We start from the raw sequence: 57,671 nt of genomic DNA on the forward strand, positions 1-57,671 counted from the left end.
TTGGTCGGGTAGCGGCGCGTGAGCGTTTCCCGGGGCGGCAGCTGGTCGGGCAGCTGCATGTAGGGCGCCAGCCGGGCATAGGTGGAATCGGCCAGCCCATAAGTGCGTTTGATCTGCTCTTTGGCCTTGAAGCCGCCGATGACGTCGCGGAAGCGCACCAGCCGCTTGGCCAGGTAAGCCGGCAGACCCCGGGCTTCCCAGTCGGTGGGCGTCAGCGTGTTCGGATTGAACGGGGCCAGCACCACCTGGGGCACCGGGGTCCGGCGCGGGTAGCGGCTGGGGTAGCGGGCCGGAAACCGCCGGGGCTGACGCTGAGCAGCCAGCTGGGCGGCCAGCTGGTTGAGGTGTCGGGCATCGGCAGCTGGCATGTATGTAGGCAGCGCCGGCTCCAGCAGCCAGGGCAGGCCCACCAAAACCAGCATGAGCACGAGCAGGGCAAGCAGCCCCGAGGTTTCGCGGCGGGAAAAGCCGAAGTGGCGGCGAATAATACGGCGCAGGGCCGTCAGCACCGACAGCCGGGGAGTAACAGGTAGCACGGGAATAGCGGTAAGGGTATCGGCACTAGAAATAAGCAGGAGTAATATAGCCAAAGCCACGTATTGCGCGCAAAAATTTATTTGCGGGTGCGCGGCGGGTTCGGCGCCCAGTAGCGGGGCCTCGTTTTGGCAGCCGCTGCCTTCCGTAAGCCACTGCCCCTGAACCGGGGCCCGGCGTTGCCTGCGGATGCCCGGGCCGATAAAATCGCCGGGCTGACAGCGGGGGAGAAGCCAGGGAGCCGGCCCGGTGGAGCGCAATCAGCCGGAATGGGCGGGCCGGATTGCCGAAATGGCGGCGCAGCCGTATTATTACAGTTCCTTCCTCCGTTTCATCCACCCGCGTCATGGCTGCCCCCGTCATTCCTACCACCGAGTTTCTCGACCGGCTCTCCGCCGACCTGCAGGCTATCCGCGAAGGCAGCGTGCGACGCTTTCGTCAGCTGACCGACGACCAGCTCAACCGCCGCCCGGCACCCGATAAGTGGAGCGTGGGGCAGTGCCTGGAGCACCTCAACATCACGGGCGGACACGTTCTGCCCGTAATGGCGCGCAAGCTCAAGCAGGCCCGGGAGAAGGGCACGCGGCCCGCTGCTACCGTCAAATCAGGCTTTATTGGCCGGAAGATGATTGAGGCAATGCAGACCCCGGCCAGCGAAAAGCCTATGAAGTCGCCCCAGCAGTACGCGCCCAGCGGTAGCCGCCTGCCCCGGACGGTAGTAGAGGTTTTTAGCCGGCAGCTCGATGAGCTGACCAACATGGTACAGCAGGCTAAGCAGGTCAACGCCAACGCCATCCGGATTCCGAACCCGATTATTCCTTTGCTGTACCTGCGCCTCACTGATCAGCTGGAGCTGCTGGTGGTGCATCTGCAGCGCCACGTGGCCCAAGCCGAGCAGGTACTGGAAAGCACCGTGCTGGCCGGGCAGGCAACGGCCAACCGGTAAAAGAGCTCAGCGCTAGTGCGGGTGCCCGGCTTCCCGGGCACCGGGCAGCTTAGCCGCCTGGGGGAGCAGGGCCGTGGGCACGCGGGGAAAGTGGTGATGCACGTGGTGAAAGGCAAAGGAAGACACCACCGGCGTCCAGAACTGGGCTACGGCCGCCGCGGCGTGGGCTGCCGGATTCTCGGGCGCCAGATGATGCGGAATGTAGGACGCCCAGATCGGCATGGTCGCGCTCATGAAAAAGGCCACGCCCCAGTACACGAGCCCGGCCAGGGAACCGGTGAGCAGGTACAGGCCGATAAAACATGCCAGCAGCAGGAGCGTCAGCCCGGTTTCGATAAATTGAATGCGGCGGGTTTTGGGTGCAATGCGCAGGGACTCGCGGCGCAGCATCAGAATGTGGTAAGGGCCCTGCCAAAGCACCCGGCTAAACTGCCAGGTGGCCGGCGCACCCTCAGGGTCGTCGTCGGTGAGGCAGCGTCCGTGGTGGCGCAGGTGGGTAACCTGCAGGCCGTGCCCGCTTTTCAGAATCAGCAGTCCGCTTAAAGTCAGTACCAGCTTGTTGCCGGCTTTCGGCAGCCGGAGGGCGTTGTGCATGGCATCGTGCATTTGCACAAACGCAGCCAGACACACCACTACCGCCAGCGGCAGGGCCAGCCACCACCAGCCGGCTATGGCCGCTCCCGCGTACAGGGCGGCCAGCACCCAGGGCCGGGCCAGTTCCACCGCCTGCTGCGTGGGAGTGAGCTGTAAATGAGCGGAGTCGGCAGCAGAAGTCATGGGCAGGAAAGTGAAAGGCGGAGCCGGCTGCGTAACGGTCGGTGGCGGAAAGCGACGGCGGCTGAAGAAAGATACCACCGCTGCCGCTGCCGGACAAGCAGCAGCTACATCAGCCGGGCAAGGGAGAAGCCCGCAAAGGCCGCCAGCAGGCCCAAACTCACGCTGCCGGCCGTGTACAGCGCCAGCAACGCAACTTCGCCGGTGCGGGCCAGGGTGAGACTTTCGTAGGCAAAGGTGGAAAAGGTGGTAAAGCCCCCGCAGAAGCCGGTGGTCAGAAACACCCGCCACGAGGCCGAGGCGCCCGGGGCCCGCTCGAAGAACCCCAGCAGCAGCCCGATCAGCAGGCAGCCGGCGAGGTTCACGACAAATGTGCCCAGCGGGAAGCTGACCGGGAAGTAGCGCAGAACGTACTGCTGCACCCAGTAGCGTCCCACCGACCCCAGGAAGCCTCCCAATCCAATCAGCAGCGTGGTGCGGTTCATCGTGTAACGCGAAGGGGACCTCCGCTCAGGGCGTTCATACAGCCGGGAAAGTCCGGGTCAGCGGCAAAGCTAAGGGCTGTTCCGGTCTTACCTGATACCAGAGCCGGCTACCCACTCGTTGGAACCCGGGCAATTGTGCAGCTTTGCCGGCGCCTGCCTTCGTTGGTCAGATAAGTTGCCCTGGCCGTGTGGAATCCGCCGCCATCCGGCATCAGGCAGGAGTCCGCCTTATCCTTTACTTATGCGCGCTATCTTCCGGTTTGCTTCGCTCCCCTTCTTCCTGCTGCTGATGCTGTTTTCCGCGGGCTCGTCCCAGCCTACGCCCCCCGGTAAAAGCCCGAACCCGGCCGCCTGGAAGAAGATTGACCTTTTGCTCGGCAAAGGCCAGACCGCTACGGCCGGCAAGCTGGTGGAGGAGCTTTATCTGGCTGCCCGCGGCCGGCAGGATACACCCGAATACCTGCGGGCCCTGCTGTACAAGCTGCGTCTGCTCGAAGAGAAAGAGGACGACGACGAGGTAAAGGCCATTGCCCTGGTCGAAGCCGATCTGAAAACGGCGGGGTTTCCGGCCCGACCCATCCTGCACAGCCTGCTGGCCCAGCTCTACGCCGGTTATTACGAACAGCACCGCTACGAGCTGCACGACCGCACCATAATTGCTGACCCTGCGGCCACCGCACCCGGCGCCGACGTTGTGACCTGGGATGCAGCCCGCCTGGGCACGGCCGTGCTACGTCACTACCGCGCTTCCCTGGAAGAGCCCGGGCGCCTGCAGCAAGTAAGCGTAGCCGCGCTGGGCTACGCGGTACGGCAAGGCAATGCCGAGGGCCGGGCCCGGCGCCCCACGCTCTACGACCTGCTGGCCCACCGTGCCGTCGACGGGCTGGGCAATGATGAATACTACGTAACCCGGCCGGCCGAGCAGTTTGAGCTGACCGATCCGGCTTTGCTGGGGTCCGCCGCCGACTTTAGCCGCCTCCGCCTCACTGCTCCCAAAGCCGATTCCCTCAACGCCCGGCTGCTGGCTTTGCGGGTGCTTCAGCAGCTGATTGCCTTCCGACTCACCGATGCGGTCAACCCCACCGCCCTGGCCGACGTGGATCTGCTGCGCCTGCGCTTCGTGCAGGCGCACGCCGAGCTACCCGACGAAGACGAGCTAGTGGGGGCGGCCCTGCGCCGGGCGGCCGAGACGTACCAGGCTTTGCCCATCAGCACCGAGTTCCTGGCTGAGCTGGCCGACCAGCTGGAGGAAGCCAGGCCGGCCGAGGCCCGGGAGGTAGCCTTGCAGGCCGAAAAACGGTTTCCGAAGTCGCGCGGGGCGCAGCTGGCCCGGGCCGTCCGGCAGCGGGTCGAGGAAGTAGAGCTGGGCTTTGAAACGGAAGACGTGCTGCTGCCCGGCCAGCCCTGGCAACTCAGGCTCAACGTGCGCAACGTGACGCGGCTGTACGCCCGGGCCTATCGGCTGAGTACAGCACAGGACGTGCGCAGCCTCCAGCGCCGCACCCGCGGCGACGAAGCGTTTCAGAAAGCCTATGCCACCGTGCTGGCTTCCCCACCCGCCGCTGCCTGGACACTGGACGTGCCCGGCCCGGCCGACTACCAGCAGCACAGCGTACAGCACGCCGGACCCGCCCTGCCGCTGGGCCGCTACCTCATCGTCCTGAGCACCACCGACGAAAACCCAACCCGGAAGCGGACTGGCGTAACCACGGCATACACCCAGGTGCCCGTCAGCGAGCTAAGCCTGGTGCGGCGGGCGGCGGCTGCCGGTGACGGCCCGGATCTGCTGGTGCTGCACCGGAAAACGGGGGCTCCGCTTGCCGGGGTCGGCGTGCTGCCCTTTTTTCAGTTTTACGACCAGAGCGCACGCGAATACCAGCAGCGCCGGGGTACTGGGCTGACCACCGGTGCCGACGGGCAGGTTACGCTGCCGCTGGCACGCACGACGGAACAGAACATCATGCTCCAAGCCATCCTGCTTACCAAAGGCCGCGACTCGCTGCTGGTAACCGAAGGCGGCTACTACCACGGAGCTGGTCGGGGGCGGGGCCGGCAGGAGGAACGGCCCCAGCGCCGCAGCTTCCTGTACACCGACCGCGCCATTTACCGGCCCGGCCAGACGCTTTATTTCAAAGGTATCCTGACGGAAACCCTGGCCGGCAAGTCCGGGCTGCTGACCAAGCTGCCGATAACGGTGCGGCTGGTAGACGTAAACGGACAAACGGTGCAGACCCTGCCGTTCACCACCTCCGACTTCGGCTCGTTTCACGGCTCCCTGGTTTTACCAACCGGCCTGCTGAACGGCGAAATGAGCCTGCAGACCGAGTATGGCAGCATCGGCTTCGCGGTGGAAGACTACAAGCGCCCTACGTTTCAGGTCACCTTTGAGCCCGTGCAGGGTACGCCGGTGCTGGGGCAGGAGCTGACGCTGCGCGGCAAGGCGACAGCCTACGCCGGTCAGCCGGTGGACGGGGCCACGGTGCGCTACCGGGTGGTGCGCCGCACGTTCTGGCCGATGTTCGGCCGCGGCTACGGTGGCTACAATCCGGGTCGGGGAGAAGCCGAAGTAGCCCAGGGAACGGCGCAGACCGACTCGGCCGGAGGCTTCACCGTGAAGTTTACTGCCAAAGGAGAGCCGGGCCTCCCGCCGAAGCGCGGACTCTGGCAGCCGGGCTACCTGTTTGCCGTCACCGCTGACGTCACCGATGCCGCCGGGGAAACCCGGACCGGGGAGCAGGGCGTGAGCCTCGGCACCAATGCCCTGACGTTGCGCCTGAGCGTGCCCGATAAAATAAACCGCGAAGATCTGCCGGCGCTGCGTTTGATGAGCACCAATGCCACCGGCGAAGCCCTGCCCGCCCGCGGCACGCTGCGTCTGTTTCGCCTTACCCCCCCGGCCCGGGCTTTCCGTACGCGGCTGTGGCAGCGGCCCGACCGGGAGGCCCTGAGTCGGGAAGAGTTCCAGCGCCGGTTCCCGCTTGATGCCTATGCTGAGGAAGACAACGACAGCACCTGGGTCCGTACGCTGGTGCTGACTCAGGAATTCAATACCGAAAAAGGCCCGGCGCTGACGGCCCTGGTTCAGCCACTGGCCCGGCAGCTGACCGGCCGCTATGTGCTGGAAGCTACGGCGGCCCCGGCTTCCGTTACCGGCGCGCCGGCGGTGAAAGCGGAAGCCATATTTACGCTTTACTCCCTGGCTGCCACCACGCTGCCCCTGCCCATGCCGCATTGGTTTGTGAGCCTGCAGGACAGCGTGGAGCCGGGCCGGGCGGCGCGGTTTCTCGTTGGCAGCTCCGAAGCCGGGGCCCGCCTGCTGCTCCAGGCCGAAGCGAAAGGAGAAACGGTGCGTCAGGAGTGGATAACGCTGGCGGCGGGCGAGCAGCGCGTGGTGGAAGTGCCCACGACGGCCCGGCTCAATGGCGGTGGGCTTTACGTGCACCTGACGCAGGTGCGCGACAACCGGGTGTACACCCACACCGTCCAGGTGGAGGTAACTACGCCCCCGGCCCCGCTGCAGCTTAGCATTGCCACCTTCCGCGACAAGCTCCAGCCCGGGCAAAAGGAAACCTGGCGGGTTACGATTCACCAGACCGGCGGCCAGCCGGCCCAGGCGGAGCTGATGGCTTCGCTCTATGATAAGTCCCTGCATGTTTTCCGCCTTCATTCCTTTGCCGAGCTGACGTTGCCGAAGGCGTATTATCCGCCCGTACTGGCCTGGAACGGACGGTTTGGTACCGGCGGATCAAACGAGCTGTTTGGCGACAACGTCGAGTTTGGGGTACCGCCGGGCGCTGTTTATCCGCACCTTAACTGGTGGGGTTACTCGTTGGGCGCTGAGGAAAGCAGCAACGACTATCTGCTTCTGGAAAATAAGTCTACTACCAGATTCACTCCGCCAGTTGTCAAGAAGGATGAAGAAGTGCTGCAGAGTCGTACCCTGGCCGGTAAGGCCGCGGGGGTACAGATTCGCGGCAGCGTGGCAGCTGCCGCGGCTCCGATGGACGCTATGGCCATGCGGGAATCCGACGAACAGCTCAATGAAGTGGTCGTGACGGGAGTCGACCAGCCAAAGCGGGCGCAGCCGGACCTGAGCGGGGTGCAGGCCCGCAAGGACTTCCGCGAAACGGCCTTCTGGCTGCCCGAGCTGCGCACCAATGCTCAGGGCGAAACGGTGCTCGAGTTTCAGATGCCCGAAGCCGTGACGCGCTGGCAGCTGCTGGCCTTGGCTCACGATCAGCAGCTGCGCACCGGCCTGCTCCAGCGCGAGCTGGTCACCCAGAAGCAGCTTCAGGTCACGCCCAACGCCCCGCGCTTTTTCCGGGAGGGCGACCAGCTCCGCCTCACTGCCAAGCTCAGCAACCTCACGGAGACCCCGCTGCGCGGCACCGCCCAGCTGTTTCTGCTTGATGCCCGCACTCAGCAGCCTCTGGAAAGCCGCCTGCTCAAAAGCGCCGCCCAGCTGCCGTTCGACGTGAAAGCCAACCAAAGCGCCGCCCTCGGCTGGGACTTCGCCCTGCCTGCCGACTTCGACGTGTCGGCCATTACCTACCGGGTGGTGGCAGCGGGACACTTAGTAAGCGGGAAGGAAAAATCAGATGCCGATAAAAAGGCCCGCCGGAAAGCCAAAAACCAAAAGCTGGAAATCACCAGCCAGCAGTTCTCCGACGGCGAGGAAAATACCCTGCCGGTGCTGCCGAACCGCCTGCTGGTGACCGAAAGCCTGCCGTTGCCCATCGTGGGGCCGGCCACCCGGGAGTTTGAGCTCACCAAGCTCAGCAGTACCACCTCTCCCACCCGTCGCAACCATGCCCTCACGCTGGAAATGACGGCCAACCCGGCCTGGTACGCGGTGCAGAGCCTGCCGTATCTGATGGAGTACCCGTACGAGTGCTCCGAGCAAATCTTCAGCCGCCTTTACGCCAACCTGCTGGCTTCCCACATCCTGCGCAGCAACCCGCGCTTTAAAACCGTGCTGGCCGAGTGGCAGCGCGCCGCCCAGGCCGGCGACAAAGCTGCCCTGAGCAGCAAGCTGGAGCAGAATCAGGAGCTGAAGAACCTGCTGCTGCAGGAAACGCCCTGGGTTCGCGACGCGCAAAGCGAAACCGAGCGGATGCGCCGCCTCACCGAGCTGTTCGATGAGCCCCGCCTGCAAGCCGAGACGACCCGGGCCCTGACCAAGCTGGGACAGATGCAGTCCCCGACCGGTGCTTTCCCGTGGTTTGAGCGGATGCCCGACGACCGGTACATCACCCAGCTGATCGTAGCCGGGTTCGGTAAGCTCCAGCGCCTCGGTGCTTTCCACGCCCAGCAGGACGAGCAGGCGCGCCCGATTCTGCAGAATGCGCTGCGCTACCTCGACGAACGGCTCCAGCAGGACTATGCTGAGCTACGCCGCCAAAAAGGAGTTAACCTCAAGCAGGACCACCTGGAGGATATTCAGATTCATGCGCTGTACGCCCGTAGCTTCTGGCCGAAGCCGGCCCCGGTCAAAGCCGCGCAGCCCGCCCAGGCCTACTACCAGGAGCAGGCCGCCACGTTCTGGCTGACCCGCACCCGCTACCTCCAGGCCCAGACAGCCCTGGCGCTGGTCCGCGCCGACCAAACCAGCAAGGCCGCCTCCGACATCCTGCGGGCCCTCGCCGAAAATGCGCTTCACTCGCCCGAGCTGGGCATGTACTGGAAGGAGGTGCGCGGCGGCTACTACTGGCGCGATGCGCCCACCGAAACCCAGGCTACGCTTATTGAGGCCTTTGCTGAGGTGAAAAACGACCAGAAGTCGGTGGATGAAATGAAGCTCTGGCTGCTGAAACAGAAGCAGACCCAGAGCTGGGAAAGCACCCGGGCCACCGCCGATGCCTGCTACGCCCTGCTGCTGCGCGGCTCCGATTGGCTCGCGCCTACCCGGCCGCTGCAGATCGTGGTAGGAGGGGAGATTGTGAAACCAACCAGCCAGCAGGCCGGCACCGGATACGTTAAAACCACCTGGACGGAGAGCGAGATAAAGCCCGCGCAGGGCAAAGTCAGCGTCACCAAGCCCGACGCCGGGGTGGCCTGGGGCGCGCTGTACTGGCAGTATTTTGAGCAGCTCGATAAAATCACACCGGCCGCCACACCGCTTAGCCTCGAACGGCAGCTGTTCCGGGAGCAGGCCACCGCCGGCGGCCCCGTGCTGGAGCGCCTCACGGCCAGCACCCCGCTAAAGGTCGGCGACGCCCTCGTAGTACGCCTCGTGCTTCGTACTGACCGCGACCTGGAGTATGTGCACCTCAAGGACCAGCGGGCGGCTGGCCTCGAGCCGATCCGTCAGACCTCGGGCTACCGCTACCAGGGTGGGCTGGGCTACTACGAAAGTCCCCGCGACGCGGCCACCAACTTCTTTATGAGCTGGCTGCCCCGTGGTACGCACGTGTTTGAGTACCGGCTGCGGGCCGCCCAGAGTGGGGGTTTTTCGGGCGGGCTCAGCCAGATTCAGTGCCTGTATGCACCGGAATTTACCAGCCATTCGGCGGGGCAGCGCCTGCGGATTGCGCCCTAGCCAAGTTGGTTAGCAACGCGAAAAAATTATACAATAAAAACGGCGCTGTCGAGCTGTGAGGCGCGTTCCGGCGTGCTAACCGTGAATTTGGCTTGCTGGTTGAGGGTCTGGCTACTACATTTGCCATTTCCCAGCCACTAAGAATGACGCCAATGTACAAAAACTACATGCTTGCCGGCCTGCTCCTTTGCAGTGTTTCGGCGCTGGCTCAGGGTGAGAAAAAGCCTGATTCCGCCGACCGTAAAGGTCAGGTTGCCCTGCCCGTTTCGCCCACGTTGCCGGGCGAAGAAAAGCTCTCGGTCCGGGAGCGTGCCGAACGGGATTTCCTGATGCCCATCCGCCGCAAGCAGGCCCAGAAGGTGGCAGCGGCCCAGGCCGCCGCGGCCGAAGAAGCCGCTGACGGCGGCGACATCACGGCCCGCAACGATGAAGCTGAAGAAGTAACGGAAGCCGCCGCCGTGGTTGAGAAACCGGCCGTCGTGCACCGCGCCCGGCACTACCGCCGTTCCTCCTCGCGCCGCCACCACACCTCGGCCAAGAAGAAAACGACGACCAAGAAAAAATCCGGTTCCCGAAAGCGCCGCTAGCCCGGCGCCGATACCCGAAAACAGCAAGGGCGAGCCGGTTGGCTCGCCCTTGCTGTTTCTACTGAATAGTCTAGGCTCTGAGTTCTCAGTCCGAAAAACTAAGCCATCTGGGGCATCAGGCGCAGCACCAGGCCGTCCATGCGGCTGTTCACGCGGATCTGGCAGGACAGGCGGCTGCCGGTGCTCATGATAGGAAGGCTTTCCAGCATGTACATTTCCTCGTCGCTGGGCTCGTCGAGGGCTGGTCCCGCCAGCACCTCGATGTGGCAGGTGCCGCACAGCGCCATGCCTCCGCAGGTAGCCTGGATATCGTAGCCGCTGGCCTTGAGCACTTCCATCAGGCTCAGGCCCATGTCGGTGGGTGCTTCAACTTCGCGCCGCTGGCTGGGCGCTTCCTCCACGTACACGCGGACTACATTATCATCAGTCATAGTTAAGGGGAATTGGGCGGAAGAGCGCGGGGGTGGGGCGAAAGTTGACGGCACAAAGCTAACAGCCCACTGCCAATCCCCAACCAAGCCGTTCTTACATGGTCGGTACGCCGTTCACGGTGGTATACTTCAGCACGTACTTTTTATCGGGGTAGATGTGCTTGTAGGCGCCCTGGGCCATCAGCGCGGCCTCGTGGAAGCCGCATAAAATCAGCTTCAGCTTGCCGGGGTAGGTGTTGATGTCGCCGATAGCGTAGATGCCGGGCTCCGAGGTGGAATAGTCCAGCGTGTTCACCTTCACGGCATCATCTTCCAGCTCCAGGCCCCACTCGCCGATCGGGCCCAGCTTGGGCGTAAGGCCGAACAAGGGAATAAAGTGGTCGACATGGAGGGTTTCCTTCGCGTCGGCCGGGCCGGTGATGGTAACGGCTTCAAGCTTCTCATCGCCGTGCACGTGGGTCACGTTCGACGACAGCACCAGGCGCACCTTGCCGGCATCGTGCAGGTGCTTCACCTTCTCAGCCGACTCGGGCGCGCCGCGGAAGATGGTGCCGCGGTGCACCAGGGTTACTTCCTTGGCCAGGTCAGCCAGGAAAATGGTCCAGTCGAGGGCCGAGTCGCCGCCGCCGGCAATGACGAGGCGCTGGTCGCGGAAGAAATCAGGGTCACGCACCATGTAATGAACGCCCTTGCCGCCTTCGAACTTCTCGAGCTCGTCGATGGCAGGCTTACGGGGCTCAAACGAGCCCAGGCCCCCGGCAATGGCAATGGCTTTGCACAGAATCTCGGTGCCGTCGGAGGTAATCAGTTGGAAGGTGCCGTCGTCGAGCTTGGCGAAGCGCTCCACCCGCTCGCCCAGCGTGAAGGTGGGGTGGAAAGGCTCGATCTGCCGCATCAGGTTTTTGATCAGGTCGCCGGCCAGGATATCGGGAAAGCCGGGAATGTCGTAGATCGGCTTCTTGGGATAAATCTCGGACAGCTGACCACCCACCTGGGGCAGGGCGTCCACAACGTGGCAGCGCAGCTTCAGCAAACCCGCCTCAAACACGGCAAACAGCCCCACCGGGCCGGCTCCGATTATACAGATATCGGTGGAAACAGACTTCATCATGAGCAGTTAAAAAACGAATGAGTGGCGCGGGGCCGATTCGTAAACAACCAAACCCGCCGAATCGTTGGGTTCAAATCAAAACAAAAAAAGGCCCTTAGCGTGTGCCAAGGGCCTTTTGTGTGGTCGTGTAAGGAGTCGAACCTTAAACCTCCTGATTCGTAGTCAGGTGCTCTATCCAGTTGAGCTACACAACCTTTTCCCCTTAAGGGAGTGCAAAGATAACGAAGCAGTTTTTAGTCAAGCAACCTTTCACCGCTAATTTCTCCCGATTAATGCGGAAAAAGTCAGCAACGTGTTGATTATCAGTTTTGATTTTTTAACTGATTTTGGGTGCTCCGGTTCAGGGCCCGCTTCAGGGCGTTGTTGAACAGCACGTACAGCCCCAGCAGGGACACCAGCACCAGCACGGCCACCAGGATCTTGCCGATGGTGCCGGTTTCGGGGTTGCGGATAAGCGCGAATACGTCGCTGGCCTGGGTGCCGACCCAGTAAAAAAACAGGCTGCGGGGCAGCATGCCCACCACCGAGCCCAGCAGAAACCGCCGCCGGTCCACCCCTACTACGGCCAGGATAAACGTCATCAACGCAAACGGGGTCACGGGCGAAATCCGGGTCAGCACAATCAGCTGCCAGCTGTCGGCCTTAAGCTCCCGCATCACGGCCTCTACCTTGGGGAAGCGGTGCAGAAAAGCCGTCATCTTGCCGTGGTCCAGGGTAGACGCCACCTGAAACCCAACCAGCGACGCCAGGGCGTAGGCTGCCAGCATCCCCAGAAACCCTGACCAGCCAAAATAGAAGCCGGTGATAAGCACACCTACCGTCGTCGGCATGAGCGCAAACGACATCAGCACAGCCATAACAACAAAGTAAAGGACGGCTTCCAGCAGGGTGAGCTGCTCGAGCAGACCCTGGTTCTGGTAAAGCAGGACCGAAACGAAGGAAACGCCCACCAGCGGCATGCCCGACAGAAACAGCATCGAGAGCAGGGTGGAGGCGTTCTTTTGGAGAAGCTCTTTGAAAAAAGCCATGGGAAGGGCAGAAAAACAATCGGGCCGGCTAGGAGCAGCCGGCCCGAAGGTAGAACGTAAGATGCAGGCGGAAGGCTGCGCTAGCTCGTCGGCAAGCCCGCACCGGCCCCGTCGGATGGAAGCGGCGGCAGAGTTTTGTCCGGCCGGCCTGCTTACCTTTGGCGCCCAACCACCAGGTTTCCCACGTACTTTTCGAGTCCCACAGCCTCACCCATGAAATTCGGAACCAAAGCCATTCACGCCGGCGTGCACCCGGACCCCACCACCGGGGCCATCATGACGCCCATCTACCAGACCTCGACCTACGTGCAACGCTCCCCGGGTGACCACAAAGGCTTCGAGTACTCGCGTACCCACAACCCCACCCGCACCCAGCTGCAGAACGCTCTGGCCGCCCTCGACAACGGCAAGCACGGCCTGGCCTTCGCCTCCGGCATGGCCGCCACCGACTGCGTGGTCAAGCTGCTCAAGCCCGGCGACGAGGTGATTTCCACGAACGACCTGTACGGCGGCTCTTATCGCATCTTCACCAAGGTGTACGAGCCCCTGGGCATCAAATTTCACTTCGTGCCGATGCATGACATGGCCGCCGTGCGCGAAAAAGTAAATGAGCGGACCCGCATGATCTGGGTGGAAACGCCCACCAACCCCCTGCTCAACGTCATCGACATTGCCGCCGCTTCGGCCGTGGCCAAGGAGGCCGGGGCCTTGCTGGTGGTCGACAATACCTTCTCCACGCCCTACCTGCAAACCCCGCTGGAGCTGGGCGCCGACATCGTGGCGTACTCCCTGACCAAGTACATGGCCGGGCACTCCGACACGGTGATGGGCGCGCTCGTGTACAACGACGACCAACTGCACGAGCGGCTCAGCTTCTACCAGAACGCCTGCGGCGGCACGCCCGGTCCCCAGGACTGCTTTCTGGTGCTGCGCGGCCTGAAAACCCTGCATATCCGCATGCAGCGCCATTGCGAGAACGGCCGGAAAATAGCCGAGTTCCTCAAAGCTCACCCCAAGGTGGGCAAGGTGTACTGGCCGGGCTTTGCCGACCACCCCAACCACGAGGTAGCGGCCAAGCAGATGAACGACTTCGGCGGCATGATTTCCTTCGTGCTGGAAGGCGACCGGAAAGAGGACGCCGTGGCCGTGCTCGAAAAATTTGAGCTGTTCTCCCTGGCCGAAAGCCTGGGCGGTGTCGAAAGCCTGTCGGGCCACCCCGCCACGATGACCCACGCCAGCATCCCAGCCGAGGAGCGGCGCAAAGCCGGCCTGTCTGACTCCCTGATTCGCCTAAGCGTAGGAATTGAGGACGCGGACGACCTGATTGAGGATCTGCGCCAAGCCATCGGGTAAAACACCCCGCTTAGCACCTTGTGCTGAAAGCCGGCCTTTATCTACGGATAGAGGTCGGCTTTTTTGCGTTCGGCCGTCTGATGCGGCACATCTGCCCCAGCCAGGGCAGCGTATGTGGCTTCCCCTCCAACAGCTCCATCCGCTATGCGCATCCTGCTCTTTTTTCTGTGGCTACTAACTGCCTGCACCACCCCGGCCGCCGACCCGGGTACGCCCGCGAATCCGAATTCCTCAGCCAGTAACTTTCTTGCTCTCGGCGACTCCTACACCATCGGCGAAGGTGTAGGGGAGGCCGACCGGTGGGGCGTGCAGCTGGCCCGGCAGCTGCAGACCGAGAAAATCACCACGCCGGACATCATTGCCCGCACCGGCTGGACGACGGCCGAGCTGCTGTCCGCCATTCAGGCCGCCAACCTGCAGAAAACCTACGAGCTGGTTTCCTTGCAGATTGGGGTCAACAACCAGTTTCGGGGGCAGTCGGTAGCCACCTATCAAACGGAGTTCCGGCAGCTGCTGCAGCTAGCGGTACTACGGGCCGGTGGCCGGCCCCGGCGGGTGTTTGTCTTGTCAATTCCCGACTGGGGCCGCACGCCTTACGCCCAGGGCCGCGACCAGACCCGCATCAGCACGGAAATCGACCAGTTCAACGCGGTAGCCCGACAGGAATGCCAGCAGGCCGGCGTTGCCTTTGTCGATATTACGCCCCTGACCCGGGCCGCGGCGGGCGATGCCACTCAGTTCACCGCCGACAGGCTGCACTACTCGGGCCGCCACATGCAGCAGTGGGTTCAGCAGGCCTTACCGGTCGTGCAGGCCCTGCTGAAGTAGCTCTGAGTTAAGGCATCGTAAGGCAGAGCTGATGCCCCGGTCAGCGCCTCACGGTCGCGAATGGTCTGCTGCCGGTTGCTGGCAGCAGCAGTATCAGCAGGCCGTTTAAACGCTTGGCCTGGGTGAAATGAAGTGGGGCTGCCGACCAGGATTTGCTGGTCGGCAGCCCCGCACTGGATACGGCCGGTTTACTTGGTCGGCGTCGCCGTAGTGGAGTTGGAGTCCAGAATCTTGAGCAGCTCGTTGAGCTTGGGCGTCAGGATAATTTCGGTGCGGCGGTTCAGAGCCTTGTTGGCCGGGCTGTCGTTGGACGCTACCGGAATGTACTGCGAGCGGCCGGAGGCGGTAATGCGGGCCGGGTCAACGCCGCCGCTGGTGATGAGGCGGGCAATTTCGGTGGCGCGCAGCACACTCAGATCCCAGTTGTCCTGCATAGCGGCGGTAGGCCGGCTGAAGGCCACGTTATCGGTATGGCCTTCCACCACCACGTTCACATCGGACTGGGTTTTGAGCACGGTGGCCAGCTGCTTGAGGGCTTCCTGACCCTTGGGGTCGACTTTGGTGGAGCCCGACTTGAACAGCAGCTGCTCGGAAAGGGACACGTACACTTTGCCGTCCTTCATCTTTACCTGCAGGTCGGTGCCCTGGAAGCCACGCAGCGCATTGCTCACACTGGCCTTCAGGTCGTTGACCGCCTTGTCTTTGTCGGCCAGGGCCTGCTGCAGCTCCGCCATGCGGGCTTCACGCACCTTCAGGTCAGCGTTAAGCTTGTCAACTTCGGATTTGGTGCGCTTCAGGCTGGTGTCCAGTTCGCCCAGCTCGGCCTCGCGGCGGGCCAGGTCCCGGGCCATCTTGTTGTAGTCGGTAGATTTATCGGCTAGGGCCCGGTCACTGTTCTTGAGCAGCTTGTCGTAGGAGTCCGTTAGCTGGGTGTAGAGGGCGCGGGTGCGGCGCAGCGCATTTCCGGTCTGGGAAGAGTCATCGGTGAGGCGCTTGTTATCAAGGCGCATCTGGTTGAGCTGGTCGTTGACCTTCTTTAGCTCCGCCACGGCCTGCTGCTGCTGCCGCTCCGCGTCGGCCCGGGCCTTTTCCGTCGACTCCTTCTGCGCTTTCAGGTCGTCGTACTTTTTAAGGGTAGTACAGGCCGGCAGCAGTAGGGCAATGGCCAGCACGGCCGCAGGGCCGGAAAAGGAAAGTGTTTTCACGATAAAGACAGATTGCTGAACACGTTGGCGAGGCTGCCAAAACCAGACGCTACCTCCCTGGGGCAAGTTACTGAGTTACGCCCGCATCTGCCAATGTTGCGCTCCGGCAAACCGAAATCAATCTATCTTTGCCCTTCTGCGGTGATTGAAGCAGCAAGCTTTTTTAATCGAAAACAGAAGAAACTTGCGGCGTACCTTCGCCTTCCATTTTTTTACACCTTAACAACGGCTTAAAGCCTGCGGCTTGAAGCTATCCATCAGTAGCCCTCACAATAATGACCTGGTTTAAGCGCGTAGAGAAAGGAATCGTCACCCCGACGGATCAGAAGAAGGAGACGCCGGACGGGCTGTGGTACAAGTGCCCGGAGTGCAAGACTGTTGCCACCATGGCCGAGCACAAGCGCCTGCTATACACGTGTGCCAAGTGCAACCACCACGACCGGATAGAGTCGGCCGAGTACTTTGATATTCTGTTTGATGAGGGCAACTTCACCGAGCTGGATGCCAACATTACCTCCGGCGACCCCCTGCAGTTTGTGGATACCAAGCCCTACCCTCAGCGCGTGGCGGCTACCCAGAAGCAGAGCGGCCTGAAGGACGCCGTGCGTACGGGCCATGGGCTGATCAACGGCCTGCCCCTGGTGGTAGCCTGCATGGACTTCAAGTTTATCGGGGGCTCGATGGGCTCGGTGGTCGGGGAGAAGATTGCCCGCGCCATCGACTTCGCCCGCCAGAACCGGATTCCATTTCTGATGATCAGCAAGTCGGGTGGGGCCCGGATGATGGAAGCCGGCTACTCGCTGATGCAGATGGCTAAAACCTCGGCTAAGCTGGCCCTGCTGTCCGAAGCCGGCCTGCCCTTTATTTCCATGCTCACTGACCCTACCACCGGCGGCGTCACGGCCTCGTTCGCTATGCTCGGGGACTTCAACATCGCGGAGCCGGGCGCGTTGATCGGCTTTGCCGGCCCCCGCGTCATCAAGGAAACCATCGGTAAGGACCTACCCAAAGACTTTCAAAGCTCGGAGTTCGTGCTCGAACACGGCTTCCTGGATTTTATCGTCGACCGCAAAGACCTTAAACAACAGCTCACTGACCTGCTCACCATGCTGCGGCCGGTGGAAGTAGCAAGCCCGGTTGCCGCCCGCCCGGCCTAGCCCCGGCGGCGGATCCAAACATTTCGGCAAGCTTTTTGGAAAAGCCTGTCAGACGTGCCTTCCCGGCGTCTGGCAGGCTTTTTTGCTTGCCCGCATTGAGTAGACCGGCTGGCTGACGAGCTATATACTGGTTTTCGAATTGCGAACATTTTAGGCCGAACTGTAGTAAGCACGTCCAGATTCTCTCCCGATTCTTCACTCAAGTACCCTTCCCATGAAATCTTCAAAATCCCTTCTTTCGCTCTTTATGGCCCTCACGCTGCTGTTGGGGTCGTGTGCTTCTTCTAAAACTGCCGGCAGCGGCGACCTGTCGACGTCGAACGGCACCGGAGCCCGTAAAACCGGCATGAGCAAAACCGCTAAGGGCGGCGTGATTGGTGCCGGTACCGGCGCTGCCGCGGGAGCCGTGCTGGGCCGCGTGATTGGCGGCAAAAATGGAACGGCCGCCGGCGCCATCATCGGTGCCGCCGTGGGTGGTACCGGTGGTGCCCTCATCGGCCGCCGCATGGACAAGCAGGCGGAAGAACTGCAGCGCGACATGAAAAATGCCCGCGTAGAGCGCGTTGGCGAAGGCATCAAGATTACGTTTGATGCCGGTATTCTCTTCGATACCAACAAAGCTGACCTGCGCGCCGCCTCAGTGGCTGAAATCGACAAAATGGCGGAAGTGCTTAAAAAGTACCCCGACACCAACGTGATTGTAGAAGGCCACACCGACAATAGTGGTTCCGATGCCATCAACCAGCCCCTTTCGGAGCGTCGTGCCCAGGCAGTAGCCCAGGAAACGATTTCCAAAGGCGTTGAAGCCAGCCGAGTACAGACCCAGGGCTATGGCTCGTCGCAGCCGGTGGCCGATAATACGACGGCTGAAGGCAAGCAGGCCAACCGCCGCGTGGAAATTGCCATCTTCGCCAACGAGAAAATGAAGAAGGCCGCTGAGAACGGTACGCTGTAAGCAGCATCTGCCTTATCCGCTTTGCAAAAAGACCGCACCACTCGTGCGGTCTTTTTTGTATCCAGCTGGGGCAATAAACCAGCTTCCGTAAGCAGAAAGGAGAGTTTACGAGCTAGCCGGCAGCACTGGTCAGGAGGTTCTGCTGATCGGGTCGGCAGCCACGCATCAGCGGTAGAAACCGGTGGGTAAATACGTCGTCTACAGTTGAGGCTACGAAAAAATAAAAAATATATTTCGCCAAATAAAGGCCTTTAATAAGCTTTAAACGCGCATTTTTGTGCTCCGCTGACGGAATCTCTGTTTTTGGCACTGTGGTTGCAAAAGACCTTTCAGCAGAGGGTAGCCAAAAAACATAAACCTTCGTACGGTAACCCTGAATTTTCTGCTCTTACCAAACCTCCTAATTAAAAGGTCATGAAAAACCTCCGTTCGTATTTCGCAATGCTGCTGGCCGTGCTGCTGCTCGGCAACAACTTCGCTCAGGCTCAAACGACTACCACGACTGCCAAGAAGCCCTGGAGCAAAACGGCTAAAGGTGCCGTAATCGGTGGCCTGGGTGGTGCGGCCGGTGGTGCCGTACTGGGCCGCGTGATTGGCGGTAAGTCGGGCACGGCTAAAGGTGCTATCATTGGTGCCGCAGTAGGTGGTGCCGGTGGTGCTCTGATTGGCCGCCGCATGGACAAGCAGGCTGCTGAGCTCAAGCGCGACATGGCAGGTGCCCGCGTAGAGCGCGTAGGCGAAGGCATCAAGATCACCTTCGACTCGGGTATCCTGTTCGCCAAGAACTCTTCGAACCTGACTTCGACTGCTCAGGCCAACATCGCCAAGCTGGCTGAGACCTTGAAGAAGTATAACGACACCAACGTGCTGATCGAAGGTCACACCGACATCAGCGGTAGCGATGCCATCAATGATCCGCTGTCGCTGCGCCGGGCCCAGGCAGTGGCTAACTACGCCCAGGCTCAGGGTGTTGAAGCTTCGCGCTTCGAAACCAAAGGCTACGGCTCGCGTCAGCCCATTGCTGACAACTCCACCGAGGCTGGCCGCGTTGCCAACCGCCGCGTAGAGGTTGCCATCTTTGCCAACGAGAAGCTGCAGAAGGCTGCCGAGAAAGGCACCATCTAAGCTCCCTCACCTCGAGAATCCGCAATCGGGCGGCACCGCAGGGTGCCGCCCGATTTTTTTGTGCCTGCCCATGTGGTGTGCTGGCAACCCCGGTTCAGCTTCGGCGGTACATGCACTATGACCTCTGAACCGCCCATCAGCTACGCTGCCGAGCCCGCTGCCAAAACCTGGCAGGACCACCTGATCCTGCACGAGTTCTACGGCCCGCTGCCGCTGGAACCCCGGCGCACCCCGATGCGGGAGCTGATTTCAACGTTGCTGTCGCACCGTACCACTCACCGCGACGAGGAGCTGGCCTACACGCGTATGCTCGAAACATTTGGCGACTGGGAGGGCGTGATGGCGGCCCCAACGACCGAGCTGGCCTACGCCATCCGGACCACCCGCTGGCCCGACACCCAGGCTCCCCGAATCCAGGAGGTTTTGCGCCGCATTAAAGCCGAGCAGGGCAAAATATCCCTGGACTTCTTGGCTGACTGGTCGACTGAGCAGGGGCTGGAGTGGCTGATGGCTATGCCGGGCATCGGGCTGAAAACGGCTTCGCTGGTACTGCTGTTCAACTTTCGAAAGCCGGTGCTGCCCATTGATACGCACGTCCACCGGGTTGCCCAGCGGGTGGGCATGATCGGTCCTAAAGCATCCGCCGAGAAAGCGCATAAGCTGCTGCTCGATATGCTGCCGCCCGACCCCGTAGTGCTGCTCAACTTTCACAAGCATAACTACTGGCACGGCCAGCACATCTGCTTTTTCACCCAGCCCGATTGCCCCCGGTGCCCACTCAAAGATTTCTGCAACTACTACCTGGAGCACTACGGTCCGGCTACTGAGGAGGCATTGGCGGCTACTCCTAGTCACTGGAACCCGACCTGGGGTGAGCTGCAGCACTAGCCTTGCGTGCGGTTTTACTGCAGGCTCCGGATTTTGGCCTCCAGCTCATCGACAAACGGGTGGAGGTAGCTGGGAATGTTCGCCTTCTGCGTATCGATCAGCCAGAAGCGGCGCTGCCCGTTATCCTGTATCTCCACGTAGTAGCCGCCTCCGTCGGTGAAGTCAGGCTGACCGATGTAGCCGTTGGAATGGCTCAGAAGCTGAGCAGGGACCTGCCCGGGCAAGCCTGCCACTACTTGGTACTGCCCTAGCGTTTTGGCTAACTGATAATCACCATTGTAGGCGGCGTCGGGCGACGGATATCCATCTTTTATGTCTTCGTGAAGCTGCCCGGCAGCTTTATCAATCCTGAAAATATCAATGCAGCTTTCGCCCAGGCAGTAGCCATGAAACCAGCCGAAAACCATCGTATCCACCGGGGTCGGCTTGGCACAGTCTTTTTCACAGGCGGGCAGGACCAGGGCGAAAGCGGCTGCCGTCAGAAGGAGTTTCAAAGAGGTCATGGAAATATAAGTTAAAGTAGAACCACGACTTTAAGAGCATTCCCCAGCCACAGAAGTTGCATGGAAAGCCACTTTGCCCGCTCAGCCCGGCTTGTTGTCTATCTTTACTGAACCTATGCGTCTTGTTCACCACCCGGTACTCTGCAACTACTACGTCACCTACCGGTGCAATGCGCGCTGCTCGTTTTGCGACATCTGGGAAAAGCCGTCCCCCTACATTCAGCTGGCTGATGTAGAGCAGAACCTGCGCGACCTGAAGCGGCTGGGTGTCAGCGTGGTTGATTTCACGGGCGGGGAGCCCCTGTTGCACCGACAGATTCATGAGTTTGTGGGCCTGGCGCACGACATGGGCTTTATTACCACGCTCACGACCAACTGTCTGCTGTACCCGAAATATGCCGAGCGGCTGCGGGGTAAAGTTGATATGCTGCATTTCTCGCTTGATGCTTCCGAAAAAGAAGTGCACGATAAGGGCAGGGGCGTGGCTTGCTACGACTTTGTGCTGGAAAGCATCCGGGTTGCCCGGGAACTGGGCGAGCGGCCGGACATTCTCTTCACCGTTTTCCGCGAAAACCTGCACGATCTGGAAGCCGTGTACCGCGATATTGCCCGCCCCAACGGGTTGGTTTTGATTATCAATCCCGCTTTCGAATACAACGCCGTAGCTACCGGCGAGCAGCTGACGCCCGAGGAACTCGACTACCTTTCCGCCTTTGGCAAGCGCAAGGGCGTGTACCTTAATGAGGCTTTCATTCAGCTTCGCAAGGATGGGGGCAACCACGTGGCGGCGCCGGTCTGCAAAGCAGGCAGCACGACGCTGGTAATTTCGCCCAGCAACGAGCTGGTGCTGCCTTGCTATCACCTGGGGGAGCAGAAATTTCCCATCGGGGGCCAGCTCTACGACCTGTATCATACCCCGGAGGTGCGGCGACAAATTGCGCTGGAAGGGCGGCTGCCCCAGTGCGAAGGCTGTACCATCAACTGCTATATGCAGCCCAGCTTTGCCGTGGAAGTAAACAAGTACTTCTGGCAGGCCCTGCCCAGCACCCTGCGCTACAACCTGAACAAAGGCACCTGGAAGCGGATGCTGGCAAGGTGAGCCTAAGCCCAATTTGGTTGAATCAGGTAAAAAGCCGCAACTTCAGGGCCGCTCAACGTTACTGCTATGCCGCTTATTCTGCCAGTTCATGGAATTCTGCCCCAGTTGGGTACCGGTTGCTACGTAGCTGAAAACGCTACGATTATTGGCGACGTCGTGCTGGGCGCGGAATGTACCGTGTGGTTTAACGCCGTCATCCGGGGCGACGTGAATGCCATCCGCATCGGCGACAAAACCAACGTGCAGGACGGAGCCGTGATTCACTGCACCTACCAAAAGGCGGCTACCACCATTGGGTCGCGCGTCAGCATCGGGCACAAGGCTATTGTGCACGGCTGCACCATTGCCGACGACGTGCTCATTGGCATGGGTGCCATTGTGATGGATCAGGCAGTAGTGGGGGAGGGGTGCATCATTGCCGCCGGGGCGGTAGTGCTCGAAAACACGCAGTGTGAGCCCGGCTACCTCTACGCTGGCGTCCCGGCCCGACGGGTGAAGCCCGTGAGTGAAGAGCAGCGCCAAACCATTAGCCGCACCGCCGACAACTACGTGCTGTACGCTAGCTGGCTGTAATCCAGCAACCTTTCTGCAAGTGTGTTGATGGGGAATTTAGCGAGCAACTCCTATTGCCTGCGCGGGCCCGAGTCGGACGTGGGGAGGCCCCGTATGGCGGAGCTTCAGGGTAGAAGAAATCTTTGTAATTAAAATCGGCCTGCCTCTTTTATTATAACTCTATTTATATACTTTTGCAATCAACAGCTATACCATCAGATGCAGGCTGTAGTGATTCTGTACTTTACTTCAGTTCTTTTTTCCTTCCTTTTTCTCTTTCTTACCATTTATGAAGAAGTTCTTCTCCTATCTGTCCGTTGCTGTTCTCTCGGCCGCTTCGCTTTCCTCGTGCAGCCGCTCGAACTATGCTTTCCAGCCCGGCACCTCGCCCTACCACGCGTCGCAGGCCGTAACGGCCGCTGCTCCGGCCGCGGAAGCCACCGCCTCGGTGGAAGCTGCTGCTCCCGTAGCCATAGAAGCCGCCCCGGCTCAGGTGGCTGCCAAGGCACTGGCCGCTCCCGCCAAGCGTGTTGCTTCTCCCCGGGCCGTAGCTGCTCCGGTAGCTGCCAAAGCCGTTGAAGCTCCCGTTGTCGCTGAAAAAGTGGCTGCCAAGGCTCCCGTTGCTCCGGCTGCCCCCGCCGCTGAAGGCAAAAGCCAGATTGTTGCCGCTGTACTGGCTTTCCTGGTAGGCTGGCTGGGCGTACACCGCTTCTACCTGGGCTACACCGGTATCGGCATCGTTCAGATCCTGACGTTCGGTGGTTTCTTTGGCATTTGGCCGCTGATTGACCTAGTTCGCATCTGCATGGGCTCCCTGAAGCCGAAAGGCGGGGACTATGCCAAGAAGTTTGGCGACAAGTAAGTCTCGCTGCTCCGGCTGGCATAAGCCAGAATACTAGTGAGAAGGCTCCTGCGCGCAGGAGCCTTTTTCGTGCGGTTTTGCGGGGGATTAGGGGCCGCAACGGTGGGCTGCTGGCCGTAGGCGCCGCCTACGCGCCCTGCGTAGGGCCACAAAAAATTTGATCTGCCGCAGATAGTATCGGGCTGAAAATCTGGCGTGTATCAGTAATGCTAAAAAAGTAGGGTAACTACGATTGAAAAAAAATCTTCGACTTAAGGCCTAGGTACAATTAAATCAAATACTTTTACCATCCACTTATGCTGCGTGTTTTTCATAAGCCCGCCAGTGTAGTGTTTAACAGGTTTGTTTCTTCTAACTAAACTCACTTTCATCTCATCCTAACTTTCCCATGAAGAAGTTTTACACCTACTGCTCCGTAGCTCTGCTAAGCGCCGCTACGTTGTCGTCGTGCAGCCGCTCGAACTATGCCTTCCAGCCTTCCGGCCCGGCTTATCATGCCACTGTAACTCCGGCCGCTCCTGCCCCGGCTGTTTCGGAGGCAACGGCCAGCGCTTCGGCAGCTGAGGAAGCCCCGGTAGCTACGGAGACGCCGGCTAAAGCAGCAGCCAAGGCGCTGGCCGCCCCGGCCGCCAAGTCGGTTGAAACGAAAGCTCAGGTTGTGAAAAAAGCCGTGGTTGCGTCTGAGTCCGCTTCCAGCAAGGTAGAGGCCAAGCAGCTGCTCAAGCAGGTGAAGAAGGCTACGGCCAAGGCACCGGCCGGAACCACGGCTGAGGGCAAAAGCCAGCTGATTGCGTTGATTCTGGCGTTGCTGGTGGGCTCGTTTGGGGTGCACCGCTTCTACCTGGGCTACACCGGCCGGGGTATCCTGTTGCTTTGCCTGACCTTGTTCGGCTGGATCCTGTTCGGCCTCGGGCCGCTGGTAGCTTTCGTTATGGCTATCATCGACGCCGTGAACATCTACCAGGGTGAGCTGAAGCCGGCCAACGGCGACTACACGGAGAAGCTCAATGACAGCTCCAGCTCATCGAAGTCCGACACCAAAACGGACTCCAAGAAGAAGTAGTACTTCTGCGCTTGAGTGAAAAAGAGCTGGGGCTGTGCGTCCCGGCTCTTTTTTCTTTTAGGTGACGGCCTGCTTATCACCTGTCGACTGAAGCCTTGCGCCCAAGCCAGGTATGCCTCATTTCCAATTCTTTGTTTATGACGAAAATCTACACCTATTGCCTCCTGACTCTGCTCAGTGTGGCTTCGCTTTCCTCGTGCAGCCGCTCGAACTATGCTTTCCAGCCCGGCACCTCGCCCTACCACGCGTCGCAGGCCGTAACGGCCGCTGCCCCAACGGCTGAAGCCACTGCCTCGGTGGAAGCGGGCGTCCCCGTAGCGGTAGAGGCGGTTCCGGGTCAGGTAGCCGCCAAGGCACTGGCAACTATGGCTGCGCGTGATAAGGCCGCCAAGCCCCGGCAGTCGGAAAAGGTGGCTAAGCGGAAGCAGGAGCGGAAAGTCCTGATCCAGCACTCCAAGCTGCTGGTGCAGGAAACCGGCCAGCTGCTGAAAGCCAAAGAGCTGGCGGGCGACAGTGCGCCCGCTGGTAAAAGCCAACTGACGGCTCTGCTGCTCTCAATCTTCCTGGGCCCGCTGGGGGTCGGACGCTTTTATCTGGGCTATACCGGGCGGGGGTTGCTGTACCTGGGCCTGGCACTCGGCGGATTCGCTATTTTCCTGCTGTATGTGACTCTGCAGGCCGCCAGCTTTGCCGCTGCGGCCGGTGGGGCCGATACCGTGGGCGCCGGGCTCGGTATCCTCGGCGCGCTGCTGCTGCTGGGCATCTTTGTGCCGTATTTCACGGCCTGGGTGCTGTCCATTATCGACAGTATCCGGATCTACCAGGGGAAGCTGCTGCCGAAGAATGGCGACTACGCTCAAAAGCTAGGCGGAAGCAAAGCTGCCGAAGCCGGCGACGCAACGGGGAAGTAGCCCTCTACATATGCCTACGGCGCGCATGCTGGCAGATTCAGTAAAACCGAACGCCTACTCCGGGCGTTAACCCGGAGGCTCTTACTTGCTTATTACATCGATGTCTCCCGGGATGAACCGTGCTGGTCTGTATCTACTGATTTCGATGTTCAGCGCGGCCGCCCTGGCTTCGTGCAGTCGCGCCCACTACGCTTTTCGCGCCGGTACCCCGGCCTCCCCCGGCCCCGACCCTGAAACGGAAGCAGTCAGGCCGGCGCCCCCGGTTGCGGAAGCAGGTAGTACGCCCGGGCCCGATTTAGCTATTCGGGAGATGCAGCCAAGCCGGCAAGCCACGCACGCGCTGCTAGCAGCAGCACAGCCTACTCGGGTTAGACTAGAAAGTAGCGTGGAGAGCAAGCCGCCCCGTCCCAAAAAGACCAAGAAGGCCAAGGGCGAAGTAAAAAAGCTGCCGGTTACGCCCCCGCAGTCGTCGAAAAGCCAGATTGTAGCCCTGGTGCTGGCAGCCGTTTTCCTGACCGGCATGCTGGGCGTGAGTCGCTTTTACCTGGGCTATACCGGCCGGGGCCTGCTGTATCTGGGGCTGTGCCTGTTTAGCTTCGCCACGTTCTTCTTCACTTTCGGGCTCGGGGGTATCGGTTATCTGATAGCGCTGACTCTGACCATTATCGATGCCGTCCACATATTCCGGGGCGACTTAAAGCCCAAAGGACGCGAGTACACGGTCAAGCTCAAATAAGACGACCGTAATGCAAAAAAAGGCCGGCTGCGCAATGCAGCCGGCCTTTTTCATACTGTGGGAAGTGTGCTTAGGCGTCGAGCGGGAGGCCGTCGGCGGGGTCCATCTCGGCGGGGGTTATCACCCGTACCTGCACCAGCTCCACCGTCCGGCGCGAGCGTTTCAGCACCCGGAACTCGTAGGGGTCGACCACGGCTACGTCGCCGACTTCCGGAATGCTGCCGTAAATCACATTGAGCAGTCCGCCCACGGTTTCGTAGTCGTCGCCTTCGGGCAGGGGGAAGGGCAGGTACTCGTTGGCGTCGGAAATGGCTGTGGAGGTATTCACGCGGTATTCCACTTCCGAAACCTTTTCCACCACCGGTACCTCGTTGTCGTACTCATCCTGGATTTCGCCCACGAGCTCCTCCATAATGTCTTCGATGGTCACGATGCCGGACACGCCGCCGAATTCGTCGGAGACGATGGCCATGTGCATGTGCTTGCGCTGGAACTGGCGCAGCAGACGGTTGATTTTCTTGGTTTCAGGCACGAAGTACGCCGGCCGCATGATTTTGGAGAGTACGATGGGCTCATTGCGGCGAATAATCTGGAGCAGATCCTTCACGTAGAGCACGCCCACGATGTTGTCGATGCTTTCCTCATACACCGGAATGCGGGAGTAGCCTTCGCTGTACACCGTTTCAAGCACCTCATCCTGGGGAGCATCCACGTCGATGGCGGCAATTTTGGTGCGGGGCACCATGATCTGCTTGACCATCCGGTCGTTGAACTCGAATACGTTCTCCAGCAGTTCGTGCTCGGAATCCTGAATCTCGCCGCTTTGCTTACTCTGGTCGAGCAGCAAGCGCAGCTCCTCGGCGGAATGGGCCTCAGCTCCGTGAATCGGCCGGATGCCAAGCGCCCGCAGAATCAGACTGGAAAGCCAGTTAAGTAAGATAATCGGCAGCTTGAACAGCAGATAAAAGCCATGGAGTGGCGCGGCGACAAACAAGCTTGTGGACTCCGGGCGCTGAATGGCCAACGACTTGGGAGCCAGCTCGCCAAATACGATGTGCAGAACGGTAATCAGGGCAAAAGAGGTAGGCAGGGCAATGCGATGCGCTAGTTCCGGGCTGACGTCCAGTCCCAGTGCGGCTACAATAGCCAGAATAATCTGGGATACGACGCTTTCTCCAATCCAACCCAGGCCCAGCGAGGCCAGCGTAATGCCGAGCTGCGTAGCCGATAAGTAACCATCGAGGTTATGGAGAATGCTTTGGGTGAGCTTCGCGAGCCGGTTGCCCTCCTGTGCCCGCAGGTCGATTTGTGAAAGCCGAACTTTGACAATCGCAAACTCGGCGGCCACGAAAAAGCCGTTCAGCAAAACGAGCAGAACGGTAAAGAAAATATTTAAGATCATAGGTTCGGAAAGTCTGGCTCTGACGGCCGAATTTCCATTTCATTACAAAAGTACGGGATTCTGTCCAAGCGGTTCGGCGCCGGAACTTGCCTTCGGGCTGCCGCCGCACCCGAAGGGCCGCTGCCGGGAAGAAGTGCAAACAAAATCAAGTGAAAATAAATCCGGGTTTCGCGGCCTTGGGTCCAACGGGTGTGAAAAAACGGGGTTGACAGCGCCGATGAGCGGGAACACGGCCGAGATTGTGACTCTTCCTGCCGTACTTTGTTTACTGCTTTCCCAAGCAAGCTTCTAATGCTCTTTTTCTCTATGTCTTTTTTAAACCGGATTGTACTGCTCGTACTGCTGCTGCTACCCGTGGCCGCCAGCCGGGCCCAGGTCCTGACGCCTACCAAGCTTTCCGTGGCGCTAAGTCAGCCCGCGGCGAAAGTGGGCGAGGAAGTCGACCTGATCGTGAATGCCCGCATGGATGATACCTGGCACCTCTACGCCACGGACTTCGATCCCGACCTGGGGCCCACTGCGTTCACGTTTACGTTCACTAAAAGCCCCGCCTATGAGCTGGTGGGTAAGCCAAAGTCCATCAACTCCAAGCACGAGTACGACGATGTATTCAAAGGCGAGGTGGCCTACTTCGTAAAAACCGGACAGATCCGCCAGCGCATCCGCGTGCTTCAGCCCGGCCCGCTCTCCATCAAAGCCGACGTCGAGTACCAGACCTGCACCGACACCGACGGACGTTGCATTCCGGGCTCCGAAACCCTCACGTTTGGGACCATCACCGTCAGCGGAGTTGCGGCCAAGCCTACCGGTGCCGTTACCCCGCCCGGCGCCGGTCCGGCCACCGCCACGGCGGCGGCTCCAGCCCCGGCCGCTTCCCCGGAAACGTCCGCTGCAACTACCCTCGGCGCTGCCGATGCTGATTCGGCTGCCAGTTCGCTGACCGCGCCAGCCGCTGCTGAAAATGCCGCGCCGCCTGCTTCCGAAACTATTGCGGCCGCAGCGCCGGCCGCCCTGGCCGCGGCGGAGCCGCAGTCGGCTCAGCCGGTACTGGGCTTGTGGGAGTACCTGGTGCTGGCCTTCGGGGCGGGGTTGCTGGCCGTCATCATGCCCTGCGTGTACCCCATGCTGCCCATGACGGTGTCGTACTTTACCAATACCAGCGGCTCCCGGGGCCAGTCGATTGCCAAAGCGGTGGTGTACGCCCTGTCCATTATTGCCATTTACACCAGCGTGGGCGTGCTGCTCAGCGTGCTGTTCGGAGCCGATGCCGGCAACGTCATCAGCTCCCACTGGCTGCCCAACGTGCTGTCGTTCGTGATTTTCATTTTGTTTGGCCTGTCCTTTCTGGGGCTGTTTGAAATCAACGCGCCCAGCGCCCTGGTCAACTCCGTCGACAAGCAGGCCGACAAAGGGGGCTGGTCCGGACTGTTTTTCATGGCCGCTACGCTGGTGCTGGTGTCGTTTTCCTGCACCGTGCCTTTCGTGGGCTCGGTGGCCATTGCCTCGGCCAACGGGGAGCTGCTGCGCCCCACGCTGGGCATGCTGAGCTTTTCCCTGGCCTTTGCGTTTCCCTTCCTGCTGTTCGCCCTGTTTCCGTCCTGGCTGAAGAGCTTACCGCGCTCCGGCGGCTGGCTGAACACCTTTAAGGTAACGCTCGGCTTTCTGGAGCTGGCCCTGGCCTTCAAGTTTCTGAGCTCCGCCGACTTGTCCTACCACTGGCACCTGCTGCCCCGGGGGCTGTTTCTGAGCATCTGGGCCGTGCTGGCCGCGCTGCTGGGCTTTTACCTGCTCGGCAAGATTCGTTTACCCCACGACGACGAAACATCCCGGGTGAGCGTGCCGCGTCTGCTGCTGGCCGGCGTCGTCTTTACGTTTTTCCTGTACTTGGTGCCCGGTTTGTTTGGCGCCCCACTGCCGGCGCTGTCGGCCCTGGCCCCGCCCCCGGCCCGTACCGATTTTGTGCTGGGTGGCAGTACGCCGGCGGTAGCGGTAGGCGATGCGCAGACCAGCCTGTGCGAGGCCCCGCGCTACGCCCAGGATCTGGAGCTGCCCCTGAACCTGCCGGGGTACTTCGACCTGCAGCAGGCCCTGCGCTGCGCCCGGGAAAAGAACAAGCCCGTCTTCGTTGACTTTACCGGCCACAACTGCGGCAACTGCCGCAAGATGGAAGCCAGCGTGTGGAGCGACCCGGAGGTGCTGCGCCGCCTGCGCGAGGACTATGTTATCGTGGCTCTCTACGTAGACGATAAGACTGAGCTGCCGGCCTCCGAGTGGTATACGTCGAAGCGGGACGGCCGGGAAAAACGCAATCTGGGTGAGCAGAACCTGGACTTTCAGATCAGCCGGTTCGGCGCCAATGCCCAGCCGTACTACGTAATTCTGTCGCCCGACGGGAAAAGCCTGGTGCCGCCCGTGGCCTACGACCCCGATGTGACCCACTTCGTCAACTTCCTGGATGCCGGCCTGCGCAACTACCGCCAGCAGTCGGCGCCGGTTGCTGCCCGCTAGATTCCCACACTTTCGCCAACCTTACTTCCTGCCATGCGAAACCTCGGCCTCTCTTTTCTCTTTCTGCTGCTAACCACCGCTCTTAGTGCGCAGGGGCAGCCGGCACCTGGTACGGCGAAGCCCGATGCCTCGCGCATCACCCTGGTTATTCACGGCGGGGCCGGCACCATCACCCGGGCCAACATGACGCCGGAAAAGGAGAAGGCCTACCAGGAAAAGCTAAACGAGGCCCTGCAGGTGGGCTACGCTATTCTGAAGAAGGGCGGTACCTCGCTGGATGCCGTGGAAGCTACGGTGCGCGTGATGGAGGACTCGCCGCTATTCAATGCCGGCAAGGGCGCCGTGTTCACCCACGAGGGCCGGAATGAGCTGGACGCGGCCATTATGGACGGTAAAACCGGCAAGGCCGGGGCTGTAGCCGGCATTACGGTGGTGCGCAACCCCATTTCTGCCGCCCGGGCCGTAATGGAGAAGTCGGAGCACGTGATGATGGTGGGGCCCGGGGCCGAGCAGTTTGCCCGGGAGAAAGGCCTGGAAATCGTGGAACCGGCGTACTTCTACACCGAGGCCCGGCACAAGCAGTGGGAAACGGCGGTGCAGAAAGACAAAAGTGCCGGCACTGCCGACCAGCTCAGCGCGCCGACCAAAGCCGTGCCGTCGGCTGCACCGGTGAAAACCAAAGTGAAGGTGAAGATCGGCAAGCCCCAAAGCAGCGTGGAGGATCAGATCTTTACTGAGGGCCGCAAGTTCGGCACGGTGGGCGCCGTGGCGCTGGATCAGTATGGCAATCTGGCGGCGGCCACCAGCACCGGGGGGATGACCAACAAGCGCTACGGCCGGGTGGGGGATGCGCCCATTATCGGGGCCGGCACCTACGCCGACAATGCCGCCTGCGCCGTTTCGGCAACCGGGCACGGGGAGTTCTTTATCCGCTACGCCGTGGCCCATGATATTGCAGCCCGGATGCAGTACAAAGGTCAGACGGTGCAGCAGGCCGCCGGCGACGTAGTACTAAAGAAGCTGGTGGAGCTGGGCGGGGAAGGCGGCGTCATCGCGCTTGACCGGGAAGGCAACTTCGCCATGCCCTTTAACTCGGAAGGCATGTACCGGGGCTACATCAAAGCCAATGGGCAGAGCGAGGTGCTGATTTACAAATAAAGCAGCGAAACGCCTTTTATCTGACGAGCTGTATAATCGTGGGCATAATTTCCGTTCTTTGCCCGCATTCAAGGCATAGGCCTCGTCTGAAAACTCAAAAAGGCTGCACCCACCCAGATGCAGCCTCTTGAAAGAGAACATATCCACCCAGATACGTTCCGTTTTTTCCCCCTCACAGATCCCCCTTGTGCAGAAGAAGGACTTCAACCTTCTCGAAGTTGCCAGCAGCGTTCCGGGCACCCGATCTCCTCAACTCCACCCCTGGAAAAGGAGAGATGACAGGACTGCTTCAGCTTTTCTACACACTACCAGCGCCTTTCGCGCTGGATTGTAACAAATGTAGTAGAGTCACTGATATAATAAAATAATTTCATTCAATTGGATAATAATTTACAATAATTCTATAAAATATGCTTTCTTGTTAAAACATAGTCAATGAACGGGTAAAAAAATGGCGCGTAATTACGAACTTGACGAGACGGACCGTAAAATACTGTCACTTCTCACGGAGGATGCTAAAATCCCGTACACAGAAATAGCCCGCAAGGTGCATGTGTCGGGGGGGACCGTACACGTGCGGATGGCTCGTCTGGAAGAGCTGGGCATTGTAAAAGGAGCCACCCTGAAGATCGACTATCCCAAGCTCGGCTACGGCGTAAATGCCTTTCTGGGCATCTATCTGCTGAAAAGCTCGGTGTATGGCAGCGTGGCCGAGCAGCTGCGCGAAATTCCGGAGGTGGTCAATATCCACTTTACGACCGGGGCCTACGGCATCTTTGCCCGCATCGTGTGCCGCGACACCCAGCATCTGCGCGACGTGCTCCACGACCGGGTACAGCTCATTGAAGGCATCGAGCGGACGGAAACGCTAATTTCACTGGAGGAAACCCTGAGCCGCCCGATTCAGCTGATGTAAGGGCAGCAGGACGCAGGTTGCAGCAGGCATTTCCGGATTGGGTTGCCCCGGGCAGTGTATTTACTTATATTTCGTAGTAAAATAGCTGCTGTCAGGAGTCTACCGCTGCATATGAAAGCTTACCTCGTCGCATTGCTTGTTTTCGGAGCAGCTACTGCCGGGCTGGCCCAAAGCCTGCCGGCCGTGTACCTGAACGCCCACGAGGAAGAAACCGTCCCGGACAGCGCCACGCACTACCGCATTGTGGACCGCCGCAGCGGCTCCGACTATCCCGTCCGGGAATACAACCTGTCCGGCACACTGCGGCTACGGGGAACCCTGAGCAACATCGACCCACCCATCCGCAACGGGCTGTTCACCTGGTACCACCCCAACGGGTCGAAAGCCAGCCAGGTGCACTACCGTGACGATGAAGCCCATGGGGTGTACGTGGCCTGGTACGAGGATGGGCACATCAGCAGCAGGGGCGAGTACGAGGACGGGCAGCGCACCGGGCGCTGGGTAAGCGTGCATCGCAACGGGCAGAAGCGCTCCACCGGGGCATACGTGGCCGGGCGGCAGCACGGGGAGTGGCGTTACTACTTCGATAACGGGCAGCTAAGCGCCGTGGAGCAGTTCAATCACGGGCATAGCCTGGCAGTAGCCTTTTATAAGTCCGACGGCAGCGTGCTGGCGCGTCCCCTGGCCCGGCGGCAGGCCCCGGAGTTTCCCGGCGGCGAAGCGGCGTTGCTGCAGCACCTGGCCCGGGCTACGGTGTATCCCAAGTCGGCCCGGCGCAAAAACATCAGCGGCAAAGTTTACGTGACGTACACCGTGGGAGAGGACGGGCGCGTGGGACAGGTGCGCGTGGTGCGGGGACTGGCCCCCGAGGTCGATAATGAGGCCCGGCGGATCGTGGCCAACCTGCCCGCCTTCCGGCCGGGACGGGAGTACAACGTGCCCACGGCCATGACGTTTACCCTGCCCATCATCTTCGGGCCCTCGTTTAGCTTGTTTGGCGAGGCCCGCCCCCTGCATACCCGCCCGATTGAGGCCCGGGCCGGCTACCCCGACGAAAGCTACTGACGGCCCGCGCTTAGCTACTGGCGTGCAGCGTCACCCTCAGCCCGGTAACCACATAAGAACAAAGCCCCCGCTCCAAATCCTGGAGCGGGGGCTTTCTTGTAGTCAACCGGATGCTGACGCGCGGGTCAGCCCGATATTAGGCCGTAACCTGGGCGTCGAGCTTTTGTGCCAGCACGTGCTTGGGTACGGCACCAACCTGCTTGTCGACGATCTGGCCGTTCTTGAACACCAGCAGCGTCGGGATGCTGCGGATGCCAAACTTGGCTGACGTCTGGGGGTTGGAGTCCACGTCGACTTTGCCAATAATGGCTTTGCCTTCGTATTCGCCGGCCAGCTCTTCTACTACCGGGCCCACCATGCGGCAGGGGCCGCACCATTCGGCCCAGAAGTCGACGAGTACAGGTTTATCGGAGTTGATGATCTGGTCGAAGTTAGCATCGGTAATTTCGATGGCTTTATGTCCCATGATTGTAGGGTTTGGGTGATGGGGTTAATCAGAAGTGCTTACGGGGATTGGGGCCGCAAGGTAGCAGATTGCGAGGTTAACAAGATGCAAGCCGGAAAGTTCAGTGCGCCAGAGTGGCAGAGCACCGCAAAAGTCCGGCTGGCCCGGGGCGCTCACCCTAATACGTTGACCCGCAGATTACGGCCCGGTAAGCGACGCCCCATTTCACTTGTCGAGAACGTACGCCAGCGTCCGGGCTTCGGCCTTGGCCCGCGTGCGGAGCTTGTAAAACACGTAGAGGTTGAAGAAGTGCATGGCGCCCAGGATCAGGATGATGGTGCCCAGCTTGATGCTCAGGGTTTCCACGGTCTGCTGGTAGCTGATGATAGTGTCGTGGCTGCGCAGAGTAAGGGTGGCGTAACCGATGTTGATAAGGTAAAAGCCGGTCAGCAACAGCTTGTTCACGGAGTCGGCCAACGCCTCATTGCCGTGGAAGATGTCGACCAGAAACGTGCGGCCGTTGGTAAACAGCGTGCGGGCCACCCAGATGGTCAGCAGCACCGAAACGAGGAGGTATACAGCGTACACCAGCAGATAGTAGTTCATGGCGGTAAAGGGTTAAAAGTGAAACGAAAGGTGGCCGGATGGCCGGGAAAGACTAAGTCAGCGCCGCAACGGCCTGGGCGCAGGTAGGGTAGCGGAAAGCAAAGCCCAGGTCGAGCAGGCGCCGGGGCACCACCTTGCGGCTTTTCAGAATCAGCTCGGTTTCGGTGCGCAGCAGCACGGCTCCCAGCGTCAGCAGCCACTCGGGCTGGGGCAGGCGCAGCCAGGGCCGGTAGTGCCGGGCCAGCAGGGCATTGAATTCCTGGTTGGGCAGCGGAACGGGGGCGCACACGTTGAAGGGCCCATCCTCCGTGGTCTGAGTAGCCAGAAACTCCACGGCCCGGCAGAAGTCCTCGATATGCAGCCAGCTAACCCATTGGCGACCCGTCCCCTGGGGCGTGCACAGACCAAGCCGGGCCAGTCGCGCCATGACCGGAAAGGCCCCACCATCGGTGCCCAGCACGATGGACGTGCGCAGGGCCACCCGGCGGGTGCGGGGCGTCGGAACCGCCGTGAAGGCCGCTTCCCAGGCTGTAGCTACGTCAACCGAAAAGCCCTCCCCGATAACGCCGGTGGCTTCGGTATTGGCCGGGGCCGTCCCCGGGGTATCGGCATAGATGGTAGCCGTGGAAGAGTTAAGCCACACGGCTGGTGGATTACGGCAGCTGGCTACGGCCTCGCCCAGTATCCGCGTGCTGTCGACCCGGCTGGCCAGGATTTCTGCCCGGTTGCGGGCCGTGTACCGGCAGTCAACTGTCCGGCCTGCCATGTTAATCAGGATGGCGGCTCCTTCCAGCTCCGTAACCCAGGCGCCCAGCGTGCGGGCATCCCAGGCTACTTCACCCTGGGCAGGGCGGGGCGTGCGGCTGAGCACCGTCACCCGGTAGCCCAGCGAAGTGAAATGGCGGTTGAGGTGACGGCCAAGAAACCCGTTGCCTCCGGTAATGACCAGTCGGGGCGCAGTAGTTGGAAGGGAGGTCATAGCACGAAAGGATAGAATGAAGATTGGTATTGTACTTTCAGAAAAATTTGAAAATGAGAAGTCAAAAAAATAGCTATCACGGGCCGGGGCGCATGAGCTTCATGAACGTGCTCAGAAACCAGTTCTCGTCGGCTTTAATCAGGGTAGAGGCGGTGCGGTCGGCTAGGTTAGCAAAGCTCTGGATGCTGCTCATCATCTGCGTGAAAGCCGCTGCTTCCTCGGCCGAAACGGTCGGGGAGGGCTCCACTTGGTTTATTTCCCCCAATACCCGCATCAGGGGCTCCAGCTCCCGCTTGCGCCGCTCTTTCAGAATCAGGGTGGCTACTTTGTAGATGTCTTTTTCGGCCGAGAAAAACTCCCGCCGCTCCCCGGGTCGCAGCTCCTTACGCACGATGCCCCAGTCCATGAGGGCGCGCACGTTCATGTTGGCGTTGCCCCGGGAAATCTGGAGCTGATCCATAATGTCCTCGGTGCTCAGCGCGCCTACCGACACGAGCAGCAAAGCATGCACCTGCGCCATCGTCCGACTCACACCCCAGGCCGAGCCCAGGGTGCCCCAGCCTTCAATGAATCTGCGCTTGGCTTCGTCGAGTTGCATGGCGTAAATGTATACGCCGTTTTTGAACTTTCAATAAAAAATGAAAGATTATTTTGCCCGCCGCCACCGCCCTTCCGGAAGGTCAGGTTTGTGGTGTCCGGAATTCCTTCAGAGGCTGGGCTGACAGGCTATTTGCCCAGGGTTGCCGCGCTGTAGGACTGGTCCAGGGCATCCAGGTCGGCCTCGCCCTGCTGGCGCCCGACCCACTGCCAGGCCGCTTCCTCGCCCGGCGATACAGGTGCGGTTACTTTCAGGTAGCTGGCCTTGGCCGCGTCCGGCACCAGCAGCTGGCACGGATAGTCACCGACGTTTCCCAGGCAGAGGCGCATCATGCGGGCATAATAGGGCCAGGGGAGCTGCAGGTATTGGTTGGCTCCCAGCTGTCCCACCTTCTTCCCATCGAGGTAGACCGGCACGGGTGCCGCCGATGCCGGCCCCTGCCGGTAGAGAAACACCACGGCCGTGTCGGGCCGGGCCGGGTTGGGCTGCAGAAGATCGGGGAAGGCGCTGCTTTGCCCGGTACGCATGTCGACGGCGTAAGGCGTAGGCTCCCCCGTCTGGTTCTGATAATAGACCGGGGCCAGGCCCACTGCGGCCGCCCGGATCTGGGCTTCGTAGCGGCGGCGGACATACTCCAGGTCCAGGGGCTTCTCCCCGATAAACGTGAAAAAGCGGCCCTGCCGGACCAGCGGGAAAAACGCGCCTTTGTGCTGGATGAACAATTGCTGACCGTCGGAAAAGCCCCAGAGCTGTTCCGGAAGCCGGGGGCGGCGTCCCTGCGCGTCGGTAAGGACGGGCTGGAACCGGGCCACGCCCGCCCAGCGGCGGCGGCCCGGCCGCTTGCGGGCCAGCCGGAGCGTATCCATGCGCAACGTCAGCAGGGTGTCGGGGCGGTTAGCGAGGAACTGCTCGAAGCTGTGGTAAACTCCCCGGCGGGGAGCTTCGCGGCAGATGGCGGGCAGGGCCGGGAACCGGTTACCCGGGGCCGGCTCAGCGCCCGTAAGCTGGGCCAGGGTGCAGGGCACTACTCCGGGTGCCGGGGTCAGGGGCGAGGCGCTGATCTGCTCGAGGCACTGCCGGAACAGCTGGGCAAGGTGTCCGGCATGGCGGCCCGTGGCTTCGAAGGTGGGGCGAATGGTATGCGCGGCGGCGCTGCGCACCAGGTGGTAGCCGTCGGGCAAATGCAGGTAGGCATCCACGGCCAGCTCGGCCCGGGCTTCCTGCCGGGGCCGGGAAACATCCTCGCTGATGCGCAGCTGGCGCAGGCACAGCACGAGTGCTGTATCGGTAGGCCGGGCCGGCAGCTCCCGGTGCAGAAAGCTGGTAAGCTCCGCTTCGAGGCCATTGCGGAACAGCACGGCGGCGGGCCGGTTTTTGAGGCCCCGGTGCGTCAGGCCGATGGTAGGCTTGCCGGGCCGGCCGTCTATCACCTGCTCGACATGCACCCGCTGGTGCGAAAGGACCAGCTGCTGGGAGCCTAAATCGAGGTAGTACACCTGGGCCCGGGCATGCTGCGCCGACAGGCAAGCAGATAGAGCAGAAAAGAAGAAAAGACAGTAGCGAAGCAGGGCCGACATGAACGAGCAGACTAAACAGTTTAGCCCGGAAGTTAGATGAATGCCCGAATATTTACATCGCGTTGAAGGCAAAATTTTGCGTCGTTACGACAAAATAGACCCGGGGCGATGAATAGGGCAGCAGCAGCGGCTTTCTGCTCACCTGCCGGCCCGGCCCACGCGTTGCTGTTCAGGTGCATCGCCTGAACAGCAACGCCGTACCTGTTGGGGCACGGCGTTGCTGCTTGACGGAATGGCTGCGCACTAACCGGCCGCTTAAATCAGCTGACAGGCGTCGATTTCCATTTCCCGCATCCGGCGGATAAACTCCTTGGGCTCGATGCGGTAGCGGCGGGAGTACGTGTCCACGGCCAGGTGCTCGTGGGGCTCGGCAAACTTGATTTCCAGCTTCTTGGAGCCGGCGCAGCCTTCCACGGCTTCCATGAACCGGTCCATGAACGGCTCGGTGATGGTGCGCAGGTCGAGCTGGACGCGCACGCCGTTGGCGAGCTTCTCGGCCACGTTGAACAGGGGCTCCATGGTCAGGATCTTGAACTCGAACTGGTCGGAGTCGCGGAAGCGCTGGGCGTACTTGCCCCGGATGTACATGGGCGGCACCTGCTCCTTGTCGTAGTTGCGCGGGTTAATGAGGCCCGAGAACTTGCTGTAGTCGTCGCGGAACAAGGCCAGGTTCAGGGAGGAGTCGTAGTCTTCGATGTTGAAGCTCACGAAGGGCTGCCCGGTCTTGGTGGTCTTGAACAGCACATTTGAAATCAGGCCCGCCACGGTGATGTCGCGGTTCTTGTAGCTTTCAATCTTGTCGAGCCCGCAGGTGCAGTAGGAGTCGATTTCAAGCTTAAAGTCGTCGAGCGGGTGGCCCGAGAGGTAGAAGCCTACCACTTCTTTTTCGCGGCGCAGCTTCTCAGTGGGGCTCCAGGGCTCCATGTCCTGAATCTTGGGCATCGGAATGGCCATTTCGCCGCCCCCGCCGCCGAATAAACTCTGCTGGGCCGACTCTTTGGCCGCCTGGTGCTGCTGGCCCACCTTCATGGCCTTCTCGATGACGTTCTGGTCGCCACTCGGGGCCTCGATGAACTGGCGGCGGTGGTAGCGCTCAAACGAGTCGAAGGCGCCGGCCTGGGCCAGACTCTCGAAGGTTTTCTTGTTTACGGCCCGTAGGTTCACCCGGCGCGCGAAGTCGAAGATGTCCTGGTAGGGACCGGCCTTCTCGCGCTCCTTCACCAGCTCTTCCACGGCGGCTTCGCCGGCGCCCTTCACGGCAGCCATACCGAAGCGGATCTGGCCTTTCTCGTTGACGTTGAACTTCAGGATGGACTCGTTTACGTCGGGTCCCAGCACCTGCACGCCCTGCTTGCGGGCTTCCTCGATAAAGAACGTCACCTTCTTGATGTCGCCCATGTTGTTGGTGAGCACGGCGGCCATGTACTCGGCCGGGTAGTGGGCCTTGAGGTAGCCGGTCTGGTAGGCCACCACGGAGTAAGCCGCCGAGTGGGAGCGGTTGAAGCCGTAGGCCGCAAACTTCTCCATCACGTCGAACACCTCGTTGGCCTTTTTGGCCTTGATGCCGTGCAGCTTTTCGGCGCCCTCGCAGAACTTCTCCCGCTCCTGGGCCATCTTCTTCATGTCCTTCTTACCCATGGCCCGGCGCAAGAGGTCGGCGCCGCCGAGGGAGTAGCCGGCCAGGATCTGAGCCGTCTGCATGATCTGCTCCTGGTACACCATGATGCCCTGGGAGTAGTTCAGGATGGGCTCCAGCAGCTCGTGGGGGTAGTCCACGACCTCGCGCCCGTGCTTGCGGTTGATGAAGTTCGGAATGAACTGCATCGGGCCCGGGCGGTACAGGGCGTTCATGGCAATCAGGTCCTCGATGTTGGTCGGCTTGAGGTCCTTGAGGTACATGCGCATGCCCTCGGATTCAAACTGGAACGTGCCGATGGTGTCGCCGCGCTGGTAGAGCTCGTAGGTTTTCTGGTCATCAATCGGAATCTCGTCGATGTCGATCTTGACGCCGTGGTTTTTCTCGATCAGGTTGATGGCGTCCACGATAATCGTGAGCGTCTTCAGCCCCAGGAAGTCCATCTTGAGCATCCCGGCACTCTCAATCACCTTGCCGTCGAACTGGGTTACCAGCAGGTCGGAGTCCTTGGAGGTCGAGACGGGGATGTACTTGGTGATGTCGTCCGGGGCGATGATGACGCCGGCGGCGTGGATGCCGGTGTTGCGGACCGAGCCTTCGAGGCGCTCGGCCAGACGCAGAATCTGCCCGCGCAGGTTGTCGGGCGCGTCGTCGCGGCGGATCATGTCGAGCTCCTGGTTTTCGGCAAAGGCCTTGGCCAGCGTCGTGCCCACCTGCTCGGGCACCATCTTCACCAGGTCGTTGGCCACGGGCAGCGGCAGCTCCATGGCCCGGGCCACGTCCTTGATGCTGGACTTGGCGGCCATCGTGCCGAAGGTGATGATCTGGGCCACCTGGGTCTTACCGTACTTGTCGACCACGTAGTCGATGACTTTCTGACGGTTCACGTCGTCGAAGTCAATATCGATATCGGGCATGCTCACGCGCTCCGGGTTGAGGAAACGCTCGAACAGCAACGAGTACTTGATGGGGTCGATGTTGGTGATGCCCACGCAGTAGGCCACCGCCGAACCCGCTGCCGAGCCCCGGCCCGGCCCGACGGCCACGCCGATGCTGCGGCCGTGGTTGATGAAGTCCTGGGTGATGAGAAAGTAGCCCGCGAAGCCCATCGTCTCTATCACGCGCAGCTCGAAGTCCAGCCGCTCCTCGATTTCCGGCGTCCGCTCGGAATAGCGCGGGGGCTTGCTGAGCGTGACGATGCCCTTGCCGGCGCTGGGCCCAAAGGCACCCACGTACGTCAGCTCCCGCAGGAACTCGTCGGCGTTGGCAAACGCCGCCGGAATCGGGAAGTTGGGCAGCAGGATGTCGCGCTGCAGCTTGGGCGGCGTGATCTTGTCGACAATCTCGTTGGTGTTGTCGAGGCTCTCGGGCACGTCGTGAAACAGGGCCGCCATCTCGGCCTGGGTCTTGAAGTAGAACTGGTCGTTGGGAAAGCCGAACCGGGAGCGGGGCTTGGGCAGCTGCATCTCCTCATCGATGCGCATGAGCTGGCGGCGCACCTGGTCGTCGCGCCCGGCCAGGGGGCGCAGGTTGTCGAGGTGGTCGTAGAGTACCTTCTTCTCGCCCGAAATCAGCCGGAAGTACTTGGTCTGAAAGTCACCGACCGGGATGCTGTACTCCTCGCCGGTGTTCACGCACAGGAGCAGGTCGTGGGGCGCGAAGTCCTGCTGATCGACGTAGTGGGAGTCGTTGGTGCAAATCACCTTGACATTGTACTTCTGGGCCCAGCGCAGCAGCACCTGGTTGAGGTCTTCCTGGCTTTTGCCGGTGCTGTCGATGTTCTGGATGCCGTGGCGCTGAATCTCGATGTAGTAGTCGTCGCCGAACACGTCGAGCCACCACTTCAGCTTTTCCTCGGCCTCAGCTTCCGTCTTCCACAGCAAAGCCTGCGGAATTTCGGCGCCGATGCAGCAGGAGGTGGCAATCAGCCCCTCATGGTACTGCAGCAGCAGCTCCTTGTCGATACGCGGGTACTTGGAGTATACGCCCTCGATAAAGCTCATTGAGCAGAGCTTGGCCAGGTTGTGGTAGCCGGCCTGGTCCTTGGCCAGCAAAAGCTGGTGGTGGCGCACGTCCCGCTCGCCCTTCTCCCGGCTGAAGCTCTTCTTGTGCCGGTCTTCCACGAGGTAGAACTCGCAGCCCACGATGGGCTTCACGTTGTGCTTATTGGCCTCCGCCACGAAGTTGAACGCCCCGAACATGTTGCCGTGGTCGGTGAGGGCAACGGCCGGCATGCCGTCCTCCTGGGCCTTTTTCATCAGCTTGCTGATGCTGGCCTGCCCGTCGAGCAGGGAGTATTGGGTGTGGCAGTGGAGGTGGGAGAACGTAGGCATAGACGAGTCGGCCCGCCCATGAGAGGACGAAGCGTCAGGTAAAGTTACCCACGAAAAACCGCCGGAAAAAGAGTGCGTGCCCCAGGATTTTGTGTATCAGCCGCAAAGGTTTCGGCCGGTATCGGGCCGGGAGGCCACTATACCTTTACGGGTCACCAAGCGGCTATTCCTGCGGCAGCGCGGCGCCCGGCGGCTACTCCACCACCTGCTCGCTCAGCGGGGTGTTGACAACTACCTTATCCGGAGTGGAAGCGGCATCTGCGGCGGGAACCGGGGCCGGCTGAATGCGGCGGATGACGAGCAGACTGACAACGTTGGCCGCCGCCGCAATGTAGCCCACCACCTCGTAGTGAAGGAGCTGCCCCGTACTGGTCTGCACCACGATCAGGCCGGCCAGGTAGGCGGCTGCCCCGGCGGCCAGCTGTTGAATCGACGTGTTGAGGCTCATAAACGAGCCCCGCTGCCAGGGCGGCACCACGGTGGTCGCCAGGGCCGTGGCCGGCACGTAACGTCCGCCCATCACGGCAAACATGGCCGCCGTCAGGGTAAGCACAATGGGCAGGGGCGTGGGCGTGAGGCGGGTAATAATCAGCAGCACCGGTACCGTAGCCACGGTCGCAATGGTGAAGATGAGCACTTTGCCGTGGCGGTCGGCCAGGCGGCCAATCAGAGGGGATGTGAAGAAAGTAAGAGCCCCGCCGACCAGGTACACGTAGCCCAGCTGGCCCACCGTGAAGCCCACGTTACCAACCAGGGAAGGGCTCAGAAAGGAAATAACCGTGAACTGCCCCAGTACCAGCAGAGCCGTGAGCAGCAGAGCGTAGCGCACCGAGCTGCGCCGAAAAAGGCCCAGCACGTCCGCAATCCGCTCCCGTGGTGAAGTAACCCGGGAGCTGATATGACCGGCCATGCTCGGCATCACGAAGTAAATGACGGCCCAGACCAGCAGACTCAGCCCGCCCAGCACGAAGAAGGGAAGGTGCCAGGAAAAGCGGCTGGCCAGAAACAAGCCGAAGGGAATGCCCAGCACCGAGGCCACCGAGAAGGCGCCCATCACGATGCCAATGGCCTGTCCCCGGCGGCCTTCCGGCACGGCGTCGCCAACAATGGCCAGCACCAACGAGCCCAGGACCCCGCCAAAGGCGCCCGTTAGTACCCGGGCGGCCACCAGCCAGTGGTAGGTGGGCGCCAGGGCGCAGGCAACCGTGCCCAGGCCAAAACCCAGGTAAAGCGCCAGCAGGGCGGTTTTGCGGTTGAACCGGTCCAGGAAAAAGGCGGCAGCCAGCCCCGTAGCGCCCGCGCTGAAGGTGTAGGCGGAAATGACCAGCCCGAACTGCCGGGGCACGATGCCCAGGGCCGGCATCAGCTGCGGGCCCAGGGGCATCATAATTACAAAGTCAAGGATATTGGTGAACTGCACGGCCGCCAGTAGCGCCAGCAGTAGTTTCTCATTTTTCATAGCATAAGCTCCGGCCGAAAGGGCGGACATAGATGGGGACAACCGGGCGGGGCAGGCTTTGTTAGCCGAGCCGGCAATCTGTTGGGGCGGAAGAACAAGGGGAGAGCAGGCCGGGGTGAAGCTTGCCGAAGCAGAAACGACTGCGGCTGGTACGTGGGGCAGGTACCCGGCGTTGGCTGCAACTGCTGCTACGTGCCCGCAAATTTACCCTGCTGCCGGTTAAGCAGCAGCAATTGGGTTTAGTAATCGTCAGGAAGCTGTTTTGTCCGTCCCGGAGCACCCCAGATTCACCGGACAGGGCCGGCAGCCGGCAAACAAAAACAGCCACCCGGTTTCGGAGTGGCTGTTTTGGGTAAGCGCTGAAAGAGTTACTGCGGGGCCTGTACGACCAGCACCTCGCCGGGGCGCAGGCTGGAGTCGGGCTTGTTGCTCCAGGCCAGGATGTCCTGCACCTTCACGCCATAGCGGCGGGCAATGCTGTAGAGCGTTTCGCCCGCGGCTACCGTGTGCCGGGCCGGCGCCGCCGGAGTGGCAGCAGGGGTAGAAGCAGGAACGGGGGCGGGAGCCGTAGCTGCGGGCACCGGGGGAGCCACCCGCAGGGTCTGCCCCAGGCGCAACGACGGATTCACGGGCAGGTTGTTCCAGGCTACGATGTCGGCGGGGCGCAGGGCAAAGCGCCGGGCTACGCTGTAGAGGTTCTCGCTTTTCTCCACCACGTGCAGGCCGTTGGCCGGTACCGGCTCCACCTTGGTAGGCGGAACGGCGAACGTAGGCGGCACCGGCGCCGGCAGGGTTGCTGGTTTGGTCGCGGATGCGGCCGCAACCGGCGCTGGCTCTGCTTTCGGCGAGGCAACCGGGGCCGTAACCGGGCTGGCAGCAGGTTTCGCGACGGGCTCGGGCGCCGCAGCAGCGGACGGAGCTGCCTGAGCAACGGTGCGCTCGGGCTTGGGCGCCGGGGCTTTAGCGGCCGGCTCCGGGGCGGCCACGACGGGCGCCGGGGCCGGTTTGGCAGCTGGCGTGGCGGCTACCGCCTCGGCCTGGGGCTCATCGGCCACGGGCGTCGGCGCCGGCAGCTCCTTGCGGACAGGCTTCGGCGCGGGCGCTGACGGTGCGGAGGAGGTGGCCGTTACGGGAACGGATGCTTTAACCGGGGCGGTGGTGGGAGCAACCGGAGTAGGGGGCAGGTCGTTCAGGTTTTCCACTGCGGCATCGGCCTGGGCTACGCCGGCCGCAGCGGTGCTGTCGGCAGCCGTATCCGGGGTTTCATCTTCCAGCAGGCGGGCTTCGGCCGCGGTCTGACCCCGGTACGGCTCTACCTCGGCGGGCTTCTGCTTGCGGTTGGGCTTGGTTGCGGGCTCGGCAGGCTGCGGGGCGGATGCTGGTTGGGCGGCGGCAGTCGGGCGGGTGGCCGGGCGCTCAAAGGCGGCCAGGGCGCTCTGGTCTTTGCCCTCGGCATACTCCACGGCTACTTCCTTGGGGCGGGTGTGCTGCATCCAGAGCAGGCGGCCGGGGCGCAGCTCCTCATTGCGGGCCATGCGGTTCTTGCTTTGAATAGCCTTGGCGCGTACCCCGTACTTCTGCGAAATCAGCGTCAGGCTTTCCCCCGGCTGGGCCACGTGGTACTCTACCTCCGCCTTGTCGCGCTTGGCCTGGGTGTAGTAGGGCTGGCCGGCAATGATGTTATCGAAAGCAAACAGGTCGTTGAGGCGCATGAACTTGCGCATCTTCATACCGGCTCGTTTGGCCAGGCCTTCCTTGCTTTCCCCGGGCAGGGCAATCAGGGCCCGCAGCCCGTTTACGCGCACAAACTCCACGCTTTGCGGATCAGGGGCAGGCTCATTCAGCAGCTGCCCGCGGGTGGCGATTTTCTGCTGGGCGGCCATGGCGGTGAGCTGCAACGGGTCGGTGACGGGCACCAGCACCGTGAAGGGGCGGTCGGCGGGAACGGCGGCGCCGGGCAGCAGCCAGCGGTTGTGCCGGGCCAGCTGGTCGGGGTTGGTTTGCAGGGCTTCGGCAATGGCGGGCAGCTTCTGGCCGGCCGCAGCCGGGAACTCCCGGATCAGCAGCGCCGGCTTGGGGTTGAGGCCGCACACCGGCTCGAAAGCCAGCTTGTGGGCCAGAAACGTCAGCAGGTACGCCGGGGTCTTTTCCGTGACGTCGGCCAGGGTGGCGTCGTAGTCAGTGGGCAGGGTGTAGGGCTTGGCCCCGGTCAGCCCCAGGTTGTAGCTGAGCAGGGTGTTCAGCCAGTTGTGGAACGTGCGGTTGTTGCGCAGCAGGTACTTGGCGGCCGCCCGGGAAGATGCCACCACGTGCTTGCGCTCATCCACCACGTCGTTGATCAGCAGGCCGAAGTCCAGGCCCGAGTCGCGCTTGAACTGCCAGTAGCCCACCGCGTCGTGGATCGACTGGGCCTCGCCCTGCAGGCCACTTTCCTGGATGGCCAGGTAGCGGAAGTCGAGGGGCAGCCCCTCTTCCTGAAACACCCGGTCGATAAGCGGAAAGTAGGCGTCGGCCAGGGTCACGTGGGCCTGAAACGAGGGCTGGTGCTTGGTCAGGGCGTCTACCTTCTGCTGAATGGCGGCGCGGGCGCCGTCGTTGAGGCGCAGGCGCAGGCCGGCGAACGGGATTTCAGTGGGGACTACCACGCGCTGCTGGCTAACTCCGAGCAGGGGCAGAAGGCAAAGAAGCAGGGTAAAAAGTCGGGTCATAAGCGGTCAGAATAAGCGGGTTCCGCCTCGCACGCTGCGTCCACAGAACCCCTCCGCTTACAAAGTAGGGGAAAATTAGTGGTTGAGTCAGCCTTTTTGCACCGAAAATGGTGTTTTCTATTGATACCTCGGCTCCCGCCGCGCCACCCAATGCCTCCGGTTCGGAGAGGGGTAAAACCAACTTCGCCCCACCGGGCTCCGGTGGGGCGAGGAAGTAGGACAGCCGCCGTACTAAAAGCAGCGCGAAGGACGGGCGGCTACTGCCCGCCGCCGGGCCGGGGCTGCCAGCCCCCGTCGGGGCGGCCTATGCCATCCGGGCGACCCATGCCGCCGGGCCGGGCCGGGGTATCGGGGCCGGCGCCGTTGAAGCTGCGCAGGTTGTAGGTAAACATCAGCATCAGGTAGCGCTGCAGAATGTTGGTTTGCACGTCCTCGATGTAGGCGGCATTCACGTTGCGGCTGATAGCGTTGTTCTGGCCCAGCAAATCAAAGGCGTACAGCTTGATTTCGCCCTGCTGGTTGGCGAATATCTTCTTGCCGATGGAGGCATTCCACAGCACGAAGCTCTGGTTGAAGCCCGCCGTCAGGCCCCGGTACAGCTGGTGGTTGACGTCAGACTGCACCGTGAGGCCCTTCACGACAATCCAGCTGAAGCGCAGACCGGTGTTCTGGCGGAAAAACTGGCTGTTGCTGGTCGTGCGCAGGGTGTTGCGCACGTAGTTCTGGCTGGAGTTCGACGAGAGCGTGAAGTCCAGCTCGGGGCTGATGTTGCTGCTCAGCACCACGCCCAGGCCGGCCGAGGGCACCCGGCTGTAGTTGAGCTGGCTGTACACTAGGCCCGGAGTCTGGGTGTAGCTGGCGTTGGCGTTGATGTTCAGGTTCGACTTCATGAACGTGAGCGGCAGGCTGTAATTCATAAAGGAGCGCAGGGCGTACTGCTGGTCGAGGTTGACCGGGCGGGTCAGCTGCCCGCCGGCCGGAATCAGGATGCCGCTTTCTACAATGGGCCCCTGAGTGGCGACGATGGTGTTGTTGGTGATAAAGTTGTTGGTGTAGGAGCCGTTGAGCACCGCGAAAAACGAGGTCGACTTTTCCGGCACGGCCGAGGAGTAGCGCAGCACCAGGTTGTGCTGGTTGCTCTGGCGCAGGTTGGGGTTGCCGGTCGTGAGCTGCAGGGGGTTGGCATTGTTCACCACTTCCTGCAGCTGGCCGATGCTGGGGGCGTTGGTGCTCATGCGGTAGAACAGGCGCAGGTTCTGCTGCTTGTTGAAGTTGTAGCGCAGCATGGCATTGGGCAGCACGTTCAGGAAGGTGCGCTCCGTGGTAGCTGGCCGGGGAAAGTCTTGGTCGCTGCGCAGCTGGGCGTGCTGCACCGAGGCGCCCACCATCCACTGCAGGTCCTTGTTCTGGTAGCGGTAGGTCAGGCCCCCGGCGTTGGTGACGTACTGACTGGTGAACACGCTGCTAAGCGTGTCGTTGAGCACGCTGTAGCGCTGGTCGGAGTTCGAGAAGTCGTAGGTTTTCTTGTCCGAGTCGTTGGGCGTGTACGACAGGCGGTACTCGGCCTGGAGCTGACTGAACTGGCTGATAGGCTCGGTGAAGTTTACGCTGCCGTCCCAGCGCCACCCCACCTGATCCAGCTCCGAGAACTGGTTCAGCGTCGTGTTGACGCCGCCCTGGGCCGAGGTGGCGGAGCGCAGGTTGTTGTCGCCGTCCTTGGTGTTGTAGCTCGTATTCAAACCCAGCGTCACGGTGCGGCCCCGGGTAGCGAAGCGGTGGCGGAACAACAGCTGGTTGCTGGCCGTGATGCCGGTCAGGGCCGAGCGGTAGTCGCTGTTGTTGGTGCCCCGGGTGGTTTCGAAGGCCGCGTCGCCCACCTGGAAGGTGCGGCCGTTCAGACCGCTGCTGCCGGTGTTGCGCTGCACCGACAGGCTCGGCCGCCACGACAGGGTGTTGGCGGTATCGAACTTGTGCTCGAGGCGCAGGTTGAAGCGGTTGTTGATGTTGCGGCTGGTGGCCAGGGAGTTCTCGGTGTAGCGTAGATCCTGGGTTGAGCCTTCCGGGGCAAGGTAGCGCCGGGCCAGGTTGGTGCGGGTGGTGTTGTCGGTGAGGTTAAAGAAGTAGCTGCCCGAGACTTCGGTTTTCTTGCCCCAGTTGTCGGAGTAGTTCAGGCCGAGGGCGTGGGTTTTGGAAATGCCGCCGGTCTGGTTCACCAGAAAGTCGCCCGCGTTGTTGCCGCCGCCTGGTCCGCCCGGCCCGCCCGGACCGCCGCCCGGCCGGCCACCGCCCGGGCGCCCGCCGCCCCCGCCACCCCCGCGGGAAGCGTTGCTGCCGACCACGCCGAGCAGGTCCTCGGTTCCGAAGTTCTGCTCGTTGATGTTGTTGCTCTGCGCTACCAGGGAAATGCGGCGCGTGCCTTTAAAGGAGTTGATGTTGCCGTTTACCCGGTACCGGTCGTCCTGGGGGCCGTAGCCGGCCAGCACCCGCCCGAACTGCCCGTTGCGAAACTGGGGCTTGGTAACGATGTTGATGGTTTTCTGCTGGTTGCCGTCGTCGAACCCCGTGAACTGGGCCTGGTCGGAGGCACGGTCGTACACCTGGATCTTGTCGATTACCTCGGCCGGAATGTTTTTGAGCACGGCGTCGGGGTCGTTGCCGAAAAACTCCTTGCCATCTACCAGCACCCGCTGCACCTGCTCGCCCTGGGCCTGCACCCTGCCCGAGGCGGGGTCTACCGTCACGCCGGGCATCTTGGTGATGAGGTCCTGGGCGTTGGCGTCGGGATTTGTTTTATAGGAGCCGGCATTGAACTGGGAGGTGTCGCCCTTCTGCACGGCCGAGGCCGCCCGGCCGGTTACTTCCACTCCCTTAAGTTGCACCCCGGCCTGCAACGCCACGGAGCCCAAGGCCAGGGGCTGGCCGCTGAGCTGCACCACGCGCTGCAGCGTCTGGTAGCCCAGAAAGGACAAGGTCAGCCGGTAGCGACCGGGCGTGAGGCCCTCGATCCGGAAGTTGCCCTGGGCATCGGCAGCTGCCCCGTTGCGGGTGGAGTCGGCCAGGTTCGTGGCCAGCACGTTAGCCCCAATCAGGGGGGACTGGTCTTTGGCGTCTACGGCCCGGCCGGAAATGGTACTGGTCTGGGCAGAAGCGGCCGTGAGGCCCAGCCACAAAGCCAGGAAAACGAAAAGGAAGCGTTGTTGCATCAGGAAAAAGAAAGGAGCATCATCGGGTATAGACGCAAACGCGCCCCGAACGTTTGCCGGCCCGGACTTGTGCCTGCCTGTTAATCGACGGGCAACCTGGTTTGTTCGGCCAACCGGGCAGTTCTACCGCTTGCGCACCAGGAATAGTCCGTCGCGCAGGGGCAGAAAAACATTCTCGACCCGCGCATCGGCCTGCACTTTGTCATTAAAGGCCCGCACCGCGTGCGTGTCTTTGTCCGACGGCTTCACCGGGTACGAGTCCACCACCTTGCCGCCCCACAGCACGTTGTCGACGAGGATAAACCCGCCCGGCCGCACCCGGGGCAAAACCAGCTCGTAGTACCGGTCGTTGTTGATTTTGTCGGCATCGATAAACACCAGGTCCCAGGTTTCAGCCAGGGTGGGCAGCACCTGCCGGGCGTCGCCGATGTGCAGGTGCAGCCTGGCCTCGAGGCCGGCGGCGGCCACGTAGCGCCGGATGCGGGTTTCCAGCTCGGGGTTCTGCTCGATGGTGTGCAGCTCCCCGTCCGGGGCCAGCCCTTCGGCCAGGCTAAGGGCCGCGTAGCCCGTAAACGTGCCGATTTCCAGCACCCGCCGGGGCCTTACCATGTGGCTGATCATGCTCAGCAGCCGCCCCTGCAAATGGCCCGACAGCATCCGCGGGGCCAAGACCTGCACGTGGGTTTCCCGGTTCAGTCGGGCCAGCAGCTCGGGTTCGGGCGAAGTGTGGGCTTCGGCGTAAAGCTGAAAAGGGTCGTCGGAGTTAAGCACGGGCGCGGGAATGGCCTGCAAAGATACTAGCGGGCATTCATGATCCGGGAGCAGGCGCCGGACCGGTTGCTGTCCGGCAACTTCGGGAGGCAGGGCTGGATGAACGCAGGACAGCTTCGTGGTTTCCGGGCGCGCAGGTATGCAGTCATGGTGCCCAGACCCGGCCGCTCGGACCACCTGCCATCGGCCGGCTTCCCTTACCAAATCCGGTTGTTTACCGGTGCCCGGTCAGCTTTGGCACTAATTGCCGGTACCAGCATTTCGGGTTATCTTAGCTTTCCGCGAATCAACTCTTTCGTCGATGCTGAACCTCTACCGTCTACTGCAAGGGCTTTGCCCGCTCCTCGTCCTGTTTATCCCGGTCCGGCTGGCTACTGCCCAGGGCGTAGCCATCAACGCCGACGGCTCGGCAGCCAACAGCAGCGCGATGCTGGATATCAAAAGCACGACCAAAGGCCTGCTGATTCCGTCTATGACGCAGGCGCAGCGCGGCAATATTCCCAGCCCGGCCTACGGCCTGCTGATCTATCAGACCGACAATACGCCCGGCTTCTACTATAACAGCGGCGCCCCGAGCCTGCCGGTCTGGACCTTTCTCAACCCGGCCCAGGCCAATACGGCCGTAACCCTGAGCGCAGCGGGTGCGGTGTCCGTTACCAACGCCGCCGGCACCGTCACCTCCGTCGGGCGGACCTGGCTGGCCGGGGGCAACAACTTTGGTACGGGTGGCGGAAGCTACAGCCTGGGTACCGTTTCCAACGACAACCTTGACCTGCTGACGGGCAACACGGTGCGGGGCCGGCTCAGCACCACCGGGCAGCTGTTTGTTGGGGGTGTCTCGGCCCCCGTCAGCGGATCAGTGCTTAACGTCAGCAGCAGCGCCAACGAGCGGGCCGTAAGCGGCTACAGCACCAACAACGGAGCCGGTATCTACGGCCTCCTGCACGGGGCCAGCACGACTACGTTCGGAGCAGTATATGGCGAGAACATTGCTATCGGGGCACCCAATTCTTCCGGGGTCCGGGCACTGAACGGCACCAGCACGGCTGGCAACGCTTGGCACGCCACTGGCAGCGTCGGACCCCGCACCGGGCTGTTTGCCGCTGCCAACGGCACCTATGCCTACAGCACCGGGGTGTACGGCTATAGCCCGGGCTTGGCGAGGCGCAACGCCGGCGTAGTAGGCGACGAGGGGGGCTTTGCGCTGGGTGCCCTGGGGATGTACTCCTCCTCCGGCAACGACTATGGCGTCTACGGGTTCGGCAGCGGGTACGAAACCGGCACGACGGGGGGGCGCTCCGTACCCGGCGGCACGGCGCGGGCCAACGCCCACATCGGCCTTGGTATCTCGGGTGGCGTGATGGGCGGCTGGGTCCGGGGACAGGTGTACGGGCTGCACGCGCGCGGGGAGCGGTACAGCCTTTACGTGGATGGGGCGGCCGTTATGAACCAGCCCCTCACTCAGCTCGTGACGGCCGCCGACGGCCAGCGCGTGGCCACGTACGCCGCCTCGGCCACCACCGCTGACGTGTCGGCCCGCGGCCGCGCTGAATTACGCGAGGGGCAGGCATTTATTCCCTTTCCCGCCGGCTTCGCCCAACTGTTGCTCAACCCGCAGGAGGCCACTATCACCGTTACGCCCGCCGGGGAGACGCGCGGCGTATTCGTGGAGCGCGTAGTGGAAACCGGCTTTTACGTGCGTGAAAATCAGCAGGGCCATTCCCGGGCGCTGCTGAACTGGACCGCCACGGGTACCCGCCGTGATGTAACGGACCTTGCTCCAATGTCGGCTGAAGTGCTTGATGCGCAGTTCGACCCGCGGATGCGCGACCTGATGCACAATGAAGCCGATACCGCCGCTCCACGCCAGGCCATCTGGTGGGACGGCCAGCAGGTGCGCTACGACCAGCCGCCCGCCCATCCACGACCGACCGAGCCTGTGGCGCCAAGCCCCACCGTTTCCGGAGCCCCGGACCAGCCGTAAGATCCGTCTTACATATTCCTGCTCGCCTGATTTGCGGTTGAGAAATACATACAAGCTAGGGCCGGTCGGCCGCTAGGTAGATGTGGGCGCGGTGGTAGGCCAGAAACTCCAGCCCAACCTGATGAGCGGGTTGTACCGTCAGGCGGCCTGGCAGGCCCAATAGCGTAAAGTCCTCGTTCACGGCAATGCTGCCGAAGTCGAACAGCACATGGTGGTTGGGGCACAGGCAGAGCACGTTACTCAGCAGGTCGGGGCCGTGGTGCGGGGCGCCAAGCGGGCGGATGTGCGCGGCTTCGGCGTAGAAGCCCGCCGGCGTCGGCAGCCGCTCATTGCATACCTGGCAGCGGTACGCATACAGGTCCTTTACGGCCCGGGTCAGCGCAGTGTCGCGAATGATGCGCGAGGTGGTAGCCAGGTAGCGGGGCGCCGGCTCATGCACCTGTTCTGCCTCATCAAACAGACTGTACGTCCGGCGCGGCCCCTGCTCCGGCCCGGATTCCACCAGCGGCTCCAGCCGGAACCGGTACACCATAAAGCCGGACTTGCCCTGCCGGTACTCGGTGCTGACGACCCGGAATAGCCCTTCGTAGCGGAACCGCTGCTCCCCGGACGACGCCACCTTCCGGAAAACCCGGACCGGCCGCCCGGTCACCTGGCTGCGGTACAGGCCCAGGTTGGCGTCGGTCAGGGTTTGGTCGGCGGCCTGCTTGCCGGTGTTCTGGTCGCGTCCGCCGTGGCCGGTGTACAGCAGGTAGTCGTCGTGGATTTCGTCGTCCTCGTACTTTTCCGACAGCACGATGCTTTCGGCCCCGGCGGCCTGGGTGGCGCAGATGCCGGCCTGGCGCGGGCGGTGCAGCCCCCGCAACGACAGCTCCAGCCGGGAGGCGAATAAGTCGCCCGCCCGGGCCGTGCCGACGTGGCCGAAGGTCCCTGCCATTATTATTTACCCTGGGGCACGTATTCGAGCAAGCTCAGGTAGTCCTCGTGCAACACGTCGTTGGCCAGCTCGCGCAGCTCGGCGGCGGTGATGCCCTTGATCAGCTCGAAGATGTCGTTGAGCGACTCCACCCGGCCCAGGTCCAGGGTGCTTTTGGCCAGCAGCTGCATCAGCCCGCTGTTGCTTTCCTCAGCCATGGCCAGCTGGCCCATCAGCTGCTGCTTGACGACGTGAAGCTGGGTGGTGCTGAGGGACTTTTCGCGCAGCAGCTTCAGCTCTTTCATAATCAGCTGGATGGTGCGCTTGACCTGCTTTTTCTCGGTGCCGAAATAGATGCCGAACGAGCCGGTGTCGGTGTAGGGCGCGTAGGTGGCGTCGATGGTGTACACCAGGCCGTACTTTTCGCGCACGGCCAGGTTGAGACGGGAGTTCATGCCGGGGCCGCCGAGCAGGTTGGTGAGCATGAAAAACGGAATCCGCCGCTTGTCGCCGATGGCGTAGGCCGGGCCCCCGATCAGGCAGTGGGCCTGGGAGATGGGCCGGCTCTCGACCCGCTCCACCCGCTGGTACGAGCCGAACGGAGTGCGGGGCCGGGCGCCGAGCTTGGCCGGCAGCGGGGCCAGAAACTTTTCGGCCAGGCGCTTCACCTCCGTAAACGGCAGGTTGCTGACCGAGCTGAACACCAGCCGGTCGGTGCGCACGTTTTCCTTGAGGAAGTTGAAGAAGTCAGCCTGCTGAAAGCCCGACACGCTTTCCCGGGTGCCCAGAATGTTGTGGCCCAGGGCGTGGTTGCCGAACACCACCTCGTCGAAGTCATCGACGATGGCGTCTTCGGGGGCGTCGTTGTACATGGCCATTTCTTCCAGAATCACCCCGCGCTCCTTCTCGATTTCCTTTTCCGGAAACACCGAGTTGAAGGTCAGGTCGGTGAGCAGCTCGAAGGCCCGCTCGAAGTGGGTGCTGAGCAGGGAGGCGTAAAAGCAGATTTTCTCCTTGGTGGTATACGCGTTCAGCTCCCCGCCCACGGTTTCGAGGCGGTTCAGGATGTGAAAGCTCTTGCGCTTCTCGGTGCCTTTAAAGGCCATGTGCTCCCAGAAGTGGGCCAGCCCCTGCTGCTCGGGCCGCTCGTCGCGGGAGCCGATGTCGAGCAGAAAGCCGCAGTGCGCAATCTTGGTGTGCAGGACTTGCTTATGTAAAACCCGGATGCCGTTGGGCAGCTCGAGCAGGTCGTAATCAGACATTCAATAGGGACTTAGGGCCTTGGGGACGTAGGGTCTTGGAAAACCCCGTCCCAGCCTGAGGTAACCATCCGCGGGGCAGGTAGGTTTCGGGCAGCTACAAAGGTACGGAGGGTTGATGTGCTGATGTGCTACTCTGGAAAATGTGCTGACGGCAGGCGGGTTGCTGGTTCCGGTCCTGTCATCCTGAGCACATCAGCGCCCTTCTGCTTCCGCCAGCACGGCCAGCAGCTGCCCGGTTTCGATGCCGTGGGCGCAGTGAAAGTGGCCCAAAGGGCAATTCTGGTAGCCGTGCAGGCCGCAGGGGCGGCAGGCCAGCTCCTCGGGCAGCTCCACGATGCGGGAAAACGGGCTTAGCGGACCAAAGCCAAACGCCGGCACCGTAGAGCAGAAGATAGCGCAGGTGGCGGCGCCCACCGCCGAGCACAGGTGCATGGGCGCCGAATCATTCACGTAGCTGAGTACCGCGCCCCGCATTAAAGCCGCCGAGGCCAGCAGGGAAAGCCTGCCGGCCAGGTTTACCGTGTCGGGCCGGCCGCTGGCCAGCAGCAGCTCCTCGCAGGCGGCCACGTCGGGCGGGCCGCCGAGCAGGTACACCCGATAGTGGGCGGGCAGGGCGGCCAGCAGCTTCAGCCACTGCTCTTTCGGAAACTGCTTGGTAAACCACACCGACGTCGGCGCGATGCAGATGTAGGGCCCGGCCGCGGCGTACGGGGCCGCGGCGGCTTCGTCGGCCGGGGTGGGGTAGAGGCGGGGCGGGGTCAGGGGCTCGTTGCCGCTGGGGTCGAGCAGGCGCAGGTTGCGGGCCACCTCGTGCAGCCCCGTCCCGATTTCGTGGGGCACAACGCGCGTAAAGCGGAACGCAAAGGGGTTTTTATCGAACCCGACCCGCACCGGGGCGCCGGAAAACGCCGTGACCAAGCCCGTGGACGCAAACCGCTGCAGGTTGATGACTTCGGCATACCGGGTGGCCCGGATCCGGCCCAGGATCTTCAGCAGGCCCGGGTACTTGTCTTTCTTTTTGTCCCAGACCAGCACCTCCCGCACCAACGGATGGCCCTTGAGCAACCCCTCGTTGCCCTTGCGCACCAGAAAGTCGATAGGTCGGTTCGGGGCTTTTTCGTGCAGGCGCTCCAGCAGGGCCGTCGCCAGGATGACGTCGCCGATAAAGGCGGTCTGAATCAGAAGCACGGCGCCGGGAGCAGAAGAAGGCAGCATAGACCGGCAAAGATACGGCCCCGGGCCTGGGCGCGTGAAGCCAATCTATATAACTTGCAGCCCGCGCCCCGTTGGCGCGTCCCTGCCCACTCCCAACCCCTGCTTGCCATGCGCTACGGCTCGATCTCGCCCGACTTGTTTACCCAGAACCGCCGCCGCTTCGTGCAGCAGCTGCCGCCGGCTTCCCTGGCCATCTTCCAGTCGAACGACGTGATGCCGACCAACGCCGACGGCACCATGGCCTTTCGCCAGAACAACGACCTGTTCTACCTCTCCGGCGTCGACCAGGAAGAAAGCATCCTTGTGCTGTTCCCCGACGCTAAGCTGCCCCAGTACCGCGAAATCCTGTTCCTGAAGGAAACCAGTGAGCATATCTTGGTCTGGGAAGGCTACAAGCTGACCAAGGAAGAAGCCCGCGCCCAGTCGGGCGTGCCCACCATTATGTGGCTCGACTCATTTAAAACGGTGCTGCCCGCGCTGATGAACGAGGCTGAAAACGTGTTTCTGAACACCAACGAGCATATCCGCGCCGTGGTGGAAGTCGAAACCCGCGACGCCCGCTTCGGCAAGTGGCTGCGCGAGGCGTACCCCCTGCACAACTACCGCCGCGCTGCGCCCATTCTGCACCACCTGCGGGCCATCAAGAGCGACGAGGAAATCCGGCTGATGCGCGAAGCCGCGAATATCACGGAAAAAGCCTTCCGCCGCCTGCTGGGCTTTGTGAAGCCGGGCGTATGGGAGTACGAGATTGAGGCCGAGCTGCTGCACGAGTTTGTGCGCAACCGCAGCCGGGGCCCGGCCTATGGCAGCATCATTGCCTCGGGGGCCAGCGCCTGCATCCTGCACTACGTCAGCAACGACCGGCAGTGCCAGGACGGCGACGTGCTGCTGCTCGACTTCGGTGCCGAATTCGCTAACTACGCCGCCGACCTTTCCCGCAGCCTGCCCGTGAACGGCAAGTTCACCAAGCGCCAGCGCGATGTGTACGAGGCGGTGCTGCGGGTGATGAAGTTTGCTACCGCTCAGCTCGTGCCCGGCAACAACATCGAGGACTATCACGCCGCCGTAGGCCGGCAGATGGAGCAGGAGCTCATCAGGCTCGACCTGCTCAACGCCTCCGACGTCAAAAACCAGGACCCCGCCGCTCCGCTTTACAAGAAGTACTTCATGCACGGCACCAGCCACTACCTGGGCCTCGACGTGCACGACGTGGGCGCCAAGTACCGCACCTTCGAAGCCGGCATGGTTTACACCTGCGAGCCGGGCATCTATATCCGCGAAGAGGGCCTGGGCATCCGCCTCGAAAACGACATCCTCATCACCACCGGCAAGCCCGAGGACCTGATGAAGAACATCCCCCTCGAAGCCGACGACATCGAGCGGCTGATGAGTTCTAGGGCTTGATTTAGGTCTTAGGGACTTAGGTCTTAGTTCGTTCAAAGAAAAAGGGCCCGCAACCGAAGTTGCGGGCCCTTTTCTGTAACCTGACGTCAGCAGGGCAGTACCATCCTAAGACCTAAGACCTAAGACCTAAGACCTAAGACCTAAGACCTAAGACCTAAGACCTAAGACCCTAAGACCTACTTCGTAATCTCGCCCATCACGTTGGGCAGCACTTTCTGCAAGGCAGTGAGCTGCTCCCGGGTGAAGTTGCCGTTGATGGCCAGCAGCACAAAGGAATCGGGAATATTCTCCTGCTGTCCGCTGACTACTACTTCCTGCACCTGCTCGCCCTGCATGCGGGCGGCGTAGCGCAGGTTGGTGCTGCCCGCATCGGGACTTACCGGAATCTGGGTGTACCGCTCGTTGCTGAGCAGCCCGTCGACTTCCGTGATCAGGCCGCGGGAAACCAGCTTCTCGGAGGAGGAGCTGGTAGGTGCAAAGGTGATGAAGCGCACCCCGCGGATGGCGCTCAGCGCCTGGGTTACGTTGTTGTCGCCTCCCCATTTGCCAAGGCGTCCCAGCAGCAGGCGGGTCGTCAGGTCGGCATTCCAGTCGCCGGCCCGGAAGCCGGAGCGGTTCTGATACTTGTTAAAGAATTCGGCCACGGTGCGGGCGGGCTGCTCGGGTCCGGCGGTGCGGCAGCTGGCGGCCACCAAAAGGCCAAACAAGGCCAGAATGGATAGAAAGCGGGTTTTCATAGCAGAAAGAAAAGCGTGTGAAGAGCAGATTGATTTGCCCTGCATACGCACATCCCGCCCGGCTGTTGGCTTTGCCCACCTGCTGCCCTGCTCCCGGCCCGGCCGGGCCGGCTAGTCAAACGCCACGGAATTCACAAAGAACACGTCCCGGGACGAGCCTTTTTCGGGGCGCACGTGCTGGTAGCCGTAAGCCAGGAACCGGCTGCCGTACCACGACAGCAGCCCCTCGTGGGTGGTGGAATTGGGCTTTTCCTTGGCTCCCTTCAGTGAGGTGACAATCGGCACGTCCAGGTCGTTGGGCGAGGATACGGTACGGTCGATAATCTTGTAGCGGATGCGGTGCTCGTCGAGGTAGGCCAGCACCAGGCGGTTGCCGTCGGGCAGGGGGCGAACCCGCACGTTCTCGACCAGGTTGTAGTTGCGCACGTCCTTCAGAACAAAGGCATTGTCCCAGAGCAGGTTTCCTTTTTTGTCGAACCCGCACACAATGGCGTGGGTGGTACGGTAGCCGTCGAACGTACGGGTCGATGCCATCAGGCCGTAGCCGTAAGTGTCGTAGCGGTAGTGGGGGTAATACACCTCAGCCACCATCACGTATCCGTCCTGAAAAGGCATCAGGTCGTGGGTGAGCAGGCGATAGCGCAGGCGCAGCTGCTTGGCCTCGGCGCGCAGCCGGGCGCTGCGCTGCCGGAGCCGCTCCTCCCGGGCCGGTTTCATAAAGTCGAAGAAGTGCTTCAGGTTGATGAAGTCGTAAAAGCGCAACGACTCCCGCACGCCCGTCGGGGTGGTGCCGGCGGTCAGGTCGGCCGAGAAGATGCCCTGGGAGTAGCGCGTGTCGCGCAGCGAGTAGGTGCCGGCCAGCAGGCGGGTGGTACTGTCGGCCCGGGGGCTGATCTGAGCCGTAATCAGGCCCCGCTCACTTTCCGTCTGCACAAACTCAGAGTGCAGCAGCTGCCCCCGGGCCGAGAGCTGCTTGACCTGCAGGCGCGACTTGTAGCCGTTCGACTGGCTCATCACGAACTCGGCCCGCTTGGTGGTAGAGTCGGCCAGGAAAGTGAGCTGGGCGGGCATCGGCTCGTACACCGAAGGCAGGAACTGCATCGTGCCGGCTTTCAGAT

The 57,671-nt window shown here is 61.9% G+C and carries 45 protein-coding genes and 1 tRNA gene (2 of these 46 cut by a window edge); 21 read left to right on the forward strand and 25 right to left on the reverse strand.

Annotated features, from left to right (window positions below):
* Positions 1–536 carry the 5' portion of a ComEA family DNA-binding protein gene (locus tag LJY25_RS10435; protein WP_227608278.1) on the reverse strand. Its footprint begins 472 nt before the window's first position, so the window shows 536 of its 1,008 coding nt (coding positions 1–536); it begins with the start codon at positions 534–536; the stop codon falls past the left edge of the window.
* A gap of 344 nt (positions 537–880) precedes the next feature.
* Here LJY25_RS10435 and LJY25_RS10440 point away from each other — a divergent pair, with 344 nt between their 5' ends.
* On the forward strand, positions 881–1,480 hold the full coding sequence (locus tag LJY25_RS10440; RefSeq protein ID WP_227608279.1) for a DinB family protein: 600 nt from the start codon (positions 881–883) through the stop codon (positions 1,478–1,480).
* A gap of 12 nt (positions 1,481–1,492) precedes the next feature.
* On the opposite strand, the gene LJY25_RS10445 is transcribed toward LJY25_RS10440, so the two are convergent.
* Both LJY25_RS10445 and crcB read right to left on the reverse strand, forming a co-directional pair.
* Entirely contained in the window at positions 1,493–2,257 is a 765-nt protein-coding gene (locus tag LJY25_RS10445; protein WP_227608280.1) for a fatty acid desaturase, read from the reverse strand.
* A 104-nt stretch (positions 2,258–2,361) separates the two neighbouring features.
* Positions 2,362–2,739: a fluoride efflux transporter CrcB gene (gene crcB / locus LJY25_RS10450; RefSeq protein WP_227608281.1), complete on the reverse strand. Its 378-nt coding sequence runs from the start codon at positions 2,737–2,739 to the stop codon at positions 2,362–2,364.
* Between the two features lie 241 nt (positions 2,740–2,980).
* Between crcB and LJY25_RS10455 the strand changes: the two genes are divergently transcribed.
* Together LJY25_RS10455 and LJY25_RS10460 are read left to right on the forward strand one after the other, a co-directional pair.
* Complete coding sequence (locus LJY25_RS10455; RefSeq protein ID WP_227608282.1) at positions 2,981–9,277, forward strand: alpha-2-macroglobulin family protein; 6,297 nt, start codon at positions 2,981–2,983, stop codon at positions 9,275–9,277.
* Between the two features lie 143 nt (positions 9,278–9,420).
* The gene (locus tag LJY25_RS10460; protein WP_227608283.1) at positions 9,421–9,864 is read left to right on the forward strand and encodes a hypothetical protein; all 444 of its coding nucleotides are present in this window, start codon (positions 9,421–9,423) and stop codon (positions 9,862–9,864) included.
* A gap of 98 nt (positions 9,865–9,962) precedes the next feature.
* On the opposite strand, the gene LJY25_RS10465 is transcribed toward LJY25_RS10460, so the two are convergent.
* From LJY25_RS10465 to LJY25_RS10480, 4 genes are all read right to left on the reverse strand, one after another.
* Positions 9,963–10,295 (reverse strand): 2Fe-2S iron-sulfur cluster-binding protein, encoded by a 333-nt coding sequence (locus LJY25_RS10465; RefSeq protein WP_227608284.1) that lies wholly within the window; start codon positions 10,293–10,295, stop codon positions 9,963–9,965.
* Positions 10,296–10,389: 94 nt separating this feature from the next.
* The gene (locus tag LJY25_RS10470; protein ID WP_227608618.1) at positions 10,390–11,403 is read right to left on the reverse strand and encodes an NAD(P)/FAD-dependent oxidoreductase; all 1,014 of its coding nucleotides are present in this window, start codon (positions 11,401–11,403) and stop codon (positions 10,390–10,392) included.
* Positions 11,404–11,526: 123 nt separating this feature from the next.
* Positions 11,527–11,600 (reverse strand) — tRNA-Arg (locus tag LJY25_RS10475).
* 108 nt (positions 11,601–11,708) lie between these two features.
* Positions 11,709–12,434: a TVP38/TMEM64 family protein gene (locus LJY25_RS10480; RefSeq protein ID WP_227608285.1), complete on the reverse strand. Its 726-nt coding sequence runs from the start codon at positions 12,432–12,434 to the stop codon at positions 11,709–11,711.
* 213 nt (positions 12,435–12,647) lie between these two features.
* Here LJY25_RS10480 and LJY25_RS10485 point away from each other — a divergent pair, with 213 nt between their 5' ends.
* Positions 12,648–13,787: a cystathionine gamma-synthase gene (locus tag LJY25_RS10485; protein ID WP_227608286.1), complete on the forward strand. Its 1,140-nt coding sequence runs from the start codon at positions 12,648–12,650 to the stop codon at positions 13,785–13,787.
* A 144-nt stretch (positions 13,788–13,931) separates the two neighbouring features.
* Positions 13,932–14,615 carry an SGNH/GDSL hydrolase family protein gene (locus LJY25_RS10490; RefSeq protein ID WP_227608287.1) on the forward strand — a complete coding sequence of 228 codons (684 nt, stop codon included), beginning with the start codon at positions 13,932–13,934 and terminating at the stop codon, positions 14,613–14,615.
* 188 nt (positions 14,616–14,803) lie between these two features.
* Here LJY25_RS10490 and LJY25_RS10495 read toward each other — a convergent pair whose 3' ends face one another.
* On the reverse strand, positions 14,804–15,820 hold the full coding sequence (locus LJY25_RS10495) for an OmpA family protein (protein ID WP_227608288.1): 1,017 nt from the start codon (positions 15,818–15,820) through the stop codon (positions 14,804–14,806).
* Positions 15,821–16,095: 275 nt separating this feature from the next.
* Between LJY25_RS10495 and accD the strand changes: the two genes are divergently transcribed.
* The 4 genes from accD (at position 16,096) to LJY25_RS10515 (ending at position 19,945) form a co-directional block, all read left to right on the forward strand.
* Positions 16,096–16,977 (forward strand): acetyl-CoA carboxylase, carboxyltransferase subunit beta, encoded by an 882-nt coding sequence (gene accD / locus LJY25_RS10500; RefSeq protein WP_227608289.1) that lies wholly within the window; start codon positions 16,096–16,098, stop codon positions 16,975–16,977.
* Between the two features lie 214 nt (positions 16,978–17,191).
* A complete protein-coding gene (locus LJY25_RS10505) occupies positions 17,192–17,932 on the forward strand; it encodes an OmpA family protein (RefSeq protein ID WP_227608290.1) in 741 nt (246 codons plus the stop codon).
* Between the two features lie 414 nt (positions 17,933–18,346).
* Positions 18,347–19,057, forward strand: a complete 711-nt coding sequence (locus LJY25_RS10510; protein WP_227608291.1) for an OmpA family protein — start codon at positions 18,347–18,349, stop codon at positions 19,055–19,057.
* Positions 19,058–19,174: 117 nt separating this feature from the next.
* Positions 19,175–19,945 carry an endonuclease III domain-containing protein gene (locus tag LJY25_RS10515; protein ID WP_227608292.1) on the forward strand — a complete coding sequence of 257 codons (771 nt, stop codon included), beginning with the start codon at positions 19,175–19,177 and terminating at the stop codon, positions 19,943–19,945.
* A gap of 14 nt (positions 19,946–19,959) precedes the next feature.
* Here the strand turns inward: LJY25_RS10515 and LJY25_RS10520 are convergent, their stop codons facing one another.
* Entirely contained in the window at positions 19,960–20,448 is a 489-nt protein-coding gene (locus tag LJY25_RS10520) for a hypothetical protein (protein WP_227608293.1), read from the reverse strand.
* 115 nt (positions 20,449–20,563) lie between these two features.
* Here LJY25_RS10520 and LJY25_RS10525 point away from each other — a divergent pair, with 115 nt between their 5' ends.
* From LJY25_RS10525 to LJY25_RS10550, 6 genes are all read left to right on the forward strand, one after another.
* On the forward strand, positions 20,564–21,547 hold the full coding sequence (locus tag LJY25_RS10525) for a radical SAM protein (protein WP_227608294.1): 984 nt from the start codon (positions 20,564–20,566) through the stop codon (positions 21,545–21,547).
* A 66-nt stretch (positions 21,548–21,613) separates the two neighbouring features.
* Positions 21,614–22,120, forward strand: coding sequence for a gamma carbonic anhydrase family protein (locus LJY25_RS10530; RefSeq protein ID WP_227608295.1), 507 nt, complete (start codon positions 21,614–21,616; stop codon positions 22,118–22,120).
* Positions 22,121–22,388: 268 nt separating this feature from the next.
* Positions 22,389–22,961 (forward strand): TM2 domain-containing protein, encoded by a 573-nt coding sequence (locus LJY25_RS10535; RefSeq protein ID WP_227608296.1) that lies wholly within the window; start codon positions 22,389–22,391, stop codon positions 22,959–22,961.
* 388 nt (positions 22,962–23,349) lie between these two features.
* Positions 23,350–24,024 carry a TM2 domain-containing protein gene (locus LJY25_RS10540; RefSeq protein WP_227608297.1) on the forward strand — a complete coding sequence of 225 codons (675 nt, stop codon included), beginning with the start codon at positions 23,350–23,352 and terminating at the stop codon, positions 24,022–24,024.
* Between the two features lie 137 nt (positions 24,025–24,161).
* A complete protein-coding gene (locus LJY25_RS10545) occupies positions 24,162–24,935 on the forward strand; it encodes a TM2 domain-containing protein (protein ID WP_227608298.1) in 774 nt (257 codons plus the stop codon).
* 385 nt (positions 24,936–25,320) lie between these two features.
* A complete protein-coding gene (locus LJY25_RS10550; RefSeq protein ID WP_227608299.1) occupies positions 25,321–25,671 on the forward strand; it encodes a TM2 domain-containing protein in 351 nt (116 codons plus the stop codon).
* A gap of 70 nt (positions 25,672–25,741) precedes the next feature.
* On the opposite strand, the gene LJY25_RS10555 is transcribed toward LJY25_RS10550, so the two are convergent.
* On the reverse strand, positions 25,742–27,073 hold the full coding sequence (locus LJY25_RS10555) for a hemolysin family protein (RefSeq protein ID WP_227608300.1): 1,332 nt from the start codon (positions 27,071–27,073) through the stop codon (positions 25,742–25,744).
* Between the two features lie 306 nt (positions 27,074–27,379).
* On the opposite strand from LJY25_RS10555, the gene LJY25_RS10560 reads away from it, so the two are divergent.
* The 4 genes from LJY25_RS10560 to LJY25_RS10575 all read left to right on the forward strand — a co-directional run bounded on the left by LJY25_RS10560 (position 27,380) and on the right by LJY25_RS10575 (position 32,720).
* A complete protein-coding gene (locus LJY25_RS10560) occupies positions 27,380–29,581 on the forward strand; it encodes a protein-disulfide reductase DsbD family protein (RefSeq protein WP_227608301.1) in 2,202 nt (733 codons plus the stop codon).
* 33 nt (positions 29,582–29,614) lie between these two features.
* Positions 29,615–30,739 (forward strand): isoaspartyl peptidase/L-asparaginase family protein, encoded by a 1,125-nt coding sequence (locus LJY25_RS10565; protein WP_227608302.1) that lies wholly within the window; start codon positions 29,615–29,617, stop codon positions 30,737–30,739.
* Positions 30,740–31,190: 451 nt separating this feature from the next.
* Positions 31,191–31,655, forward strand: coding sequence for an AsnC family transcriptional regulator (locus LJY25_RS10570; protein WP_227608303.1), 465 nt, complete (start codon positions 31,191–31,193; stop codon positions 31,653–31,655).
* A gap of 111 nt (positions 31,656–31,766) precedes the next feature.
* Positions 31,767–32,720, forward strand: coding sequence for a TonB family protein (locus tag LJY25_RS10575; RefSeq protein ID WP_227608304.1), 954 nt, complete (start codon positions 31,767–31,769; stop codon positions 32,718–32,720).
* Between the two features lie 136 nt (positions 32,721–32,856).
* Here LJY25_RS10575 and trxA read toward each other — a convergent pair whose 3' ends face one another.
* From trxA to LJY25_RS10625, 10 genes are all read right to left on the reverse strand, one after another.
* Positions 32,857–33,186, reverse strand: coding sequence for a thioredoxin (trxA, locus tag LJY25_RS10580; RefSeq protein WP_135397675.1), 330 nt, complete (start codon positions 33,184–33,186; stop codon positions 32,857–32,859).
* A 204-nt stretch (positions 33,187–33,390) separates the two neighbouring features.
* Positions 33,391–33,771: a hypothetical protein gene (locus LJY25_RS10585; RefSeq protein ID WP_227608305.1), complete on the reverse strand. Its 381-nt coding sequence runs from the start codon at positions 33,769–33,771 to the stop codon at positions 33,391–33,393.
* 52 nt (positions 33,772–33,823) lie between these two features.
* The gene (locus LJY25_RS10590; RefSeq protein WP_227608306.1) at positions 33,824–34,750 is read right to left on the reverse strand and encodes a TIGR01777 family oxidoreductase; all 927 of its coding nucleotides are present in this window, start codon (positions 34,748–34,750) and stop codon (positions 33,824–33,826) included.
* Positions 34,751–34,826: 76 nt separating this feature from the next.
* Positions 34,827–35,348: a GbsR/MarR family transcriptional regulator gene (locus LJY25_RS10595; RefSeq protein WP_227608307.1), complete on the reverse strand. Its 522-nt coding sequence runs from the start codon at positions 35,346–35,348 to the stop codon at positions 34,827–34,829.
* Positions 35,349–35,476: 128 nt separating this feature from the next.
* Complete coding sequence (locus tag LJY25_RS10600; protein ID WP_227608308.1) at positions 35,477–36,925, reverse strand: hypothetical protein; 1,449 nt, start codon at positions 36,923–36,925, stop codon at positions 35,477–35,479.
* Between the two features lie 255 nt (positions 36,926–37,180).
* Entirely contained in the window at positions 37,181–40,894 is a 3,714-nt protein-coding gene (gene dnaE, locus LJY25_RS10605) for a DNA polymerase III subunit alpha (RefSeq protein ID WP_227608309.1), read from the reverse strand.
* Positions 40,895–41,087: 193 nt separating this feature from the next.
* Positions 41,088–42,353, reverse strand: a complete 1,266-nt coding sequence (locus LJY25_RS10610; protein ID WP_227608310.1) for an MFS transporter — start codon at positions 42,351–42,353, stop codon at positions 41,088–41,090.
* Positions 42,354–42,721: 368 nt separating this feature from the next.
* Complete coding sequence (locus LJY25_RS10615; RefSeq protein WP_227608311.1) at positions 42,722–45,061, reverse strand: LysM peptidoglycan-binding domain-containing protein; 2,340 nt, start codon at positions 45,059–45,061, stop codon at positions 42,722–42,724.
* A gap of 257 nt (positions 45,062–45,318) precedes the next feature.
* Positions 45,319–48,264 (reverse strand): TonB-dependent receptor, encoded by a 2,946-nt coding sequence (locus LJY25_RS10620; protein ID WP_227608312.1) that lies wholly within the window; start codon positions 48,262–48,264, stop codon positions 45,319–45,321.
* A gap of 123 nt (positions 48,265–48,387) precedes the next feature.
* Positions 48,388–49,056, reverse strand: a complete 669-nt coding sequence (locus tag LJY25_RS10625) for an O-methyltransferase (protein ID WP_227608313.1) — start codon at positions 49,054–49,056, stop codon at positions 48,388–48,390.
* Positions 49,057–49,336: 280 nt separating this feature from the next.
* Between LJY25_RS10625 and LJY25_RS10630 the strand changes: the two genes are divergently transcribed.
* The gene (locus LJY25_RS10630; protein WP_227608314.1) at positions 49,337–51,019 is read left to right on the forward strand and encodes a hypothetical protein; all 1,683 of its coding nucleotides are present in this window, start codon (positions 49,337–49,339) and stop codon (positions 51,017–51,019) included.
* Positions 51,020–51,074: 55 nt separating this feature from the next.
* Here the strand turns inward: LJY25_RS10630 and LJY25_RS10635 are convergent, their stop codons facing one another.
* From LJY25_RS10635 to LJY25_RS10645, 3 genes are all read right to left on the reverse strand, one after another.
* The gene (locus LJY25_RS10635; protein ID WP_227608315.1) at positions 51,075–51,956 is read right to left on the reverse strand and encodes a YDG/SRA domain-containing protein; all 882 of its coding nucleotides are present in this window, start codon (positions 51,954–51,956) and stop codon (positions 51,075–51,077) included.
* 2 nt (positions 51,957–51,958) lie between these two features.
* Positions 51,959–53,197, reverse strand: a complete 1,239-nt coding sequence (locus LJY25_RS10640) for a M16 family metallopeptidase (RefSeq protein ID WP_227608316.1) — start codon at positions 53,195–53,197, stop codon at positions 51,959–51,961.
* A gap of 192 nt (positions 53,198–53,389) precedes the next feature.
* Complete coding sequence (locus LJY25_RS10645; protein ID WP_227608317.1) at positions 53,390–54,412, reverse strand: glycosyltransferase family 9 protein; 1,023 nt, start codon at positions 54,410–54,412, stop codon at positions 53,390–53,392.
* 108 nt (positions 54,413–54,520) lie between these two features.
* Between LJY25_RS10645 and LJY25_RS10650 the strand changes: the two genes are divergently transcribed.
* The gene (locus tag LJY25_RS10650) at positions 54,521–55,816 is read left to right on the forward strand and encodes an aminopeptidase P N-terminal domain-containing protein (protein ID WP_227608318.1); all 1,296 of its coding nucleotides are present in this window, start codon (positions 54,521–54,523) and stop codon (positions 55,814–55,816) included.
* Between the two features lie 176 nt (positions 55,817–55,992).
* Here LJY25_RS10650 and LJY25_RS10655 read toward each other — a convergent pair whose 3' ends face one another.
* Positions 55,993–56,553 carry a DUF4252 domain-containing protein gene (locus tag LJY25_RS10655; RefSeq protein WP_227608319.1) on the reverse strand — a complete coding sequence of 187 codons (561 nt, stop codon included), beginning with the start codon at positions 56,551–56,553 and terminating at the stop codon, positions 55,993–55,995.
* Positions 56,554–56,664: 111 nt separating this feature from the next.
* On the reverse strand, positions 56,665–57,671 hold the 3' portion of the coding sequence (locus tag LJY25_RS10660) for a hypothetical protein (protein WP_227608320.1). 493 nt of this gene lie beyond the right edge of the window; the window shows 1,007 of its 1,500 coding nt (coding positions 494–1,500); the start codon falls outside the window, past its right edge; it ends in the stop codon at positions 56,665–56,667.

The sequence above is a fragment of the Hymenobacter translucens genome, from assembly GCF_020685205.1.
Taxonomy (GTDB): Bacteria; Bacteroidota; Bacteroidia; order Cytophagales; family Hymenobacteraceae; genus Hymenobacter; species Hymenobacter translucens.

What these genes read in the sequence shown, in the direction of transcription:
- LJY25_RS10565 (WP_227608302.1), top strand. Translation starts at nt 29,615, where the DNA reads ATGCGAAACCTCGGCCTCTCTTTTCTCTTTCTGCTGCTAACCACCGCT.
- LJY25_RS10455 (WP_227608282.1), top strand. Translation starts at nt 2,981, where the DNA reads ATGCGCGCTATCTTCCGGTTTGCTTCGCTCCCCTTCTTCCTGCTGCTG.
- LJY25_RS10640 (WP_227608316.1), bottom strand. Translation starts at nt 53,197, where the DNA reads ATGTCTGATTACGACCTGCTCGAGCTGCCCAACGGCATCCGGGTTTTA.
- LJY25_RS10490 (WP_227608287.1), top strand. Translation starts at nt 13,932, where the DNA reads ATGCGCATCCTGCTCTTTTTTCTGTGGCTACTAACTGCCTGCACCACC.
- accD (WP_227608289.1), top strand. Translation starts at nt 16,096, where the DNA reads ATGACCTGGTTTAAGCGCGTAGAGAAAGGAATCGTCACCCCGACGGAT.
- LJY25_RS10465 (WP_227608284.1), bottom strand. Translation starts at nt 10,295, where the DNA reads ATGACTGATGATAATGTAGTCCGCGTGTACGTGGAGGAAGCGCCCAGC.
- LJY25_RS10525 (WP_227608294.1), top strand. Translation starts at nt 20,564, where the DNA reads ATGCGTCTTGTTCACCACCCGGTACTCTGCAACTACTACGTCACCTAC.
- LJY25_RS10620 (WP_227608312.1), bottom strand. Translation starts at nt 48,264, where the DNA reads ATGCAACAACGCTTCCTTTTCGTTTTCCTGGCTTTGTGGCTGGGCCTC.
- LJY25_RS10470 (WP_227608618.1), bottom strand. Translation starts at nt 11,403, where the DNA reads ATGAAGTCTGTTTCCACCGATATCTGTATAATCGGAGCCGGCCCGGTG.
- dnaE (WP_227608309.1), bottom strand. Translation starts at nt 40,894, where the DNA reads ATGCCTACGTTCTCCCACCTCCACTGCCACACCCAATACTCCCTGCTC.
- LJY25_RS10520 (WP_227608293.1), bottom strand. Translation starts at nt 20,448, where the DNA reads ATGACCTCTTTGAAACTCCTTCTGACGGCAGCCGCTTTCGCCCTGGTC.
- LJY25_RS10600 (WP_227608308.1), bottom strand. Translation starts at nt 36,925, where the DNA reads ATGTCGGCCCTGCTTCGCTACTGTCTTTTCTTCTTTTCTGCTCTATCT.
- LJY25_RS10535 (WP_227608296.1), top strand. Translation starts at nt 22,389, where the DNA reads ATGAAGAAGTTCTTCTCCTATCTGTCCGTTGCTGTTCTCTCGGCCGCT.
- LJY25_RS10610 (WP_227608310.1), bottom strand. Translation starts at nt 42,353, where the DNA reads ATGAAAAATGAGAAACTACTGCTGGCGCTACTGGCGGCCGTGCAGTTC.
- LJY25_RS10590 (WP_227608306.1), bottom strand. Translation starts at nt 34,750, where the DNA reads ATGACCTCCCTTCCAACTACTGCGCCCCGACTGGTCATTACCGGAGGC.
- LJY25_RS10595 (WP_227608307.1), bottom strand. Translation starts at nt 35,348, where the DNA reads ATGCAACTCGACGAAGCCAAGCGCAGATTCATTGAAGGCTGGGGCACC.
- LJY25_RS10630 (WP_227608314.1), top strand. Translation starts at nt 49,337, where the DNA reads ATGCTGAACCTCTACCGTCTACTGCAAGGGCTTTGCCCGCTCCTCGTC.
- crcB (WP_227608281.1), bottom strand. Translation starts at nt 2,739, where the DNA reads ATGAACCGCACCACGCTGCTGATTGGATTGGGAGGCTTCCTGGGGTCG.
- LJY25_RS10655 (WP_227608319.1), bottom strand. Translation starts at nt 56,553, where the DNA reads ATGAAAACCCGCTTTCTATCCATTCTGGCCTTGTTTGGCCTTTTGGTG.
- LJY25_RS10505 (WP_227608290.1), top strand. Translation starts at nt 17,192, where the DNA reads ATGAAATCTTCAAAATCCCTTCTTTCGCTCTTTATGGCCCTCACGCTG.
- LJY25_RS10445 (WP_227608280.1), bottom strand. Translation starts at nt 2,257, where the DNA reads ATGACTTCTGCTGCCGACTCCGCTCATTTACAGCTCACTCCCACGCAG.
- LJY25_RS10615 (WP_227608311.1), bottom strand. Translation starts at nt 45,061, where the DNA reads ATGACCCGACTTTTTACCCTGCTTCTTTGCCTTCTGCCCCTGCTCGGA.
- LJY25_RS10645 (WP_227608317.1), bottom strand. Translation starts at nt 54,412, where the DNA reads ATGCTGCCTTCTTCTGCTCCCGGCGCCGTGCTTCTGATTCAGACCGCC.
- LJY25_RS10485 (WP_227608286.1), top strand. Translation starts at nt 12,648, where the DNA reads ATGAAATTCGGAACCAAAGCCATTCACGCCGGCGTGCACCCGGACCCC.
- LJY25_RS10480 (WP_227608285.1), bottom strand. Translation starts at nt 12,434, where the DNA reads ATGGCTTTTTTCAAAGAGCTTCTCCAAAAGAACGCCTCCACCCTGCTC.
- LJY25_RS10510 (WP_227608291.1), top strand. Translation starts at nt 18,347, where the DNA reads ATGAAAAACCTCCGTTCGTATTTCGCAATGCTGCTGGCCGTGCTGCTG.
- LJY25_RS10635 (WP_227608315.1), bottom strand. Translation starts at nt 51,956, where the DNA reads ATGGCAGGGACCTTCGGCCACGTCGGCACGGCCCGGGCGGGCGACTTA.
- LJY25_RS10650 (WP_227608318.1), top strand. Translation starts at nt 54,521, where the DNA reads ATGCGCTACGGCTCGATCTCGCCCGACTTGTTTACCCAGAACCGCCGC.
- LJY25_RS10575 (WP_227608304.1), top strand. Translation starts at nt 31,767, where the DNA reads ATGAAAGCTTACCTCGTCGCATTGCTTGTTTTCGGAGCAGCTACTGCC.
- LJY25_RS10585 (WP_227608305.1), bottom strand. Translation starts at nt 33,771, where the DNA reads ATGAACTACTATCTGCTGGTGTACGCTGTATACCTCCTCGTTTCGGTG.
- LJY25_RS10570 (WP_227608303.1), top strand. Translation starts at nt 31,191, where the DNA reads ATGGCGCGTAATTACGAACTTGACGAGACGGACCGTAAAATACTGTCA.
- LJY25_RS10540 (WP_227608297.1), top strand. Translation starts at nt 23,350, where the DNA reads ATGAAGAAGTTTTACACCTACTGCTCCGTAGCTCTGCTAAGCGCCGCT.
- LJY25_RS10515 (WP_227608292.1), top strand. Translation starts at nt 19,175, where the DNA reads ATGACCTCTGAACCGCCCATCAGCTACGCTGCCGAGCCCGCTGCCAAA.
- LJY25_RS10545 (WP_227608298.1), top strand. Translation starts at nt 24,162, where the DNA reads ATGACGAAAATCTACACCTATTGCCTCCTGACTCTGCTCAGTGTGGCT.
- LJY25_RS10530 (WP_227608295.1), top strand. Translation starts at nt 21,614, where the DNA reads ATGCCGCTTATTCTGCCAGTTCATGGAATTCTGCCCCAGTTGGGTACC.
- LJY25_RS10460 (WP_227608283.1), top strand. Translation starts at nt 9,421, where the DNA reads ATGACGCCAATGTACAAAAACTACATGCTTGCCGGCCTGCTCCTTTGC.
- trxA (WP_135397675.1), bottom strand. Translation starts at nt 33,186, where the DNA reads ATGGGACATAAAGCCATCGAAATTACCGATGCTAACTTCGACCAGATC.
- LJY25_RS10555 (WP_227608300.1), bottom strand. Translation starts at nt 27,073, where the DNA reads ATGATCTTAAATATTTTCTTTACCGTTCTGCTCGTTTTGCTGAACGGC.
- LJY25_RS10560 (WP_227608301.1), top strand. Translation starts at nt 27,380, where the DNA reads ATGTCTTTTTTAAACCGGATTGTACTGCTCGTACTGCTGCTGCTACCC.
- LJY25_RS10440 (WP_227608279.1), top strand. Translation starts at nt 881, where the DNA reads ATGGCTGCCCCCGTCATTCCTACCACCGAGTTTCTCGACCGGCTCTCC.